The organism is Bacillus sp. CGMCC 1.60114 (assembly GCF_042676365.1).
In the GTDB taxonomy this organism is placed as follows: Bacteria; Bacillota; Bacilli; order Bacillales; family Bacillaceae_G; genus Bacillus_A; species Bacillus_A rhizoplanae_A.
In genome coordinates, this window is the sequence record NZ_JBHTHG010000003.1 from 99,577 (window position 1) to 157,247 (window position 57,671).

The following is a 57,671-nucleotide window of genomic DNA, read 5'->3' on the forward strand; positions in this document are numbered from 1 at the left end:
TTTCTTTCTAACATATCGTGCATGAAAGCTGGTACTTTGAAGACTTCGCGCTCTTCTTCTTGTACATTTTCATATACGTTATTTGCAACGTGAACAAATGTGTCTAATCCAACAACATCTAATGTGCGGAACGTTGCGCTTTTTGGACGACCAATTAATGGACCTGTTACAGAATCTACTTCCCCAACGCTATAACCGCGTTTTACCAACTCTTGCAGCGTTACAAGCAATCCGTACGTACCAATGCGGTTTCCAATAAAGTTTGGTGTGTCTTTTGCAACAACAACACCTTTTCCAAGTACATCTTCGCCAAATAGTTTCATGAAGTTTAACACATGTGGATCTGTATCTTTTGTCGGTATAATCTCAAGAAGTTTTAAATAACGTGGTGGGTTAAAAAAGTGCGTTCCTAGGAAATGTTTTTTGAAGTCATCTGAACGCCCTTCGATCATCTTTTCAACGGAAATCCCCGATGTATTTGAGCTCACAATAGAACCTGGTTTCCGAACAGCTTCTACCTTTTCAAATACTTTCTTTTTAATATCTAAATTTTCAACAACAACTTCAATAATCCAATCAACGTCAGCAAGGCGTTCCATATCATCTTCCATATTTCCCGCTTCAATTAACTCTAAATTTCCTTTTACTGTAAGAGGAGCTGGTTTTTGCTTTAACAATTTTTGCAGCGCTCCGTTACTAAAACGATTTCGTACACTTTTATGTTCTAATGTAAGTCCCTTCGCTTCTTCCTCTTTTGTAAGCGTTGGCGGTACAATATCAAGCAATAGTGTTGGTATACCGATGTTAGCTAAATGTGCAGCAATTCCAGAACCCATTACACCAGAACCAAGAACTGCAGCCTTTTTAATTTGGAACATCCAATTCTCCCCCTTATTCTTGAATGAATGCTCATTCAATTTTTCGACAAACGTCGCAATCTATGAGTGAGCCTCTACTAATAAATATATGATATAGTTTAAATTTTCGCAATATATTTAAAAATAAAATTTTCTGAACTTATTTCTTTTTTCATATTTTGGGCATGATATGTAGTGAACTTCCTTTCTTTAAACACCTTATCCTAAAAAGGTTCGTTACAGTTCAAAAATCCATAAAGTGAAACTTCCATCAGTGAATGATTTTTTCACTGATGGAAAGCTCTCACCAACCGGGCTTTTACGGGCTGTTATTTTCCTCGCTTTTCTCTGCATCTTGATGCGGAGGTCTTACTGCCCGTTAAAGCGGGATAAATTTGATCACACGGAGGCATAACTTATGGCTAAAATTAAGAAAAACCCATCAAAAGCAGGTATTAGTTCTACAAGCGTAACAGGAAATGCTGGTCCAGTTGATCGCGGCATCGAAAAAGGCCGCCAAGGAAACAATCAGCAATATAAAAAACAAAACATGGGTGAAAAATAAAAGTACAAATATAGGCAGCGAGCATGGCATAATGAAGAATGGGCTATATCGCTGCCTATTCCATACATAAAAGAGGGTTCAAAATGAAACGAACGATTACATTACTTGTTATTACTGCTACATTATTTATTGCGATGGTTTTTTCCTTATATTCCCACAGACAAAAAGTAGCCAGGGCTGCTCAGCCTGATATATATGGAAAGTACGGCGTGACGATTGATGCAAAGACCGGAGAAGTTCTATATGGAAAACGTGAAAATGAACGCTCTTATCCAGCAAGTGTAGCAAAAATGATGACTGCTCTTCTTCTACTGGAAAATGTAAAAGAAAATGAAGAGATTACTGTTACAGAACATGCAATAAAGACAGAAAGCCAAAGTACAAAAATTAAACTACATGCCGGAGAAAAGCTAAAGCGTAATGAGGCATTAAAGTTGATGCTTGTTATTAGCGCCGATCCAATCGGCGAGTCGGTCGCAGAACATATCGCCGGCTCCAAAGAGAAGTTCGCAAAAATGATGAATGAACGAGCAAAACAGCTCGGAGCGACACATACAACGTTTAAAAATGCAAGCGGGGCTGATGCACTTGGAAATAAAATTTCACCATATGATTTAGCACTTATTACAAGAGAAGTATTAAAGTATCCAGAAGTCTTGCAGGATATGAATACAATTCATACAACTATACATACATCCATGCAAACGAAAAAAATCGCAAACTATGGACGTGAAGAATTGTACGCTGATCCACATGCGATTGGAAGTAAAAGCGGTCTTTCTGCGTTAGCAGAATATACAGTCGTTACAATAGATGAAAAAGACGGTAAAAGAGTGATTAATGTCGTTCTCTCTTCTGGTCGCAAAACACTGTATCCTGATGCAAAAAAGATGGCGGATTATGCTTTTGAACAATTAAAATAACCAAGGAAGTTTATACTTCCTTGGTTATTTTTTAATCATTCCTTTTAATACGAATGCTACGTTAGCTGGACGTTCTGCTAAGCGACGCATGAAATAGCCGTACCAGTCGTTTCCATATGGTACATACACTCGCATTTTATATCCTTCTTTCACAAGCTCAAGTTGACGCTCTGTACGAATGCCGTATAACATTTGGAATTCAAACTGATCACGAGAAATGTTATATTCTTCAGCAAGTTTTTTTGTATATTCAATAATTGCATCATCATGTGAAGCGATTGCTGTATAATTACCATTTAATAAGTGCGTTTTAATAATCTTTTTATAATTGTCATCTACATCTTTCTTTTCTGGAAATGCAACTTCTTCAGACTCTTTATAAGCCCCTTTTACAAGGCGTAAATTTGGGTTATACGCATTCAAATCATCTATATCTTTTTCAGTACGATATAAATACGCTTGAATTACTGTACCAACATTATCATATTCTTCTTTTAACAGCTTGAAGATTTCAATTGTTTTTCCACAACGTGAATAATCTTCCATATCAATTGTTACAAACACACCGTTTTCTTTCGCTGCATCTAAAATACGGCGCATATTGTTCATAACTAAATTTTCTGAGATGTCTAAACCCATAGAAGTCATTTTTAATGAAAGCTGAGAATCTAACTTTTCGCGACCAATTGCACGAATCGCTTCAATCGATTCATCCGCCATTTCATTTGCCTCTGCTTCGTTATCAACAAATTCCCCTAAATAGTCGATCGTAACACAAAGGTTTTGCTTATTTAAATCTTTAATTGCAGCTACCGCTAAATCAATTGTTTCTCCTGCAACAAAGCGTCCTGCGCCAAAACGTAAACCGTATTTTTTCGCTAGTTTTGTCATTGCTTTATTTTTTGATAAAAACAAGAAGGAATTACGCATTAATTGTTCCATGTACTCCACCCCTATGACTGTACTTTGTCTGTTTTTTACCCCTCTTCTAAATTATATCACTGTTTAAAATTATTTGATACAAATAATTATTTAGATAATTAACATAATAATACGAGAATGTTTGTATAATTGAATTTTAAAAGGAAAAATATGAAATAAAAATGTTTCGACATACAGAAATTTCAGGGGTATGAGTAGCAATATAGGAAAATACCGCCTATGAGAAATCATTTCGACAAATAATCTTTAACACTTTCTTCTCTTTATATAAAGGAAAAAACGCTCCCTTCATTTCGTATAAAGATGGCATACACATAACCAAACATTATATAAAAATAACTCATATACATGTTCATAAAAAACACAAAAAAAGACTACTTGATTACAAGTAGCCATTTCTCATTTGTCACTTATTTTGTCTATGTTCATCATTGCGCTTTTTAATTTCTGTTATTAATTTTACCATCTCTTCTTTCGCATCTGGATACGTTTCATTCCAATGCTTTACAAGCGCTGGCATTGTTTTAGCAATATACGAATATAACGCCCATTTCTCAACCTTTTGTTTATATTCTTCATCGCTCTCTCCTAATAATAGCTCTGTATACTTCTGTAGCAACCCGTCAAACTGTTCTTGAAATTTTTCATTCACCCTATAGCCCCTCCTTCATATTTCTTTAAACTTGATAATAAAGAAATTTAAAGGCAGAAACAAATTTCTTGCCCTTCATACAAAAAAGAAGCAGCTCTATTTAGCTGCTTCCCCTATTCTTTATCCCGCTACCTTTGGACAGTAAAGCCCGACTGATTCCACTAGTTAAGGTTCACTCTATAACTTCGACTGTACAGATTGTAACTTCTTCTCCATAGAGCTAACTTTATCACGGCGGTCATCAACGCGAATATTTGTTGCTACGCGGCCTGCGCCTCTAGAAAATGGAACTTCATGCATTTGTTGAATAACTTCAAATAACACCGGAAGTTCTCCTTCAATAATTGTATTCATTGGTGTTAATTGATACTTCACGCGATCTGCATTTTTCTCAAGTACTTTTTGTATTTCTGCTACATACTCACTTACACTTGTAGTACCTGTTCCAACTGGGATAATTGTAACATCAACAATTGCCATTTCTGTTCACCTCTTCTATAGATTCTTTATTATTGTACAAAATTTTCTCCGCAATTTCCTACATTACATACTTATGTAAATCAATTTTTCATCTTTTGAACTTCCTACTACTTAGCATTTTAGCTTAATGCTCCATATAAATTAATTTATTTCCTCTGAATATGCTTATCTACCGTAACTCTTTTCTGTCCGCCTTGCATATATTGATATCACTTCTTCAAGAAATCGTTTTTTCGCAACTTTGAAAGGGAGTGAACGATGAAACGTTTATTTATTACCTCATTATTAGCAGGAAGTCTTCTACTAGGAACAACAGCATGTGAAAAAGAGAAAGACAAACCAGCTTCTTCTCCTCCAGTTGAAAAGCCGGTTCCACCAGAACAACAACTACCTCCTACTCCACAACCTGCTCCTCAACCGAGCCAACCTAATCCATCTCAACCAGCACAAGTTGAGACAACTCGAACTATCCAAGAATTTGTCTCAACTTTTAACAGTCTCGGGAAGCCATCCGGATATAACTTAGGGAATGTTAAGCTATTCACAGAGGATCAAGCAACTGTTACGTATAATGGAACATTCAGTAATGGTTTAGGATTTGGCATGACAGTTTATAAATCTAACGGCAATATCGGTGCTGTTGCTGTTGTCGGTTCAGATGCTTCTGAACAAGATACTTCAGCCTTTTATGCAACAGTAGGTCTTGTTATTTTGAGTTTAGACCCTTCTCTTGGCCAACAAGGTGTTATGTCTATTTTAGAACAACTTGGATTAACTGATCGTACATCTCATCAATATACAACACAAGCTATTGGGGGTACATTGAGAGTAACAGAAAGTAACGGTACCCTCACATTCCAAGCTGTCCATAACTAAAATAAATGGCTGCCGGGAAAATCCCGACAGCCTAAAGTTCTATTTTTCTATTTTAAATTGTTCTACTAGCTTTTCCAAATCTCTCATTTCCACTGTTAATCGCTCCATCGTTCCTGATACTTTTTCTAAATGCGATACCTGTGTTTCTGTAGCTGCATTAACTTCTTCTGATACAGCTGCACTCTCCTGACTTGTTTCAGCGATGGTTTGCATAACTTGTGTAATATCTTTCTGCTCATGTCCGATATTTTGCACTTCAGTAGAAATGTTTTCAATAGAAGTAACAATTGTATTTACTACAGACATAACAATTTTGAATGCTTTCTCAGCATCAGTTGTTACATAACCTTGCACATTGGCAATTTCTTTTAAATTGCCGACAACTTCTACAACGCGAGATACTTCTTGCTGCACTTCTCCAATAATAGATGCGATATCTCCGGTCGCTTCTTTTGATTGCTCAGCTAATTTTCGCACTTCTTCTGCAACAACAGCAAATCCTTTTCCTTGTTCCCCTGCACGCGCTGCTTCAATGGAAGCATTTAATGCTAATAAATTTGTTTGGTCAGAAATTCCTTTAATAAGCTCAACTACATTTTGAATAGACTGTACACTATGTTCAAGCTTATCAGCTGCCGCTTCTGTTTCAATCACAATCGAAGAAGCTTCTTCTCTTGTATTCACTAAACGCTGCATCATCTGCAAGCCATTTTGTGACGCTTGTTCTGCCTTACTCGTTACATCTTTAATAGAGGTTACTGAGCCATTTACTTGTCCCACAGACTGTTCCATGTTTTCTAGCTGTGCTGAAATTTCCTCAACACTATTTGCTAGTGTCGATGCACCACCTGTTACATCATCCATTGCACTAGAAACTTCCTTACTTGCAGCAACAGTCTCATTCGTTAAATAATGCAGGTTATCCGCGGATTGTTGCACTGAAGATACATTATGCTTAATACGGCTAACCATTTCATTCATTTGTCCAACCATTTCGTTAAAATGATTTGTTAATACACCCACTTCATCATTCGTTTGTGCTTTCATTTGTAGCGTTAAATCCCCTTCCGCTACTTTTTGCACTTGCTTCGTTAAAGATTGAAGTGGTCTTGTTAATCTTCTTGCAAACAAATACGATGTAAGAATTGCAACAAGTACACCAGCACACGCTAACCATATAAACGTATCTTTTAGCCCTGCTAATAAATTATCAATGTCATCTTTCGGATAAACAATTCCGATCTTCCATTGCATTGATTTCATTGGTTGACTATACGCAATTACATCTTTCCCTTTTAACGTAGTAGCCACAAAATCACTTTTATCTTGTTTTAAACTTTTAATCAGTGGTTCTTTCGATACATCTTTTCCAACTTTATCTGGATACACTAACGCCACGTTTTTATCATTCACAATAAACGTTTGTCCTTTATAGTTATACTGGACGTTATGAAGCATCTGTTGAACTCTGTTTAAGGACACATCCATTGCTACAACACCAAGTACTTCCGAACCATCTGAGGATAAAATCGCTTTTGAAATACCGACGCTTAATTGCCCTGTCGTCAGTTCATATTGCGGCTGCCCCCAATGCATAGCTTTCGGATCATTTACAGCTGCCTTATACCAGCTTCTTGTTGTCGGATCAAATCCTTCTGGTAATTTCCCACCATCTGCAATACTCGCACTTAATGTCTTTTTATCTTTAGTACCGATATAGAGATCTAAAATATCAGGGTGATTCTTTTTAAACCCTAAAAACTCCCTCGTTATCACCGCTTCTTCTTCCGGCTTCACGCCATCTTGCAACATTTTAATCGTCATCTCACTACTGGAATAGTATGTCATATCCTCCTCAATCCCAGTAATAAACTCATTCATTTGTTCTGATAACAAATCCATTGTGTTATGAGAATATTGATCAAGAATACGTGACTGCTGCTGTTTTTGCAACTGATATACAGTTGTCCCTAAAATCATAAACAACATTGAAATAAGTACCGAAAATACAACTGTTAATTTCCAACGTAAGCTTCTCATAGTCTCTAATCCCCTAGCCCCTTCTTGGTGAATTTTATTAAATTATTTAATATCATTATATTAAGAGTAAGTGATTTTTGTAAAACTTTAAAATTGATAAAGTGAAACTTCCATCAGTGGGGTTTTCTTTATCCTCCCACTGACGGAAAGCCCGCCCAATCGAGTGCATGCCAACAGTTATCCCCCACCTATCTTCTTCGCTTCTCTCAATCTTGAGGTGGGAGTCTTATTGCCCGCGAATAGCGGGATAAAATAGCTATACTTGTATTCACAAAAAGAGTTCTTTATTCTTAGGGAAGAAGAAATTTTCGTTCAGGAGGCACTATGTTACAGAGATTCGGTTTTTCACAATATGAAAGTCAAGCATACGAAGTTCTCGTTTCAAGCGAAGAGCCGCTTGATGCAACGAACATCGTGAAGTATTCTGGTGTTCCGAAAGCAAAGATATACGAAGTATTGGCACGTCTTATTGATAAAGGCATGGTAATGGATTCTGTTTCTGAAAAGAAAAAACTATATACTGCCTTGCCGCTGCAGCTTGCTATTGAAAAGTTGACCGCAGAATTTCAATCAAGTATTGAAGAGTTACAAAACAACGTATCAAAAAAAAGATTTACAGATGACCGGGTTTGGAGCTTAAAAGTGCAATCTTCTATTCACGCACAAAGTAAACAACTTGTACAGGAAGCGAAAAAATCCATTCGTATGTCTGCATGGAATGATACGTTCCTAGAATATATGCCGCTATTAGAAGAAAAGAAAAAGCGAGGCGTAGAGATAGAAGCACTTGTTGTAGGTAATCTTGATACAACGCTAGAACAAATTCACCTTCTTATTCCAACAGAAGAACATGATGCACTTGAACGCTTTTTACTGATCATTATCGATGATCGTGAAATTTTATTTGCGGGCGTTGAGCAAAACTCATGGCAAGCAATGAAAACAATGTCTCAACCATTCGTTAAATTTTTTACAGAGTTTTTCTATCACGACGTTGCTCTTGCGAAAATTACAGAGAAGCATCATGATTTATTTATGAATGACGAGGAAATTCGAAGTATTTTAATGAAATTACGTTATTAAAAAAACGGACATGGCTGGAGACAAACTTTCCTTCATGTCCGTTCTTCATTTTGTTTCTTTATATCAGATAACAATGAAATAATTTGTTCATTTTGTTTTATTTGTTCTTCTGAGTTTATATAAATAAACCGAATCCACCGAAACACAAAAGCAAGTACTACAACAGGAAGTGCCATAAAGAGAAATCCAATAACAGACGATAACATTGCCACTAGCATCCACCTCCTTGTAACAAGATATTCCACAATCTCTTTCAATATCCTTGCACAAAAAATAGACATCCCTAAAGGATGCCTATTTCAAAATTTCATTATCGACTAACTTACCTTTTTCTTATTCAAATTTACCTCTTTCTTATTCAAATACCAATACACCGGTAATCCAGTCAATACGATACCAATTGACAAGAAACAACTTACTGGATCATTGATAATCGCACTTCCAATTACAAATAATGATCCTAAAATTGCTAATATTGGTACGATTGGATATAAAGGAACACTATATTCACGTTTTTGTCCCGCATTACGTTTTCGTAAAATAAATACACCGATAAATGTCATCACATAGAAAATATAAATAATAAATACGGAAATCTCGGACAATTTATTCGGGTCACTTACAAGCATTAAAATAATACCAAGTAGAATTTCTACAAAAATTGCATTTGCCGGCGTTTTAAATTTATCATTAATTTTTGCAATAAATTTTGAAAATGGTAGCTGACCAAGTTCTGCCATTGATACTGGAATGCGTGGGAATGTTAAAATCTTTCCGTTTAAACATCCGAAAATCGAAACGATAACACCAATACTAATCAATTTCCCGCCATATTCACCTAATAACATCTCAGCCGCTTTCGCTGTCGCATTCTCACTAAGTGCAACAATTTGCGGAGCTGGTAACACTTTTAATAGTGCTGTGTTAATCAACACATACGCCGCTGTTACTACAAGAATTCCAACTATCAGGGCTTTTGGCAATAACTTTGTTGGATTTTTCATTTCACCGCCGATGGATGCTAATAAAATCCAACCATCATATGCAAATAATGTTGCTAAAATTGCCATCCCAATACTTTGATTTGCAGACTCTGGCACAACAACGTTAAATACATCGCTATTCCCTTTCCAAAATCCCATCACAACAATAAGCACAATTGGAATCATTTTCCCAATCGTTGTCACAGTTTGAACAATGCCACCATACTTTGTTCCAATACTATTTACAACGCCAAGAAATACAACTGTTCCAATCGCAATTGGCAAATTCCATACTTTATCAATATGGAAAAAGTTCAAAACTAATGAACTAAAATACATTCCTAATGTCCCAATAATTGCTGGTCCATATACAAGCGTTTGCATCCATCCAGACAAATAACCCCAAAATCTTCCATAAATTTCTTCTAAGTACGTATACAAACCACCGTTTTTCGGAATTTGTGCCCCAATTTCTGCAACAGTTAAACCGCTTGCTAAGGTTAAAATTCCACCTATTACCCAAGCAAAGATTGCCATGTTAGAACTACCTGCGTAATCCAATACTTTACCCGGCTTCATAAATACACCAGAGCCGATAATTGTTCCGATAACGATTGATAGTGCGACTGTTAGGCCAATTTTATTTTTGTCATCGTGATGCATACTGCGTCTCCTCCCTCTAATCTTAGTTTGATCTAAATAAAATAAAAAAAACACTCCTCCCTAAAAAAAGGGACGAGTGTTTGATTCGCGGTTCCACCCTTGTTCCAATTGACATGAAAACACAGCACGCCAATTGCTCAAGTTTCAGATAACGGCTGTTGCCGGCAAACAATTACTAGATGTTCGTTCACTGCTGCAGTTCAAAGGTGGTAAACTATTCTTTCGTATTAGGAAGCTCACAGCCTAAGGCTCCCCTCTCTGAGAATCGTAAAAAATAGATCATGTCCTTATCAGTACTTTTATAATTTCGAATGTTATTGTTATTGTCCATTATATTGAATTTTTCAAAAAAAGCAAGGGTGTTTTATATTACACACGCAAATCATTTCAGTATAATATAACAGGTGTAAGACTTCTCCTTCATTAACCTCCAAGCTATTCATAATCAACCCAATAACAAGCTGCCCTACGATAACAATCAAACAAAAATCCTCAACCATTCTTCCATACCACAAAAGAAGTCAAATTTCCTTTTCTACTCATCAATCGTTTTCCAAACTTCAATTCCCCTTTCAAATGATATTTCTCAAAAATAAGCATTACAGGGATTTTATGTTATTTTTTGTTACATTATTTTAAATATTGTTATATAATATTATTCGGATTTTTAATTCATTTTTGTAACACGATAAGAAAATAGAACGTTGTCTTTTTTACTATTCAGAAGTGAAGGAAGGAAATTTGAATGTCTTTTATTAAAAAGTCCTCATTAATTAAACAAATTACATTTCTCTTCTTTTTGTTTTTCTTTTGGTTTTGTTTTCTCTTTTTCCAATTTCTTTTGATAGCAAAGAAGTTGCGTATCATTCATCTTCCCTATGTTTTTAGAAATCGTATCCAAAACTTCTTTTTGTAAAGGTTGCAACTCCTTATCTTGTGTCAAACCTGTATATACTTGTCGTATATAAAAGTTTGTCGTGTTGTACATATTCTTAGCATTTTGGCAAGATTCTCGAAAATAAGAATACATACGATGTCCTTTTTTAATCCAAATCTGAAGAGTTTTATAATTTGTTTGATTTTTCATTGTCATTTTTCACCTCCTTGTTAAGGATATTATACCAAAACAAGAACGTATGTTCCTATTGTTTTTTGAACATAAAATATTTTTTTCGATTCACCTCACCACCTTCACATATGTTTAGAAGTGGGAGTCCTCTCGAAAGGTATGATAGAAATCAAAAAAATAGACAGTGCTCGCTATGAGCACTGTCTTATTTATCTCTCTGCCTTTACCTAACCATCAGTGGAGGATACGGCTCTCTCCGGCTGATGAAAATTTTACTTCATAAAAGCAAACCTTGCTTATGCACTTTGTACTTGTACATCTTCACGATCCAAGACTTTCTTCAATACTATAGTTTGAATTACAGTAAATAGGTTACTTGTAATCCAATACAAGACAAGTCCTGATGGTGCAGCAGATCCCATAAATAAGATCATTGCCGGCATCATAAACTGCTGGACTTTCAATACTTGATTTTGAGCTTGTTCTCCTGTCATATTAGACTGAAATACTTTCATTTGTAAAAATGTTGTCATAGCAGCAAGGACAGGTAAAATGTGATAAGGATCTGCATGTCCTAAATTTACCCATAAGAAAGAAGCTGAACGAATCTCTTCCGTATGACTAATTGCATAGTACAATGCTGAGAACACTGGCATTTGCAACAGCAGTGGTAAACAACCCATTAGCGGGTTTACACCGCTCGTTTTCATTAAAATCATCATTTCTTTTTGATATTGCTTTTGTTTTTCTGGATTTTTTGTTATATCGCCATACTTTGCCTTCAATTTCTGAAGCTCTGGCTGCATTTTCTTTGTTTTTAATTGGCTGCGATATTGCGTAATCGTTAGCGGCAATAATATCGTACGAACTACAATCGTAATGATGATAATGGCAATCCCAAAGCTATGATTCGGCAAATGGTGCGCCACAAACTGCAACATAACAGAAATTGGATATACAATATAGTGATTCCAAAATCCTGGACTATTCGCATCAATTGGTCCTGCATTCGCACTTGCATTACTACAACCAGATAAAACAACAACAAGTAATAAAGATAAACTTACGAGCCGAGCTCGGTATGATTTAAACATATATATGATTCCTCCAATGTTTCATATTTCTTTAGCGAAACATTGGTATATACGGACCTACATCCTCACTCTCTCCACTTGCTTCTTGCCTGCGGACTGAGCGGGCCATTCCATGTTTATGAAAGATAGAGAAAAATGATATATTCCCTATATGCTCCTCACTTGTTTCAACGACTGCGAAAGCTTTCTGTCTGCCTCTATATGCTTGCTGACGCACAAAACTCGAAACATTAGTAAGAAATAAGACTTCTAATACACAAAGCGCCGTTGTTACAACAGATATATATAACATTGCATCTTGCAACAGAAATTCCATCTCTTCACATCCTTATGACAGGATTATATCATACTACTTCAACATGTAAATTCCTTATATTTTACATATTTATATTTTTATTCATACACTTAAATTGTAAAAATTTTATAAAATTTTCGTATACTAATAAAACTATTGTCAGTTTTTGAAAAAAGCATTATTCTCTTCTTGTAATCAAAAACGAATATGGAGATGAAAACAGACTATGGGCCAACTAGGAGACGCCGATTACGTTCCCGATACCGCCTTTTTATCATTCCCAGCCGCAAAAACATTGCATTTAGAATTCATCATTCAACTTGTTGTTATTTCAGTTGCTTCAATTCTCTATGCCGTTTCAATGAATATGTTTTTTATTCCACACCATATGATTAGTGGCGGATTTGCTGGCGTTGGGATGATTATCGGTTACTTAATGCACTACAGTATTGGTGCACTCATCTTTTTATTAAACATTCCACTGCTCTTTCTTAGCTATTTTTACTTAGGAAAGAAAACAACCTTTTTAACAGCATACTTTCTTGCTGTATCGACTCTTGCTATGAATATCATTCCAGTTCATCAACTTTCTGAGGATGTTTTGTTGTCTTCTGTTTTTGGTGGTGTATTATGCGGAGCTGCAACGGGAATCATTTTCCGCTTTGCTTCTTCGACAGGTGGATTCGATATTATTGGGTTAATTGTAGCAAAACATAGAGATATTTCTATTGGATCCATTATTTTTGGCTTTAACCTTATTCTACTTGCAGTCGGTGGTTTTATTTTTGGATGGGATATTACACTTTACACACTTATTAGCCGATTTGTTGTAAGTAAAGTCATTGATGCCATTCATACAAAACATATTAAATTAACAGTGATGACCGTTACAGAAAAAGGAGATGCCATTAAAAAAGCATTACTACACAACGGGATTCGCGGTGTAACAATGGTTGATGCTGTAGGTGGATATACAGATCATAAGAAAAAAATGATTTACACAGTTGTTACACGCTATGAACTAGGAGAAATTAAACGTCTAATCCGTCACGTTGATAATCGTGCTTTTATTAACATTACAGAAACCGTAGAAGTGGTTGGACGATTTAAACGTGTATAACAAAACGCAAGGAGTAGGTCCTTGCGTTTTTATTTTACACATAAAGTGAAACTTCCATCAGTGGGGGTTTTCTTCATTCCCCACCTATCTTCTTCGCTTCTCTCAATCTTGAGGTGAGGGTCTTACTGCCCACGAATAGCGAGATAAATTCAAAACATCAAAAACTAGAAATATCAGATAATTATTTTTATTCAAATCTAAAACATGTTATACTATGTATATATTGTAAAAGTAGATAATAAATATAGCATCTTATTTAATTTCTATTAATTAAAATTCAGGTCCTCCTGTTCAAATGATGATGATAAAGGAGATGAACGTATGAACAAACAATTTAGATTTATAATCGCAACATTATTTGCCGTAGCAGGCGGTCTCGTATGCTTTTGGACAAATACTCATACTGGTGAAAGTTTATATATGAATGGAATCGATTCTATTGTAAGCGCTTCAATTCTAGGATCGTTTACTTTCTTCCTCTTCAATCCGGAAGAAAACGCAAGAAAAACGACACTTTTAACAATGATTGGAATTGTCGGTGGTTGTATCTCATTTTCAACAACAACTTATGATTTACCTCTGCAACTTAGTACAGCATTCTTCCATGGTCTTTGGACTTGGTTCATCGCATTTTGCATAGCAGATATCTTTGATTTACTACAAGATGAAGGTCAAATTCAAATGGAAAGTAATTCGTAATAAAAAAGAAGGTGGTCTCGTATCACCTTCTTTTTTTATTACGCTATTCACGGACAGTAAGCCCCAACACTGATGGAAGTCTCACTTTATGAAAATATTTACAGATTTCATGCTATGCCCTATAATAAAAGTGTAAAATTACACTTTTATTATAAAAGGAGCATAAATTATGGCAGCTTTACTTCTACTTATGATATTGATTGCAATTCTATTAGTAATTCAAGGTATCCGTCATAGAAATACAATGTTTACACTACTAGCTTGTATTCCATTCCTTTTGATTTTTACTCCTATTCTGTTCTTACTTCTTGGAAAACCTGAACCTCAATTACTTATTAACATTTCTCTCTCCCTATTTTGGACTACTCTTATTGTTCTTTACGCCATACTTTTTGGTATAAGTGTAGTTAAAAAGCAAAAAACAACAGCTATAATGAGCCTTATACAAATATGTATCACTGCTTTTTGGTTCTCTTTCATCTCTGGCTTTATGTTTTAAAAAAGAGCCCGTCTTCCATGACGGACTCTTTCTTTCGTTTAGTAATATTTCAGTTCACTCTCCGGTGTTTGCACAATCACAGGACTTTTAGCAGGATCTAACCATCGTAAAACAGAAAGAACATTTTCCCGAGATGTCGCTGTACAACCGTATGTATACATATCTGAAATATGGAAGAAAATTGCCGAACCAGCTCCAGCTATTCGTTCTGTATTATAGTTAATCACAAACCCATAATCATATTGAGGAATATCCATGTTTTCGGCACTGCTCCAACGACCATTCGCTGGTTTTTGCTGCCACGTATTATATAAAGATGAATTAGAATCATCCACCCAAACATCATTTGACGTAATTTGTCGATATGGTAGTTTTGTTCCTGGGTTACCGTAGCGACCGAAAGCTGTTCCAATTGTATATTTACCGCGCGGAGAACTTTTTCCTCCTTCTGACATCGTATAAGCAAATCCGTCGCGTCCAATATATCCCTGCATAGCAGCATACACCGGATACCATTTATTATTTCGTTTCTCGAATGTTTGAATTTTCGCCTTACTAGTTCCGTAATCATTTGCTGTCACAAGAATAAGCTGTTGATTTTCTCCTATTGTATATAAATAGTCAGCAGCATTGCTTGCAACCCATACACCGTTATTCTCAAAGTAATACCATGTCCCACCTATTTTCTGCCAACCAATCTCCATTCCACCATTGTTATTCATATAAAACCAATTTGTTCCGTCAAAATACCAATCTGTTTTCATTACACCATTACTCGCAAAGTAATACCACGTTCCTTGAATCTTTTGCCAGCCTGTCTCCATTCCACCATTGCTATTCATATAAAACCAATTCGTTCCATCAAAATACCAACCTGTTTTCATTACACCATTACTCGCAAAGTAATACCACGTTCCTTGAATCTTTTGCCAGCCTGTTTCCATTCCACCATTGCTATTCATATAAAACCAATTCGTTCCATCAAAATACCAACCTGTTTTCATTACACCATTACTCGCAAAGTAATACCACGTTCCTTGAATCTTTTGCCAGCCTGTTTCCATTCCACCATTGCTATTCATATAAAACCAATTCGTTCCATCAAAATACCAATCTGTTTTCATTACACCGTTACTCGCAAAGTAATACCATGTTCCCTGAATTTTTTGCCAGCCGCTTACTGGCACATTGTTCGCATAATAATACCAATTGTTTTGTTCAAACACCCAGCCATCTTTTACAACAGCTTGCTGATTTCCACCTGTATTTACTTCTGCAAAACTTTGTATAGGTGCTATTAATAAACTTCCTGCTACACATATTGATGCAATAATTCGTCTCATTACATTTCTCCTCTTTTTCTTTGCAAAATATACACTTACACTTTTAAAATATTTAACTAAAAGACTTTCCTAGCATCCTATAAAAAAATGCTAGCGAATCAAAATCACACTGCTGATTTTGACGAATTTCTTTCTTCTATAATAGAAGGGAATAGAAACAGCTAGCAAGAAATATTTTAGAACTCCTTTGCATACTAATGGTAACGGTGATTTTATTCGGTATTAACAAATACTAATGAATAATACCCTTACCAAAAGAAACATTTCATACATATTCAAGAAATATTTTTAACAATTTTGTAACATCCCTGTAATAAAAGTATTGAATTTGTTTTAATAACTAGATATATTAGTAGTAGGGAAAGAGAATTCCCCAATAAAGGAGCAGATAATTATGAAAAAACAAATTGCTGGTATGTTATTTGCTGCAGGTATATTGTTTAGCGCAATACAGCCTCATGCTTATGCAGAGACAACTAAACAATCTACTCCCGTAACTGGTTGGGTACAAAAACAACAAGCATGGTATTATTACATAAATGGAAAAACAGCAACAGGATGGATAAACACAAGTAACAATTGGTATTTCCTTGCTGAAAACAATGGAGTTATGAAAACTGGATGGCATCAAGAAGGACCGAATTGGTATTTTCTAGATAAAAGTGGCGCTATGCACACTGGATGGCTAAAACAAGATGGAAAGTGGTACTTCCTTAATAAAAATGGTGCTGTGCAGTATGGATGGATTTTTGATAATGGCAAATGGTATTTTCTTGACAAAAACGGGGTCATGAGAACTGGATGGCATCAAGATTCACCATATGATTGGTACTATTTAAATAACGACGGTGCTATGAAAACTGGGTGGGTTCTTGATCAAAACAAATGGTACTTTTTAAATGCAAAGGGTGTTATGCAAACAGACTGGGTTCTTGATCAAAACAAATGGTACTTCCTTGATAAAAGCGGCGCTATGAAAACTGGATGGTTTGTCGACGATCGATTACATTGGTACTATCTCGATAAAGATGGTGCATGGAACTCTGATGCAAAACCAACTTCTATTCTATATAACGTGCAAGGAACATGGTCAGAACAAGAACTGCCGAAAAAACCACCGTATATCGGTCCAGCTTTCACAATGATGCAAATTAGTCCTATCTCTGAAAACGAAGCAGTTGTCGGCGTATCTTCTTATTCCGATAACGCTGAAGATATAGCATATGTAGACGGTACTGTAACATTCAAAAATAATAAAGCAACTTTAGATTTTGATCAATTTGGTAAACAAGGTCAAATTGATATTGAAATCGCAGATGGCAAAGTATTATTAAATGTTAAGCTTCTAAAAAGTAATGATGAGTGGAACTTAATTCAAGGGAAACATACTCTACCAATCTATAAAAGATAAGGTTTCATAAATAAAAAGAGGAGAACTAGCATACCTTGCTAACTCTCCTCTTTTTTCTATGCGACAAAGGGATTTACATAACAAAAAAGCAACGCTTCTCTTTTAAGCATTGCTTTTCTTGACATAGAATGGATATTTTCAATTTACTGTTTGCACAAGTGCGCGTCTAATTTGTTTACGGAATCCTATCGCTAAACCTACTGCCACGACCACAACAACACCAATAATAATCTTTCCAATATGGCCTTCAATTGCTCCAAAAATATTATCTAAGTTTCCACCTAACCAATAACCGCCTACTAAGAAGAATGATGCCCAAAGCAGTGCTCCAGAATAAATCGTCATCGCGAAGCGGCGAAGTGGTAAATTAATAATTCCTGCAAAGTATCCAGTAAAATGACGTACACCAGGAATAAAGAAACCAATAAAAATTAAAAAGTAACCGTACTTATCAAACCATTTATTCGTTAGATCAATTTTACGCTGTGTTAAAAAGACATATTTTCCGTACCTTTGTATAAATGGCATCCCAAGCTTATTTCCTACAAAGTACTGAATTGTCATGCCTACACTTGTTCCCACAAAAGATAAAAAGATTAGTGGTACTAGATGTAACTCACCAGTATGTGCCAAATACCCTGCATACGCTAATGTCGGCTCTCCCGGAAACGGAAGTGCAATATACTCTAGCATCAATCCAATAAGTACAACATAGTATGCGTGCTGTTGAAACAAGTCATGAATCCATTCCATATCACTCTCTCCTTCTCCTCATTCTTCTAGCACGTACTGATTTTGTACCTTTATTGTATAATAGATTTTGTCGAAACTACCATCGTAATGGCTTACAGTAAGATTACATTTTTGTAAGGAGAGTTTTTTATATACTATTTGGAAATCATCTCTACAAACTCATACTCACTCCCAATTGTTTACTACAGAAACGTTTGAACCGGCACAAATCCAGCTTTCTTATACACCTTAACCGCTCGCTCATTACATGCTGCAATTTCTTCTTCTGCTTCTTCTTGCGTCATTCTTGTAAAAACGAATATCTTCTCTCACCTTCCATACATCCGTAATACTTTATATTTCAAAATACAGTTCCTTACATCCTGCTTTTCATATATTGACGAAAAAAAGGATGACAGCTACAATCTTATATAGAATGTAATATCCAAACTCACACTTGCTTGTGAGAGGTGAAATTTTGTAGAGCCTTGACTCTGTTTCGTTCGCCCGTTGTCCATTTATGGACAGCGGGCGTTTTTTATTCTACAAAGGGGGATCTATTATGGGAAAACTGAATTATTCATTACTAGTATTATTTGGCGCCTGTAGCTACGGCGTTCTTTCTACGATCTTTAAACTCGGCTTTTTAGATGGTTTTTCTGCCCATGAATTGCTAGGCGGACAATATGTGTTTGGCTGGGTAGGACTGTTACTACTCGTCCTGTTCTTCTCACGTCATACAGTAACAAAAAAACAATTCTTTTCTCTGTTAACAGTCGGATCAACAATGAGTATGACAGGAATTTTCTACGCGATTTCTGTTGAAGAATTACCGGCATCCATTGCGGTTGTCCTACTATTTCAATTCACATGGATTGGTGTCCTTATTGAAGCAGTAGCAAACAAGACGTTCCCAAGCCGAGAAAAAATTGTATCTATTATCATTTTATTCATCGGTACACTCTTTGCCGGTGGTGTCTTTGAAGGATTAGGACATAGCTTATCAACAAGAGGAATCATCTTCGGGTTGCTCGCTGCTGTTTCCTTTTCGTTTTATATATTCGCAAGCGGCCGCATCGCAACAGACGTACCACCTTATACAAAAAGCTTCCTTATGACAACAAGTGCTGCTCTTATTGTGTGCCTTATATTTCCGCCAACCTTTTTAACAAATGGAGCGCTGCAAGCTGGGCTTTGGAAATACGGGCTCTTTCTAGGTTTATTTGGCGTTGTCGTTCCCGTTATTTGCTTCTCAATCGGTGTACCGAAAGTAGGTACAGGACTTGGCACCATTTTGGGAGCTGCTGAATTACCAACCGCTATCATTGCTTCTATTACTCTTGTACATGAAGTTGTATCACCGCTGCAATGGTGCGGAATTATTTGCATTTTACTTGGCATCGCTGCGCCGCAATATCTCACAATGAGAAAAGAAAAACGAAAAAGCGTTCAGCGTGCTGTCTCATAAAGTGAAACTTTAATCAGTGGGGATTTTCTTCATCCCCCACCTATCTTCCCCGTTTCTCTTTGAATCTTGAGGTGGGGTCTTACTGCCTACGAATAGCGGGATAAAAAAAGATGACCCCTGTGCAATACAGAGATCATCTTCTTAAAGTCACCTAGACTTTTTTAATGTCCTTTACAAAGGGTACATTTTAAGATCTGAAGGGACTTTTCATTCACATAATTAATGCTATCGATAGTTACTAAAGTACTCATTAGCTCAATACCTTACTTGCCATTTATTCCTGAAGGTAAGAAATAATATCTTGATTCGTGCTTTGTAGCAAGCTTAGGATGTCATCGCGATAACGCAAATTATAAGAAGTTAATTTTCTTTAGGCTTGTTTCAGGGAGTTAGGTTAGGCTTCTATTTGGTCGCCTCTCTCACCATCGTTTTCTGCCGTACCAGCGCCACCAACAGCGTGTTGCTGTTTCGTATTGGAACTTTCAATTGCCGCATTTGTTCCAGCTGTACTGTCTTTTCCAGCCCCGCTTGCAACCTGAGTAGCAGAAGATTGTTCCTTACCCATATCGACTTGATTATTGATAATAATCACATTTTCTTGCTCATCGTGGCCATGTCCATGTTCATTGTGCGGTTCAACCTGATTACCTTCTATACCTGTATTTCTCGCTGTTCCCTCAGCTCCCACACTTTGTTGTTGTTCACTATTCGATGAATCAAGAGCAGCATTATTCCCTGCAGCACTGTTTCGTCCAGCCCCGCTCGCGATTTGTGTAGTATTTGGTGCACTAGTAAACTGGTTGTTGATGACAATCACATTCTTCTTTTTTTCAGATGGAGAAGGCATGACAACAAATCTTTCTCCGTCTCTTTCAAAAACGACAGTCGGCCGTTCATCATTTTCATGTTTTTTACCAAAATCCATTTTCAAATTTCCCTCCTTTTTATAGAGATAATAGAAGGGGCTTTCATATTTTAACGTTTTTATATGCCCTGATTCCTTAACTTTTCCATTAAAATATGAATAGCTCCCTTTACTATAAAATGAAAATTTCAAAAAACTGCTTGGACAAATTCATAAAATCTTAAAGTTCTCTCAAACATATACGAATTTCACGCTTTTTAACCTAATTAGATATTTATTTTATCCTAAAGACCCGTACAGCTTTTCTACTTCCTCCTCAATTTTCTTCACATCAATACGTTCAAATAGAGGTGACACATTCGAAATACAAGCTGGGCATTCAGCAATGTAATTCCATTTGCTCTGAGAAACTTCTAACATCTGTTGTACTTGTGCAGATGAAAACGGAAGAAACGGTGCTAGTAACTGTGCAAAATTCACTATAAAATGCATACAATTTCGCATTGTCTCGTCACATTCTATCCTTTCTTCTTTAATTTGTTTCCATGGCTGTCTTTCATCGAAATATTTATTCGCATAGCGAATCGTTTCAAAAATGATTTCTAGCGCTTGTTTAAAATGCGCTTTTTCAATCAATCGTCCTACTTCCACATATAATCCTTTTAGCTTTTCTTCAATTTCTTGATTGATTTGTCCAGTTGGTACAATATTCTCGTAATATTTTTCAAGAAACTTTAGCGTTCTATTAACAAAGTTTCCATATGCTCCTAACAATTCACTATTATGACTATAAATAAACTCTCGCCACGAAAAATCTGTATCTCGATTTTCAGGTGCGTTTACAGTTAAAAAATAACGAATCGAATCAGGATGATATTCCTTCAAAATTTCCGGAACCCAAACAGCCCAGTTTTTACTCGTCGATAACTTTCTTTTTTCTACCGTTAAATATTCATTTGAGACAATATATTCTGGTAATGATTTTGCTTGTATCCCCTGCAAAATAGCTGGCCAAATAATTGTATGAAATGGAATATTATCTTTGCCGTGAACATAATACGTTCGTGTATCCTTTTGCCAAAATGGTGCATCATCATCGTTTGTTTCTTGTGCCCATTGTTTACTTGCTGAATAATAACCAGACACAGCCTCAATCCAAACATACACCTTCTTATCTTCGTACCCGACAACTGGAACGCTCACCCCAATTGGTAAATCCCTTGAAACAGCACGGTCTTGTAAGCCTTCTTGTAAATATCGCTGCGTCAGCTGCACGGCGTTCTCACGCCACGTACCACTTTGCTTTACTGTTTCTACATATTCTTCTAGCTTCTGCTGTAATGAAGTTAATGAAAAATAAAAATGCTCCGTCTCCTTAATTTTCGGTGCACTGCCGCACAGTTTACATGTTTTCTCTAATAAATCTATCGGATCCAAAATAGCAGAACACGCATCGCATTGATCACCACGCGCTCCTGCACTGCAGTGCGGACAAATCCCTTCCACATAACGGTCTGGCAAAAACTGCGCACAAGTCTCACAATATGTTTGTTCTACATTCTTTTTATAAATAAGTCCCTTTTCTAGCAGCTCTAAAAAGATATGTTGAACCACTTCATGATGATGAATACAGTCAGTACGTGTATAACAATCATAGGAAAAACCTAACTTCTGAAAACATCGTTCAAATTCTTCATGATAGCGATCCGCAATTGTTTTTACACTTACTCCCTCTTGCTTAGCGCGAATTGTAATCGGTGTACCGTTACAGTCACTTCCTGATACATATAGCACATTGTCCCCTTTTAACCGATAATAACGCGCTAAAATATCTCCTGGCAGTAAGCTAGCAATATGACCAAGGTGCAATGAACCATTTGCATAGGGCCAAGCGCCTCCAATAAAAATATTCATCCTACATTCCCCCTTTAAAAATAAAAAAGCCCCGTCCTTATCTTCTAAAAAGATAAGGACGAGGCTGTATATACAGTCGTGGTACCACCTTATTTCATCAATCGCTCACACGATTGACCTCTGCAAGTACGGAGCAACTATTGCTCGTATACTGTGACTTTGATAACGAGAGCCAATACTCGTCGCCGCCTACTATTATCAACTGATAAGTTCAGGACGAAGCTCAGAGGCCATTGTTCAAATGATCATTCTTGCTTCTTCTCAGCTACCGAAGCTCTCTGGAAAGAATGGGGTCATTCTACTTTTCCTCTTCAACGCTTTTCATATATAATTTACATTTTATAACATCAAACAGAAAAATCAAACTATTTGTTCGTGTTATTACAAAAAAAATTACAATCCATCCTATCGGAAGGAATTTCCATGTTCCCGAAGAATTTATACTCCTTCACGGAAAGGAGAGATCTTTTTGAATCAACAGCAATTAAGCGCAAAAAATAAAGCTGGCTGGAGTAAAGCCGCTTATGAAGCTTGGACAAATCGCCATGGAACGCCGCATGCTTTCGGCAAGCAAATACAGGAAAACCCGGCCGCCGAGGTTGCTTATTATGTACCTTACATCGGTGAGGTGAAAGGAAAACGTATTATAAATTTAATGGGGTCAAAAGGAAGTAAGGCAGTTGCCCTTTCATTATTAGGGGCAGAAATAACAGTTGTCGATATTTCAGAGAGTAATGCAACATACGCTAGAGAACTTGCCGCAGCTGCTGGAAGACATATTGAATACATCGTGTCTGATGTACTCGATATACAAAAAACAATAGGCTCATTTGATGTAGTATTACTTGAACTTGGTGTACTCCACTATTTCATAGATTTAGAACCTTTATTTACACTTATTTCTCAATTACTAAAACAAGGTGGAACATTCCTTTTACGCGACTATCACCCAATGTATACAAAGCTTCTGCAAATAGAAGATAACCGAGCAATCGCAAATGGTAATTACTTTGATGAAAATGTAATCGAAGTAGATGTAGCCTACAGTATGCTCTTATCAGAATCAGAGCGCTCCTCTTTACCTAAAAATATAATTCGCAGATGGACGTTAGGAGAAATTGTAACAAAAATTGCCCAAGCAGGACTCCGTATCGAAGAGCTCACAGAAGAATGCGGTGCACGGCAAAAATGGGCCTTTCCACCTCACGCTCCGGAAGGAATTGAATATCGCATCCCTGGATTATACACACTAATCGCCAAAAATATATAGAAAAACTCTCTTCAAAATGAAGAGAGTTTTTCTTCTATATAGCGCATATAAGTCGAGGTTGAAGGTTACTATCAAATAGGATAACCGTATATGTTTTTGACACACAGTCAAAAGCAATATCACAACAAATCCACCTATTAACAGATATCAGGTTCCTATCGATTATTTGGGATTATACAGCAACAATTTGATTCATACAATACATACTTTTATTTTCATAAAATAACTTTATAACTTTATATACAAATGTATACATTCTCTGAACAAAAGCATCCATCTGTTCCTCTCCCCTATGCCGTTTGTTATAATTCCAGTGAACATACGTAAACAATCTTGATTCATTACGTGCAAGATTAACACTCTATTCCATGCCCTATTTAAATACAGTGCAACTCTTATTCATACAGAACAAAGCGCTCTCTTTTCATTATATATATAAATTCTAATAAAAAGATAAAAAGGGATGGTTCCAAATGAAGTATGTTAGTATTCGGAAGAAACTCGTCTTTATGCTACTAAGCATTTGTTCATTATTTGGCATCGCTTTAGCGGTAATTTTATTCTTTGCTACGAGCCAAGCACATCAGGCAGAAATATTACAAGCTGATGTTTCTCGCAAAGCAACTATTATAAAAGAGCGCGGAGATTTGTTTCAAGCTCAAGCCGCTAGTTTACAAAACTATTTATTACTGCACGATGAAAAAGAGTTAGCGCAATTTAATAAAGCTGGAAAACAATTAGCTGATACACGAGAAAAGGTAACAAGCGATAAGAGTCTTCCACAAGAACTGAAGGATACCATTAACATGGGTGCAAAATGGCGTGGCGTAATGGATAATGAAGTCCTTCCTCTTACCCGAGAAGGAAAGTGGGATGAAGCAACCAAAATTGCATTGCAACAAAATGAAATTAGAGACACCATTTTAGCAAATTTCGCAAAATATACAGCGCAGGAAAATGCACAACGTGATGAATTAATCGATCAAATTAAGCATTCATCAACATTAATGCAATTGATTATTTTCATTTCACTTATCACATGCACAATAATAGCTCTTGTACTAGCATGGTGGTTCTCTGGTAAACTTGTAAAACCAATTCGAGAAATTGATTCTAAACTAAAAGAACTTGCATCTCAGGACGGTGATCTAACAGCTCGCCTTCCTATACGTAGTAAAGACGAGATCGGAGAGATTGCAGCATCATTTAATCACATGCTTTCAAACTTACAAAACATTATTAACCAGGTCAAAAAAACAGCTACAAGCGTGCAAGCAGCTTCTGAAAATATGTTAACGGAAACAACACATTCTATGAATGTAACAACTCATATTCAAACAACAATGTCAACATTAGAGCATAGTATTCACTCTCAAGTCGCTAGCATCGAAGAAAGCTCTACTGCTATGGATGATATGACTGTTAGTGTACAGCGCATCGCTGAATCTGCTTCTACTGTTGCCGAACTTGCCGTGGCAGCTTCTGAACAAGCGAATGATGGTGGTCACGTCATTGAAAAGTCTATTACACAAATGGGTACCATCCACAAAGCTGTTCATGCAACATCTGAAGTTGTTGAGCGCCTTATTACACATACGAACTCTATTGATCATGCTGTACAAGCGATTTCTAATATTGCAGAACAAACAAATCTTCTTGCCTTAAATGCTTCTATTGAAGCAGCACGTGCCGGGGAACAGGGAAAGGGATTTGCTGTCGTTGCAGATGAAGTGCGAAAGCTTGCAGAACAGTCTAAAACAGCTGCAACAGATATTAATCAATTACTTCGCCATATTCAAAATGATACAAGCACTGCAAACACGATGATGCTAGAAGGGCAAATAGAAGCCGCGGAAGGAATTTCAATCATTCAAGAAGCTGGTTCTTCTTTTGCAACCATTGTAGAAAAAATTAATGAAGTATCTTCACAAATGCAGGAAGTTTCTGCGACTGCAGAAGAAATGGCTGCAAGTGCAGAAGAAATGAATGCTTCGCTTAATAACATCTCTTCCATTTCACATGAAGTTGCAGCCGAAACAACACAGACTGCAAGTGCTGCTGATGAGCAAGTAAATGTAACGAAAGATATGTCTATAATGTCTAAAGAGATGAAACATGCTGTAGAAGAATTAGAAATACTCGTTGCTCGTTTTAAAACGGAGTCATAATCCTGAAGCAACTTTATAAAGTGAAACTTCCATCAGTGAGGGGGTTTCTTCATCCCACACTGATGGAAAGCTCTCACCAATCGGACGCATGCCAGCAGTTATCCCCCACCTAGCTTCTTCGCTTTTCTCTGAATCGTGAGGTGGGGGTCTTACTGCTCTCGAGTAGCGAGATAAATAATATTAAACGTCTATCTATTCTTCCCTATGCAGCATGATATATCTAAATAAATAATTTCTTTCATTTTCTCACTTTTCCTGTTATATCGTGTCTGCTATAATTCCTAAGAGAGAAGAATGCTTTATTTCAAACACAATCGAAATAAAGCATTCTTTTAAATTTTTATATACATTAATCGTTATAAAAGAATTATTAAAAAGGAGGACTTATAATTATGAAATACATTGGTATTCGTAAAAAACTTATGTTTATGATGGGTACAATTTGTGCTTTATTCGGCATCGCATTAGCTCTTATTCTTTTCTTTGCCACAAATGAACAAAATATAACAAACAAATTACAAAAAGATATTGCACCAAAAGCAACACTCTTAAAAGAACGCAGTGAGGCATATCAAGTACAAATCTCAGCGTTACGAGGCTATCTATTACAGCACGATTCTGCCGAGCTAGATAAGTATCGCGAAATGGAAAAATTATTAGACGATACAAAAGAAAAACTACTAAACGACCCAAATACTTCTCAAGATATAAAAAATACCATCGATTTAGGAGCACAGTGGAGTCGTTTTATTAATGAAAAAGTGATTCCTCTTACTAGCGAAGGCAAATGGGAAGAAGCACAAAAAGTTACCGCTGAACAAAATGGAACTGTTTATACAGTAATCGGTAATTTCACAAAATATAGTAATGATGAAAATAAGAAATGTGATCAGCTCGTCCAACAAATAAAAGATTCATCTGCATTCGTTGAATCGATTATCTTTATTTCTCTCATTCTTTGTACAATCATTGCAATCATCATAGCATGGTCGTTCTCTGGTAAGCTTGTAAAACCAATTCAACAAATTGATACAAAGTTAAAAGAGCTTGCCTCTCAAGACGGTGATTTAACAGCAAGATTATATGTAACAAGCAATGACGAAATTGGTGATATCGCTGCTTCCTTTAATCAGATGCTAGAGAATTTACAGCATATCATTGGACAAGTGCAGAGAACGTCTCTTGATGTAAAAACCGCTTCTGACAGCCTGCTAAAGGAAACAACCATCTCTATGGATGCAACAACGCATATCCAAACGACAATGTCTGAATTAGAACATAGCATTCAATCACAAGTTTCTAGTATCGAAGAAAGCTCTACCGCAATGGATGATATGGCCGTTAGTGTACAGCGCATCGCTGAATCCGCTGGTACTATCGCTGAACTTGCTGTAACTACTTCTGATCATGCAAATAGCGGTACTCAAGTAATCGAAAAATCAATCACACAAATGACAACTATTCACGAAGCAGTCAATGCTACATCTCAAGTTGTCGAACGTCTAATCACTCATACAAAACATATTGATACAGCTGTTCAATCGATCTCGAATATTGCGGAACAAACAAATCTTCTTGCCTTAAATGCTTCTATTGAAGCAGCACGCGCTGGGGAACAGGGAAAAGGGTTTGCGGTTGTTGCTGATGAAGTACGAAAACTCGCAGAACAATCAAAAACAGCTGCAACAGGTATTAACCAGTTGCTTCATCATATACAAGATGATACAAAGGCTGCAAACAATATGATGACACAAGGTCAACAAGAAGCTTTTCAAGGAATTACAGTTATTCAGGAAGCAGGCTCTTCTTTTGCAACGATTGTAGAAAAAATTAATGAAGTAGCCTCACAAATGCAAGAGGTTTCAGCGACTGCGGAAGAAATGGCTGCAAGTGCCGAGGAAATGAATTTCTCCCTCAACAATATCGCTTCTATCTCTAATGAAGTAGCAGCTGAAACAACACAGACCGCAAGCTCTGCTGGTGAGCAAGTAAACGTAATAAAAGATATGTCTACTATGTCTAAACAGATGAAACACACTGTAGAAGAGCTAGAAACACTCGTTTCTCGTTTTAAAACAGAATAGTAAGAGAAGCATTCCTTTCTATGAGGAATGCTTTTTTTATCTAGAAAAAAAATGCTGTGAGCTCAATCACTGCATCTTCCCTTCCTATCTTGTATAATGAGAACAACTATCAATCATGAATAGAGGTGTTAGTATGTCTCAAACTTTAGAAGATAAAGTATATGCCAATTTAGAAGCGGTAATTGACCCTGAGCTTGGCGTAGATATTATAAACCTTGGGTTAGTATATGACGTTACAACCGACGAACAAAATAATGCTGTTATTACAATGACAATGACTTCTATCGGGTGTCCAATGGCTGGTCAAATTGTATCTGATGTCAAAAAGGTGTTATCGACAAATGTTCCAGAAGTAAACGAAATAGAAGTAAATGTTGTTTGGAATCCACCTTGGTCAAAAGAACGTATGTCACGCATGGCAAAAATCGCACTAGGAATTCGCGATTAAACAAAAAAAGCCTGACCGTAATACGATCAGGCTTTTTTCTTTTCTTATTTTACCCCTACTGCATCATACGCTTTCGTTACAGCATATACCGCATCAGAGTTTTTACCATATAAATCTGTAGCCGCTTGAATAGTAGCTTGGCGCATCATGCTAAAGTTTGAGTTTGCAGTTAAATATTTTGTAAGAGCACGGTAATAAATTTTCTCTGTTGCTGCGCGGCCTACGCCTTTTACAGTAACACCGTAATGTGTACCGCCTTCAGACACTAGATATGCAGCTTTGTTATTAATACTGCTGTTAATATGAACACCGCCATTATCAAATGTTCCTGTGTAGCGCTTGCTATAATGATCTGGATAACCTTCAGTTGGCTTTAATGGATTTGGAATGGAAGCAGGATTGCTTAAAGAACGGAATGCATCTCCCGCTTTATCCGGTGTATAAATATCTTCTCCCATCTCCCAATCATCACGGTCTACCATTGCTCCCATAATATCAGATAACGATTCATTTAATGCACCAGATTCGTTTTTATATACTAGATTTGCGGAGTATTCTGTTACGGCATGAGTCAGCTCATGCGCAATAACATCAAGTCCTGCTGAGAATGGAATGAATACTTTTCCATCACCGTCTCCATACATCATTTGGACACCGTTCCACGCTGCATTATTCCATTTCTTCCCTACGTGAACAGTAGAAATTAACTTCGCTCCGTTGTTATCAAAGGAATTACGATTGAATGTTTTCTTATAATAATCGTATACTTTCTCAGCATTAGCGTGCGCATCAACAGCTGCTTTATCCTCGAAGAATTTATTTTTACTTTCTATTTCCTCACCGGTATATCCAAGCCATTGTGAGAATAAGTTGAACCAATTTTCATCCATATTTTCTGCATCAAATGTATGAACACCTTTTCCACGTGTTCCATCGAATAAATAAAAAGCTCCAGTTTTTGAGTCCTGTGCCATTTCAAACATTGTTCGATTTCCTAACACACCATATCCAAATCCAGCCATATGATCAACTGCATTATATTTTTCAATCACATTACCGTTTGTCGCATCAACGAAATAATGCCAGTAGCCTGGCGCCGGCTTTGAAGTAGATGCTTTTACAAGATAAGACAGATAATATTGTCCATCTTTTTCATATACATATAAATCTTTCTTAATACCATCATAGTTATCTACTTTTCCAATCTCTTTCTCAATACCAGCTTTCGCAATATTTACAGCCTCATCTTCAGAAATACTTGCAGCTTCGGGGATATTTTTATTTTCTAAATTTGGTATAACTTGTCCGAAAAATGCTTTCACATTATTATTTTTATCAAGTGCTACTGTTTGGTCAGAGCCATATACAGGAACACCATTATATTTTTCAATAAGCTTCACATGCGTTGTTTCTGCCGCTGCGTCTTTTTCTTCTCCGACGATTTCAAAATGTTTCTCCATATTTCCTGCTAATTTAAACATGTCTTTCTTACTCTTTAGATACTCAAACACCGTTTCTTTTTTATCTAATCCTTCCGGTGCTTTCCACTCTTCTCCAATATAAGATGGTGTCTGGAATTCTTGGTTGTATTGAATTTTTTGCTCTTCTGCATATGTACGTGACGTACCTAATGTCGCAAATGCCCCTAAAGCCATAGATAAAGCTAGCGTTGAAGATAAAACCTTCTTTTTCAAAAACAACACTCCCCATCCCTAATATTTTTTACACTTTTATACAATTCTAGAGAAAATAGGAATAACCTTTTGTGATTTTTTGGGAAATTTCGACACAAAACTCATACAAAAAAAAGAGCAGCGCTATCTATAGACGCTACTCGTGTTATATTTTTCATTATTGTTTCTTCATCTCAATTACTAAATAATGAGCTGTTTCTACTGCTTGAATATGGATTTCTTCTTCAATGACTTCTGCTGCATCTCTCATTACTAATGTTTCACCATTCACAATGCCGCTTCCTTCAATTTGAACCAAATAAGCTTGACGTCCTTCACCAACTGAGAATGTAATCTCTTTTCCTTTTTCTAAAGCAAGAGAGTACAGATTTGCATCTTGATGAATTTCAATCGGTGCACCGCCATCAATTGGCGAAACCATGTGGAACCATGTATTCTCACGTTTATTCCAATCAAATTTAAATTCACCGTAATTTGGCGTATGACCAGCGCGGTCTGGTAAAATCCAAATTTGCAGAAGACGTAATGTTTCCTCTCCTAAGTTGTGCTCACTATGGAAGACACCTGTTCCAGCACTCATATATTGCACATGGCCGCGTTCAATTGTCCCGCGGTTTCCCATGCTATCTTGGTGCGTTAATGCTCCGTCCACTACGTACGAAATAATCTCCATATCACGGTGTGGATGCAAATCAAATCCTGTTTGTGCTGCTACTAAATCATCATTAATAACGCGAAGTGCACCAAATCTCATATTATTTGGATTATAATAATCTGCAAATGAAAAATGAAAGTGTGTATTTAACCAGCCATGATTTGCTCTTCCCATTTGTTTATGATCAACTTTTTTAAACATATTCTTCACCTCATATTATCTCGAATTTGAGATATTTATTTAAAATTTTTTATGATTGTAATTTGCGCAGTAATGCTAACAACTGTTTCTGTTCCTCGCGATCCAACTTGCAAAATTGCGCTGCTTGAAATCTTTCTTGTGGTGGAACAACTTCTTCATATAGTGCTTTTCCTTTTTCTGTTAAGGAAAGATACTTTGTTTTTCCTTCTTGCTCCCTTTGAACCAAATCAAGCTGCTCCATTTTACTTAAAATCTGCGTAACATTTCCTTTTGTAACGAAAAGCTTTTGTCCTAATTCTTGCTGCGTTAAACGATCCCCTGCTCCAACTTGCACTAATACATCAAATTGTGCAGCAGACAAATCCCATTTTTTTAAATGTTGATTCGTTTCCCTAATACTTTGGTTGTAAAAGCGTGATAAACGAAACCATACTAATAAACCAAGTCGTTCATCTGTTTTCATTCCATCACCTCACTAAGCTCTGTAACCATAGTTTAGAACTAAACTATAAAAATGTCAACCACTTTCTTTTTGTAAGTGCAAACTAAAACATAGCACCGGATTCACTATGTTTTAGTTTGCACATCTTCTCATATATTCTCTCATCTTTCTCTTCGCAAACACTCTTGCATCCTTCTCAATCCACCGCTCTTCATACATTTCATTGCCGACATACAATAATTTGCGTTCATGCTGCATATCATGCCGAAACTCATGCAACAATGTTTCTAATAATTGCTCATACCTCTCCCACATACAAACAAAAATTAAACGTTTTTCTCTATGATAAAATCCGTTTAGCGGAAATAAAAATTCTTCTTCCTCTTCTCCTAATCGTACTAACACATCATTCGTTTCACACGTATCACAAAAAAATACAGGTACCTCACGCCGCTCAATTAATGAGAACACGTCCCTCTTTACTTGATTTATATCCCATGGAAAATCTTCATCAAGTACATACCAGTTCCCAGCTTGTTGATATATCTTTTGAAATGGGAGCTGCATCTTCATTCCCCCTTTCTATTTATTCTCTTTTACTTTTATGCCATATTATCCCCTGTTTTAAACCTGCACCTACGTCACAAAATATTTAAAATTATATATGCAAAAAGGGTTGATTTTATACCTTCTATTAGATTATAATAATTATAAATTAGTAATTGGTATAAAACAATAAAAACGTGAAGGAGATTGATATTATGAATACACAAGTTATTGAAGTATTAAACAAACAAGTAGCAAACTGGAACGTTTTATTTACAAAATTACACAACTACCACTGGTACGTAACAGGACCTCAATTCTTTACATTACATGAGAAATTCGAACAACTTTATACAGAAGCAGCTACGCACATCGATGAAATTGCAGAACGTATTTTAGCAATTGGCGGCAAACCAGTAGCAACAATGAAAGAATACTTAGAACTATCTTCTGTTCAAGAAGCAGCTTACGGCGAAACTGCCGAAGGGATGGTTGAAGCAATTATGAAAGACTATGAAGTAATGCTTGGTGAACTGAAAAAAGGCATGACAATCGCACAAGATGCAGACGATGAAACGACATCTGATTTACTACTTGGCATCTACACAGAACTTGAAAAACATGCATGGATGTTACGTGCATTCTTGAATCAATAAGAAAAGCGGAAGCGACTCAGCAATATATCGACAATTCGACACGATACCTCGACGATATTCGACAACTATTACGCTAAAAAACCGAGCGGAACAATTCCGCTCGGTTTTTTATTTATCCCGCTATTCGTGGGTAGTAAAAAGTTTCACTTTATCCCGCATTAACGGGCAGTAAGTCCCCCACCTCAAGATGCAGAGAAAAGCGAAGAAGATAAATGGGGGCTAACTGCCCATAAAAGCCCGATTGGTTCAACTAACCATCAGTGAAAAAATCGCTCACTGATGGAAGTTTCACTTTATGTTAACTGCTTCCACTTATTCCCCATCACTGGTCGCTTGTAGTTTTTCATTTTAACAACCAATTCATTAGCAGTTTTTGCAGATACAAGCAATTCTTTATTCGACGGATTCATAAAGCCTTCCTCTGCTGCACGGTCCACCATTTGTAATAACGGTGTGTAGAATTCTGCAATATTTAATAATCCAACAGGCTTTTCATGAATTCCAATTTGGGACCAGCATACGACTTCAAACAGCTCTTCAAATGTTCCATACCCGCCTGGCAGTGCGATGAATGCATCAGCAAGTTCACTCATTTTTGCTTTTCTCTCATGCATTGTTTCCACTTCGATTAGTTCTGTTAAGCCTTGGTGAACAATTTCCCCTCTAAATAATCCACGAGGCATAACACCCGTTACACGGCCGCCTAGTTCTAATACTTGATTTGCTACTTCTCCCATTAATCCAACGCAAGAGCCTCCATATACAAGCTCTATATTATTTTGAACTAGTATTTCTCCAAGCTGACGAGCTTCTGTTTGAAACTCTGGACGCTCTCCAACATTCGATCCTGCAAATACACAAATACGTTTCATTACTCCACCCCAAAACTACATATTGTTATGCTACACTGTAATCATACTACATATTGGAAGGATGGGAAAAGGATGAATACGAATGAGTTTCAAAGTTGGGTGGAACAATTTTATTATGAGCGAGGATGGGCACAATATAATTCCTTTATTCGCGTTAATTTTTTAGCGGAGGAAGTTGGAGAAATTTCTCGCGTCGTGCGTGCTATTGAAATTGGTCGTGATCGTCCAGATGAACGAAAAAAGAGCGAAGAAGAATTAACAACTGAATTAAAAGAAGAAATTGGAGATGCTTTAGGAAATCTTATTATTTTAGCGCAAAAATATAATTTAGATTTACAAGATATTATGGAAACGCACGTTAAAAAACTCTCCAAGCGATTCGAATAATGAGTGAGAATTATTTTCAATCATGATATGATTATATCGTAATAATATGAAAGGGGCCTTTTTTTATGTTATCTCCAAAATTACGTGAAGCATTAAATGATCAAATGAACTTTGAGTTTTACTCCGCCCATGTGTACATGGCAATGGCGGCATACTGTACATCAGAAAGCTACGATGGATTTGCCAACTTCTTTCTTGTACAAGCAGAGGAAGAGCGTTTCCATGCAATGAAGCTTTACAATTATATTAATGATCGCGGTGAGCGTGCGATTATTACTGGATTTGAGAATCCAAATAACGAGTACGAATCCATTTTAGCTGCTTTTGAAATCGGACTCGAACATGAACGCGAAGTGACAAAACGAATTTATCACCTATCTGACATTGCATGGGATGAGCGCGAGCATGCTACAATTACCTTCTTAAAATGGTTCGTTGACGAACAAGTTGAAGAAGAAGCTTCCTTCGATAGTACCATTCAAAAATTAAAGCGTATCATCAACGATTCAAATGCATTATTTATGTTAGATGCCGAATTAGCCAAACGCACATTTACTCCACCAGCTGAGTAGTAGAGTAGAAAACTGAAACAGATGTCTTAGAGATGGCTTTGCCATCTCTTTTTTGTTCCAGCTTAGCTGGGCACGCAAACAAAAAAAGCATAAATCAACCGCTTTCGTCAATTTATGCTTCTTACATTGTAAAATTGAAATAAGGCAACAGATATAACGACCTGTAAGTTCGTAGATTATAGTCATTAAAATCGAATGCTTAATAATCATTTTTATGTTAACATAGGTGTATTGTAGTATATAATATACTCAGTTGGTAGACAAAGTCTTTTACTGGACAAGTCCATAAGCTAGAGGACGCAACTAGCCTTTTAAAATTTACTATTTCAGATTCGGTGATTACTTATAGTTCATTCGAATGTTGCAACGGTTTGAAAAGACATATTCACCGGCAATAGTAACTTTAAGAGCATCTTGCCCTAAATCTTTGTGTAAAGTTTTACAAATTTCCTCGAGTTGTTACGGACGAAGAAATCTTACCTATAATGGGGAATCTTCTTTCATTCCCCAAAAATTTAAGAAGTATTGCTATCGTAAAGGAGAATTGGAGATGCCAGAAACAATCACTCAAACAAAGCCTGAACAAGAATCATTACAAATTTCTGCTAGCCAAGGAAAGCTTGATGTACTTGATGAGCTATTAAAGCCTGAGGTTCAAGAGTCTTTAACTACATTAGTGGAACAACTTCCAAAATTAACTGAGCTCGTTAACATTTTAACAAAGTCTTATGATTTCGCTCAAGCAGTCGCTACTGATGAAGTATTAAAAAATGATACTGTTGGAGCAATCCAAGAACTTGCAGAACCTGTAAAAGATACAGTGAAAACCATTGCTGCAACTGCTATCGAAGCGAAAGATCGCGCTGAAGAAAGCAACGAAGTTATTGGTCTTTTTGGCCTTTTAAAAATGCTAAAAGATCCGCAAGCACAAAAAATGTTTCGCTTTGTAAGCGCTTATCTTCAAATTACTGCAGAACGCAATCATAAATAATTCTTTCTTACACAACAATTAGTAAAGACGGGGGATATCATACTATGTCAAAACAAATTGTCATCTTAGGTGCTGGTTATGGCGGACTTCTTGCAGCTTTAAATGTACGTAAACATTACAGCAAATCAGAAGCACAAGTTACAGTTATCAACCAATATCCAACACATCAAATTATTACGGAACTACACCGCCTTGCAGCAGGAAATATTTCTGAGCAGGCAATTGCTATGCCATTAGAAAAACTTTTCAAAGGTAAAGACATCGATCTTAAAATTGCAACAGTTGAGTCATTCTCAGTTGATAGCAAAGAAATTAAATTAGCTGGTGGCACTACTTTATCTTACGATGCACTTGTAGTTGCTTTAGGAAGTAAAACTGCTTACTTCGGTATTCCAGGACTAGAAGAAAACAGCATGGTATTAAAATCTGCTGCTGATGCAAACAAAATCTACAAACACGTTGAAGACCGTATTCGTGAATACGCTAAAACGAAAAACGAAGCTGATGCTACAATCTTAATCGGCGGCGGCGGATTAACTGGCGTTGAGCTAGTTGGTGAACTTGCTGACATTATGCCTAAACTTGCAAAAAGCCACGGCGTAAATCCAAAAGAAGTTAAACTTCTTCTTGTTGAAGCAGGTCCAAAAATCCTTCCAGTATTACCTGACCATTTAATTGAACGTGCAACTACTAGCTTAGAAGCACGCGGCGTTAAATTCTTAACAGGTCTTCCTGTAACAAACGTTGCTGGCAATGAAATCGACTTAAAAGACGGTCAAAAAATCGTTGCTAACACATTCGTTTGGACAGGCGGCGTACAAGGTAACCCATTAATCGGTGAATCAGGTCTTGAAGTAAACCGTGGTCGTGCAACAGTTGATGCATACTTACAATCTACTTCTCACAAAAACGTATTCGTTGCTGGAGACAGCGCTGTTGTCTTCGCTCCAGATGGTCGTCCATACCCACCAACTGCACAAATCGCTTGGCAAATGGGTGAGTTAATTGGATACAACTTATACGCAGCACTAGAAGGCAAAGCATTCGAAGAGTTCGCACCAGTAAACTCTGGAACACTTGCAAGTCTAGGACGTAAAGATGCTGTTGCTACAATCGGAGCAAGCTCAACTCCACTTAAAGGCTTACCAGCATCTCTAATGAAAGAAGCAAGTAACGTTCGTTACTTATCACACATTAAAGGATTATTCAGCTTAGCTTATTAATCTGAATGATAGCCCGAATCATGTTTATCTATGATTCGGGTTTTTATTTGATCAAAATTCTCTACATAACTTATTCAACAAAAAAGTGACATACACCTTTTAACATTTCTAAATATACTGTCTACTTTGTTACGATTTTGTGTATTGTAAATAATCTATGTACTCCTCTTTCTTTTTAAATGGTAAAGAGCAGTTCGCCATGCTTAGGCGGGCACAGAGGTAGTAGAGTAGAAAACTGAAACAGATGTGGCTTTGCCATCTCTTTTCTGTTCCGGTTTCCCCTCATCAAACCGTACGTGAGGTTTTCCCTCATACGGATTTCCGATGTTCTTCTTTCTTTGGCTTTCAGTTTTGTTCTAGCTTCCCACTTTCACGAGTGTGTATGTTGTTTTCTTCATCAAATCCTTAATACGACTATGTTTCTTTCGAACATTTCTTTTCTTGTTCCAGAAAAGATTCAGTCGTTCCAGAACCTACCACCCTATTTTGCCAAGCCATTTCTGCCCCATTGGAGTAGGCTATAATACTTCTTAAACCCTTGTAAGATTCGGTTTAACCCTTTCACCATCTCATTCAATTGTAGGTACAGTTTATTTCTAGGCTCTGTGTACTTCTTGATGCGCTCTCGCATGTTCTTCATGGCTTTCTTACTCGGTACGTGTGCCATGATATGCACTCTCTTCCCGCCCTTCACATGCTTTGGAAATTTCCGATGATGAAATCCAAGAAAATTAAATCCCTCTTTTCCGTCCCACGTATTCACTAATTTCGACTTCTCCTATTGCTAGGGTGCTCTTGACGAGGCGTCAAGATTCACTTTATGTTACGGTCTGCTAATTCGCTCGCACTTCTAGTAAGAAGTTACTTTGTCACAGGGCTTCAATCTTAGAATTTCTCCCCCCATTGCCTGTCAGTTACTAGGCGACTTGATTCTTACCTAGACTGGACTTTCACCAGTGAGCAGTGCCTAGCTTAGCTGGGCACGCAACAAAAAAAGCAATGAGCCTGCAGCTCATTGCTTTTTTTCTTTTTTATAGCATTACCCCAACGATAATTGCTGATAAGACACTTACTAATGTTGCACCGTATACAAGTTTTAATCCGAAAGAAGATACAACATTTGCTTGTTTTGCATCGATACTCTTCGTTGCACCTGCAATAATTCCGATAGATGAGAAGTTCGCAAATGATACAAGGAATACAGATAAAATACCAACTGTACGAGGTGTTAAATGACCTGCTACTTTTCCTAAATCAAGCATCGCAACGAATTCGTTTGTTACTAATTTTGTTGCCATAATTTGTCCAGCTGTTACCATCTCAGATGCTGGAATACCCATAATGAACGCTAATGGTGAGAACACATATCCTAAGATCGTTTGGAATGTAATACCGAAAATAGAATCAAATAGACCGTTAATTGCCGCCATTAATGCAATGAATCCGATTAACATTGCTGCTACTGTAACCGCAATTGTAAACCCTAACATAATGTACTCGCCTAACATTTCGAAGAACGTTTGGTGCTTGTCCTCTTGTAACTCTAAAATATCTTCCTCTTCACTTACATCGTAAGGATTTAAAATGTGAATGATAATAAATCCGCTAAATAAGTTTAAAACAAGTGCTGTTACAACATATTTAGGATCAATCATTTTCATGTAAGAACCAACGATTGACATAGATACTGTTGACATAGAAGAAGCACATAGTGTGTATAAACGATTTTTTGGTAACTTGCTTAGTTGATCTTTAACTGTAATAAATACTTCCCCTTGACCAACAATTGCTGCTGCTACTGCATTATAAGATTCTAATTTTCCTAAACCATTTACTTTACTTAATAAAAATCCAACTGCTTTAATAATAACTGGTAAAATTCTAAGATATTGCATAATTCCAATTAACACCGCTAAGAAAATAATTGGAAGTAATACAGAAAGGAAAAACGTAGATTCTCCCTTATTTACAAGTCCGCCAAATACAAAGCTAATTCCAGCGTCCGCAAATCTTAAAATTGCAGTAAAACCGTCAGAAATCCCTTTAACTAAATAGTATCCAATCTGTGTATTTAGTAAGAAATATGATAATGCTAATTGAATAACAAGCATTATAGCAATTGGCTTGTATTTAATCTTTTTTCGATCCGTACTTACGATAAACGCTAGTATAAATACAGCAATTAACCCTACAAGAAACATGACAAATTTCATATGTGAATCCTCCATTTTTTTTCGTCTCATCTATCATTCCCTATTAGTTGTTGAACGATAGACGTCTGACAATTCAGATTAAAAAAATAAGTTCCTCTAAAAACCATTTAACACCTACACTAGTAAGCGTTTGCATCGAGAAAATTTATATACTACATAGTTCATGTGGAATATGAGAATGATATCATTTTGTTCTATCCATAAGCAAATTGTAAGCGTTACCTTTCAGAAATGCAATATTTTTTTCAAGGGAAAAATAGCCAAAAAAAGAACATAGAAGCTTTCCTCTATGTTCTTTTTGCACTACTAACCTACTTGTTTTTCTTTTCCAGCAACTGAATCTTCCCAGCATTCTGCATTCTTTAATCCTGGGATAGAGCTTGCATGGAATACAGGATCTTTTCCTTGTTTCTTCTGCTTCATATAGTCTGTGAGTGCAGCAAATGCAAACTTACCAAGAAACGCAATAGCAATTAAATTTATAATAACCATAAAGCCCATAAATAAATCCGCTAAATCCCATACAAATTGGACCTTTGCAACAGAACCGAATACAATCATGGCTAACACGCTTATTCGGTATACCATCAACCATACTTTACTATTGTTTAAGAATCGAATATTTGTTTCTCCGTAATAATAGTTACCAATTAACGCACCGAATCCAAATAGGAAAACAAAGATAGCTAGACAGCCTGATGCCCAAGAACCGATGTGTTCACTTAATGCTGCTTGTGTAAGTGCAATACCAGTTAGATCTGGTTGTTTGTATGCATCAGAAAGTAAAATAATAAATGCTGTGCTTGTACAGATAATCAGTGTATCCGTTAATACGCCAAATGCTTGAATAAGTCCTTGTTTCACCGGATGGCTTGTTGTTGCCGTTGCGGCAACGTTTGGCGCACTTCCCATACCAGCTTCATTTGAGAATAAGCCACGTTTAACTCCATTCATAAGCGCTGCGCCGATTGAACCGCCCGCTATTTGTTTAAAGCCAAATGCGTTTTGAACAATAAGAGAAAGAACTTCCGGCATTTTTGTTATATTCGTAACTACAACAAATAATGCAACACCAATGTATAACACCGCTAGGAACATTACCTTGTATTCAGCCATTTTTGCAATACGCTGCACACCACCAAAGATAATCACAGCGAAAGCAATTGCCATGATAATCCCTACAATTAAACGATCTGTACCGAATGAGTTCTGAAAGGCAAGTGTAACAGTATTTGATTGGACAGAATTGAATACAAGACCGAAAGTAATCGTAATTAAAATGGAGAATAATACTCCCATCCAACGTTTGTTTAATCCTTTTTCCATATAATAGGATGGACCACCGCGGAAACCATTTTTATCTTTTACTTTATATATTTGCGCTAACGTACTTTCAACAAAGCTGGATGCTGAGCTAATAATAGAAATAATCCACATCCAGAATACTGCTCCAGGACCGCCTAATGCAATCGCAATCGCAATCCCTGTGATATTTCCCGTTCCAACGCGAGCGGCCATACCAACACAGAACGCCTGAAATGGGGAAATTTCACCTTTAGAACCAGCTTTCCCTTCCATTAACACACGGACCATTTCCTTTAACATTCGAAACTGTACAAATTTCGATTTAAATGTGAAATAAATTCCGCAAGCAATAAGCATAATAATTAACAATTTAGACCACATAAAATCATTCGTTATTCCAATAAACTTTTGTAAAATATCTATCATGTTTCACCCTCCCTTTTTTCTTCCCATAGATTAAATTATACTTTGAAATCGTTCAAAAAACAACAATTTTCGACAAAACATAACAACTATACATTTTTATCTTGCTAATTCTTTGTTTTTCTCACGAATACTCAATAATACAGATGATTACTCGAAAAATATTCATGTTATATTTTCTAACATGGAAATATAACATACAAAAAAAGCGCAATTCCTTTCTGAAAGGATTGCGCTTTTTTACATGATTTTTTGTTTTTCTCTATTATTCGGTTAACAGCCTAATATTTTATTAAGAAATATTTTAGAATCTACAATAAACTATTAGAATGTTAAAAAATAGCATTAGACTGAAGAAGCAATCAAATAGTGATGTATATAAAGCCTCCCAAAAACCTTTTAGGAGCTAGGAAAAGTACTATTTTATTTAAACAAGGTTGAATAATATCGTTTTTGTACGCTCATCCACTACTTCATAATAAATTTCTAATCCTTTTCGAGTTCCTGAAACGATTTTCGCAGCTTTCAACTTAGCTAAATGTTGACTAATTGTACTTTGAGGCATTCCCAATTTTTCATACATTGTTGTTACATTCGTAGGACCTTTTGTAAGCATTGTTTCTACTAAGCATAAACGCACAGGATGTGCTAATACCTTTAATACTTCAGCGATATCTTCATATTTTTCTATCATTTTCCTTCTCTCCTCTTTATATATAAATATTTTGTTTATAGCTTTCCACTTATATTATTCGAAAGGACATATGATTTTATGTCCGTCGTTTTAAAAAAAATTTTAGAAATTAAAAATCCCAACGTTTCATACTAACTAGAAGCGTTGGGATTTGTTATTATCTTTTCTTTTTAGAAGGTACTGGCGCTTTCCAATTTACTAACAAGTCAGGACTCGTTTTCTCTTCTCCTCGTTCTACAAGAACTGTTGCATCTTGGATTGTAGCAGTACCTTTATATTTAATAGCTTGTAACCTCGAAAGGTTTGCAACAACTTTAAAGCTAAATTCTCCTGCTTTTGTTGCTTTTGGAATTAAAACACGGAATTTTTCTCCTACGTTAAACTGTGTTTTTGCTTCGCCATTTTCATTCACAAACTTTACGCCTTCAGGTGCGTTCGTTGCTTGCACTTGATACGTGCCTTTTGTTGCATTTGTTTCCACTGTATACAAATCAGTTTCAAAGAAATCGTTTTTTAACATTGCTGTTTGCTTTTCTGTTGGAGTCACATTCATCGTAATCTCTTGCACTTCTGTGCTGTTCTCCGCATTTGTAACAATTTCTCTCATTGCTTTTCCTACATTTTTATTGCGATGATCTAAATCATTGATATCGATTTGCTTCAGCGCATTCCATACAGCTAGCTGCGTTGCATAATGTGCTTCTTCCCAAGTTGATACACCTAGCTCTTGCGGACTTTTTACCGGATACCCATTGAGTAATACGCGGTATACTCCAACATCCGTTTTTCCTATTTCAGGTAAATCCTGACCGCTTGGTGATTTTAAATGCACATTTAAACAAAAGGCAATTTTTCCATCTGCTGTTTTAATGAGTTCAGTTCGAATTGGTTTCTTTAAAGATTTACTATAACTCCAATCCATTTGATACTTCGTATGATCCATTACTAGTGCAAATGCCTTTTCAAGTGGAAAAACAAGACTTGAAATGATAATTAATACACTTACTAAGGCAATCCAGAACTTATACGATTGTTTTAAAATCATGCTTACAGCCCCTTTTTAGATTATAATAAAGAACATAGCAAATTTAATATGTTTAGTATTTAATTGCGGGACGTTTTTATACATACTATTTCGTGCAAAATAAATGCTCCTTATAGTAATGATTGCATGTAATTAGGTGAAACTAAAAAGAATACATAGTAATTCTTAATGCATATGAGACGGACGGTGATTACAAATAGAACAGCACTTAACTTATTTCATTTCTCATTATGGATATTTTGGACTAGTCATTGCTTTAGTTGGAGGAATTATCGGATTACCGATACCCGATGAAACTTTATTAACTTTTGTAGGGTATTATATATTTCAAAAAAAGATGATATTTTCTCTTGCCTTACTAACTGCCTGGTTTGGCTCTGCAGTTGGGATTACACTTAGTTACATATTAGGAAAAACACTTGGACTTCCCTTCTTAAGGAAATTTGGTCCTAAACTGCACATTACAGAAAATAAAATAGCTCGGACACAAAAGCTCTTTCAAAAAATTGGTCCACCTTTATTGATTTTTGGTTACTTTATTCCGGGAGTTCGGCATGTTACTGCCTACTTAACTGGCATTTCCCGTTTGAGCTTCCAAAAATTTTGCCTTTACGCTTACACGGGAGCACTCATATGGAGTTTCACTTTTATTAAATTAGGAATGGTATTCGGGAAAGATTGGCATCTGATCAGTCATTCCATTCACCGTTACGGTTTTATCTTATTGGTTGTATTACTCGTTCTCGCGCTTTTCGTTTTGCTATATATTCGCAGTAGAAAAGCAAACCCTAAGCGCTGCACATGAAGTTGAAAAAGAGGAAAGAGACTAAAAACAAAGAAAAAACACCTCCTCAATACGGAGGTGTTTTTTACATGAAATTTTCGTGATTATTTATGCGTTTTATTTGGCTTTTTTTTGCCTGGGTTCCCGTTGCCTTGACGCTTTTTATTTCTTTCAGCTTTTTCCTGTGTATCGTGCAATTTCTCTAAAAAGTTACTACTGTTGTCCACTAATGTAGCCTCCTTGATTATCGTTCCTTTGTTACTATAACCAATTGCATATAAAATCATGAAGGATCTTACTTTAATTTAATCTGAACTGGCGGCAATGTTTTCTCAGCGTGAAATGACGACATCCCCACTTCTAATACATAATCCTTTAAGCTGAAATTCTTCACGCCATACTCTCCGTCCAATTGAAACGTTGCCTGAAATTGTAGTTTTTCCTTATCTAATACTTTCACGGTACTTCCCTTTACAACATGGCCAATCGGTGCAAATTCCTTATCTATATACGCAGAATCCATTAGGTTCATTACCTCACCGCAATTAATTAGTTCATCCATAGATTTACGTTTTGTATCCACATTTTGAAGTGTGTACTGCACAATTAATCGCTGATTCTTATGCTGAATTTTATTAATAAGTATTTTCATATCACTACGGGTACTTTTTATTTCAAATGGTGTTTTTTCATCTAGCTTCACAATCGCTGGTTTTTCAGATAATCGTACAAAAGGATATATTGTAATACACTCTGCATTATCAGGAATTTTCTCGAAAATAGAACGTTCTTCAGGCTCTACATGACCACCCACTTTTTCTCTGCCAAATTCAATTCCTGAAGTAGACATATGAATTTCTTTTCCTTTATCATCTGTTATTTTATGGATTCTGGCTAAGTCATTCTCTCCTATAAGCGGATAAATTGCTTTGTAGTCAATCGTCGTTGCCCCTTTACCGATTGTAATATTTTCAAAGTTGAATGTATGTTGTTGATCCTCACTACTAATAGACTGCTGCGGGTTAATCTTTCTATTCTCTAGTTGCTTTACTGGAATATCAAACTTCCAGAATCCTTTCGTTTCACCAATAGATGTAATGGTAATTGGAAGTGTTGTATTCGAAGGTAATTCCTTTTCTGGATAGTCAATTTTGATATTCCCCAGCCAACCATTTTCTGTTCTCTTCCCAATAAATGAAGTGGAACTCTGCCATTTCCGACTCCCATCAAAAAGTTTAAAATCATAATAAAAACCATTAGCACCAGTATTTTTTATCCTTACTTGTTCAGGATTATCCACTTTAAATACGACACTAATCCGTCCACCATCATAATAAACACTTTTCATCGTTACACTAACACCATTGCTCACTGCTTGTTGATTCAATTCTGTTACAAGTTTACTTTCTGTGAGATCTTGTCCCATCGTATCATGAAAATAATTATACACTTTCCCTATAAGCGGTACTTCTGCTAATACTCGATTCATTTGCGGAAAAACAAACCCTGAACCTAGTACACACATACATACTGATGCTGCAGCTAACCATGCAATCTTTCTTCGTTTATCTTTTCTTTTTACTGGTTTTTCTTGTTGGGCCCTATTCATACCTTTTGTTATAGCAATATGTAATTCTTCCCGAGGAACTTCGATTTTGTTTATTTCATCATTAAACCACTGTTTATCCAATTCTCATCACTCCCTCCTAATAATTTCTTTAACGATTTTCTCGCCCTATGCAAATACGTTTTGACGGTTCCTTCAGGCACATGCATATGCCAAGCAATTTGGTTTATCGGAAGATCATAATAATAATGTAAAATAATTACGGTTTGATAATTTTCATTTAATTGTCCAATCGCTACTTGTAAATCAATGTTTTGCTCAATTTGGTTTACCTTGTTCTGTGCGTCTCCGTAAATAGCAGATTCCCCGCTATCTTCTAATTTTTGCACCTTCTTCTTCTCATTCAACAGCTGATAAGCATTATGTATTAAAATACGCGTCAACCACGTCAGAAAAAAGTTTAGTTTCTTTAATTGATCTAAGGATAAGTACGCTTTATAAACAGTTTCTTGTACGATATCTAATGCATCTTCTTTATTTTGCACATACATATAAGCAGTTCGATATAATTGGCCCTGATGAAGGTTAATGAGCTGTTCAAACGCTGCATCATCACCTTTTTTCGCTTTTTTCACTAATTTTATTTCATCCATCTTATCCCTCCTTCCACTTATTAGATAGAATATGGAATGTTTTGGTTTCAAAAATTTATATTTTTTAATACTTCAACATTACTATACAAGAAAACGCCTCAAGAAAACTTGAGACGTTTTTTCACCAAATTACTCTATTCAATTCATGTTTTTTACAATATCATAGCATTTTGAACAACATGACTATCGACATATTGCTTAAACTTTACGATTTTTCCATCTTGAAGTTCCCACACGTGAACAAAATCTGCTTGAAATGCTTTTCCAGTTTCTTTGTACGTTCCTGAATAAATACCTTCAGCAATAATAACATCTTTGCCTTTCACTTCATGATACGTATGAACACTCGCTTTATAGTCATTCCACTCGGATGCCAAGCGGCCAAATACGTTCTCCATGATAGCTTCTGCGCCAATGTATGTTCCTCCGTAAGGAAAGCCCGCTGCCTCTGTCCACTCTACATTCTTTGCAAGAGCTTCAAGTAAATGTTGAGCATTCTCGGAAGGTGGACCTTCATATGTGCTGCGAATAGTTTCTAAATTCGTTTGTTGATTCATGATTTTTCCTCAATGCGTTTATTTTAATAAAATTTCACAACATCTTCATAAGGTAAGAACGCTCTTTCACCTGGCTGTTCATTTGGCTCACCAAATGGCATTTGTGCTACTAAACTCCACTCTGCCGGAATGTCCCAAGTATGTTTCACTTCTTCATCAATAATTGGGTTGTAGTGTTGCAATGACGCTCCGATTCCTTCTGCAGATAAAGCCATCCATGTTGCATACTGTAACATGGCGCTTCCTTGATGAGACCAGAATGGGAATTGCTCTTTGTATGATGGCGCATTCTCTTGCATTGTCTCCACTGTTTCTTGATTTTCAAAGAATAAAACTGTTCCTACGCCTTCACGGAATCCTTTTAATCGTTCTACAGTTGCGTCAAATTTTTCTGCTGGAACTCGAGCGCGAAGTGTTTCTTTTACGATATCCCAAAACTTTTCATGTTCTGCATCCATTAATACCACTATACGGCCGCTTTGCATGTTAAAAGCTGATGGTGCATATAGAGCTGTTTTTAAAACTTCATTGATTCTTTCTTTCGTAATACTTTCGTTCTTTTTCACTTTACGAATAGAATGGCGGTTAATAATTGCATCTTTTAAATTTGTTGTAGTTACTGACATTTTTTATTCCCCCAATGAATGTTTGATTTAAAAATAATTTATATGCATAGACTTCTTGATAACGTATCTTCCACTACCATTTCAATCTAGCATTAGCAATATCCATCTAGATTACATTCCATGCCATCTAATTCGTTTCCTTTATTTTTTCTAATTCCTGATCAATAGCTTTCGCTAATCTTTCTTTGCTAGCTAGTCCTTGAATGACTTCATCACCAATAATAAACGTTGGAACAGCCATAATTTGCGCTTCTTCATACGCATGTCTCAAAGCTTCTCGTTGTACAGCTTCATACTTTCTTGATACTAATGCTTCTTTAAATGCATCCTTAGGCAGTCCAACTTCTCCCGCCAATTTTGTTAATACTTCAATATCTTCAATGTTTTGTTCCTCTTGGAAAAATGCAGTAAACACTCTATGGTGAAACTCATTTCCTTTTCCATGTTCCTTAGCAAAGTAGTAACCTTCAAATGCAAAGTTTGTATATGGATGCGGGGAAACACGTGGTAAACGCATTTCAATTCCTAATTTTTTAGCAGTAGGAAGAATAAATGAATCCCAAGATCCCAATTTATCTGGCTCTTTCCATGGATCAATTTTTGGATATGGACTAGGACGCAATTCGAATGGCATCCACTCTACTTCTACATCTTTTTCCTTTACAATCTCGTCCAAGGGACCTTTTCCTAAAAAACAAAACGGACATATAAAATCAGAATAAGCTTTAATTTTCACAGTCATATATATTCCCTCACTTTTCTTTTTATCAACCCTGGTTGTAACTAAATTAGTTACAACCAGGGTAAAAAAATATGTGCCTACTTGCACCTGCATACTTACTGCGAAGAATTGATTTTATTTACTAATGATGTAACGAGTTGTTCCATTGTTATACTCTCTAATACTTGCTCCATTGCTTCCTGCGCTTGAACTAAAATAACCTCTAAAACAGTTTGTATATTTGCTCCTATTGGACAATCAGGATTCGGCTGTTCATGAAAATGAAATAACTTTTCCGCTTCCACAACATCCACTGCCCGGTACACATCTAATAAAGTAATCTCACGTAAATCTCTTACAAGAGAAGCTCCTCCTGCACCGCGACGCACTTGTACAAAACCTGCTTTTTTTAAATATGACAGTACTTTACGAATAATGACTGGGTTTGTATTTACACTTTCCCCCATGTATTCTGAAGTACAAATAGAAGGTGGATTATTTTTCAAGAGAGATAAAATATGCACAGCAATTGTAAATCGGCTACTAATTTTCATATTTATCACCACCTAGTTGTAATCATTATAGTTACAACTAAATTGAAAGTCAAGCGGTCTTTAGTAATTACAAACTTATAAGGTGTAACCTCCACTTTTCACTTGTGAAACCTTACGAAACTGTCATCTTTATGTAAGGTTATTAAATAGTTATTTTACTGTTTCAGTGCAATAATAAAAGCATCAGAAACAATCATAAATTTTTAAATGTTATAGGAGAGTGTCGGTAATGATCGTAACAACAACTTCTGTTATTCAAGGAAAAGAAATTATTGAGTATATTGACATTGTAAACGGTGAAGCAATTATGGGTGCAAATATCGTACGCGATATTTTCGCTTCTGTTCGTGACGTTGTTGGCGGCCGTTCTGGTGCATATGAAAGTAAATTAAAAGAAGCACGTGATATTGCGATGGAAGAAATGAAAAGTCTTGCGAAGCAAAAGGGCGCAAATGCAATTGTTGGTATCGATGTAGACTATGAGGTTGTTCGCGACGGAATGTTAATGGTTGCCGTAAGCGGTACGGCTGTACGTGTGTAAATATATATAAGAAAAAGCGCCTCATTGGAAGTTGAGGTGCTTTTCTTTTTTATCCCGCATTAACGGGCAGTAAGACCCCCACCTCAAAATTCGGAGAAAAACAAAGAAGATAGATGGGGGATAATTGCCTGTAAAAGCCCGATTGGTGAGAGCTTCCCATCAGTGGGGTATGAAGCCCCCACTGATGGAAGTTTCACTTTATAATCATCCGATTCATGATGATTTTCCATCAATTGATACGAAGAATAATTATGTTTCCGCTACAATCGGTAATGTAATAATAAACCGAACAATCCCATTCTCATATTCTGCTCGGATTTCTCCGCCCTGCATCTCCACAATACTTTTCGCAATTGCAAGACCAAGTCCCGACCCTTCTGAGACCCTACTTCTCGATTGATCCTTTTTATAAAAGCGTTCAAATACGTTCTCAAGCTCTTCTTTTGTAAATTCTTCACTATGATTCGCAACAGAAATGCAAATGTTACGCCGCTGCTTTTGAAGTGAAACTGTAATTTCTCCCTCATCTTTACTATACTTAATTGCATTCATCAATAAATTATCAAACACACGGACAATTTTTTCCGAATCCAAGGCAGCGTATAGACGCTCTTCAGGAAATTCTTTCACAAACGAAAGATGATGTTCTTCTGCTTGTGGTACAAGTTCTTCGATTAATTGATCAAGAAGTTCATTTACACATACTTCTTGCTTTTCTAATGTGATTTTCTCATTTGTTAGCTTTGTGTACTCAAATAAATCTTCTATTAAATTCTTTAACTGCTCTGACTTTGAAAATGCAATTCTTACATACTCATCATATTGTTCCTTATTTTCATATTTGGCATCGCTAAGTAAACGTAGATATCCCATAATAGAAGTAAGTGGTGTTCGCAAATCGTGTGATACATTTGTAATCAATTCACTTTTTTGCTTTTCAATTTTCCGTTCTTTTTCAATATTCATCCTAATCTCTTCTGCCATATGATTAATATTTTCTGTTAATAAAGCCAGTTCATCTTGTCCCTTTTCCTCAATTCGATATGCTAAGTTTCCCTTCGCGATTTCTTTCACCCCTTGCGCCATCGCTTCAATCTGTTTCATCTTTCGCTTCGTTATATAGAAAAAAGAAAAAATGAATACGATAACGCCAATAAGAAATGGAAAAGGCCCTTCTGTCGTGTTATATATAACATCCCCTCTTGGAATGCCGCTCACGAACATATATAAATTTTTACCTTCAATTGTAACTGGGTAAAAAGTGATAAATTCTTTATGCAAGTCCTCAATTTCTCTTGAACCACTATTATCAATTGGACGGTTAATCGCAAAAGACATCACATTGCGAATGGTATCATGCAGGTTGATTTGTTCTTCCTGTGCTTGTTTTGTTTTATACAAAACCTTACCTGTTTCATCCGTAACTAGTACTTTTAAAGCATGCTGACTATGTTCAGCTTTTTGATTTTCCATATCAATCATGCTTTGCAACGCATCTACTGTATTTTCTCTCACTATGGTCTCTGCTGTGCGCTTTGCTTCCTCATTAATTTCCTCCATACCATTACGATAATCAATTACTGCATGTTGATTTGCTTTTTCAAAAAATGGAGCGGATAATCTTGTTACAAAAAAACCTAACAATGCACAAAAAATAAACGTAGTAATTAATTGAATCCTAATACTTCGACGAACGTGATGATTTAAAATTTTGTTTATTAACTCTATTATTTTTTTATTCATATAATAAAATGGTTTAAATATCTTTTTCAATCTTATACCCTACCCCCCACACTGTTTTTATATAACGAGGTTTCCTTGGATTTTCTTCCGTCTTCTCACGGATATTCCGAATATGTACCATTACAGTGTTATCAGATTGAAAAGGCTGTTCATTCCATATTCGTTCATAAATTTGATCCGCACTAAATACCATCCCGCGATTTCTGGCAAGTAACTCTAAAATCGAAAATTCCCTCGGTGTCAATTTCACTTCTTCCTCTGCAACAATCACCTCATGTGTTGCAACATTAATTTTCATATCCCCAATTTCAATTTCATTTTCGTCTTGTATAAAGCCTCCGCTCATTTTCATATATCTGCGAAGCTGTGATTTAATTCGAGCAATTAATTCTAATGGATTAAAAGGCTTTGTTACATAATCATCTGCCCCGGTTGTTAATCCTAAAATCTTGTCCATGTCTTGTGTTTTGGCAGACAACATAATAATCGGCATCTCAGCTATTTCCCGTACTTTCATACACATATGAATACCATCTACTTTCGGCATCATAATATCTAATACGACTAAGTGCACTTGATGTTTCTTTACTAACTCTAATCCCTCTGCACCATCCCCGGCCTGTAATACTTCATATCCTTCATTTTTTAAATAGATGGTAATGAGATCCCTAATTTCTTTTTCATCATCTACGACAAGTATTGTTTCTTTGCTCACAATAGCCCCTCCAACATTTTCAGCCTATCAAATCTTCATTGCATGATTCCTTTGATTCTTTACTTATAACTATCTGTTCTTTTCGATGTCTATATAAATAAGAAATACCAAATGCAGCAGCAATAGCTACTCCAAAAAACACGCCATACTTAGTTGTGAGTTCTACAATACGCTCTATGTTTCCTCCAAAGATAAATCCAATTATAAAGTATAACAATGTCCAAACAAATCCTGTAACGTATGAGTACTTGGCATACGTTTTAAATGGCATATTATTGATTCCAACTAAATAAGGAACAATATGTCTCACTACTGGTATGAAATAGCTTGTTACCAATGCATAACGTCCGTATCTATTCAGTAGTTCTTGTGATTTTAAAAGATACTTCATCTTCTTCTTTTTCATAATTCTATCAAGAATTTTCGAACCGAACATTTTCCCAAGTATATACCCTAAAGAGAGCCCTGACACAACACCTAAATACGTTAACATAAAAGCTGGAATTGGTTTTAATATACCCATCGATGAAACAAATCCACCGCTCATCACAACCATTTCATCAGGAACTGGCATCCCAATAATTCCTAACCATAAACAAAAAAACAAAGCACCGTAACCGTAATGTTGAATGTATAATAACAATTCATGTAATCCCATTCGTTACAGTCCTCCCTTATTCTTTTCCACAACAAAACACATAAGCTGGCGGGAAATTAAACCACACCTTTTTAAGTGATATCGCTGGAAAGAACTTCTGGATAAATGCTTTCTTTACGAGCGAATATTGAAATGTGATGAATTCACCATTCTCTTGTAATGCTTCCATAACATTGCTTAAAATACGTAATGATACTTCCACCGGTAAAGAAGTAAACGGTAATCCAGATAATACATAGTCGATTTTTTCTATATTTAACTCTTCGATGTACTTTTGAATATTTTCAGCCGATCCATGTACAACAAAAACGCTTGAATCATCCTCAAACTGTTTCTGTAGATCTTTGAAAAACACTACATTAATTTCAATCAGAATCAATGTAGTATGTTTCTTTTTTCTCTTCATTATTTCTCTTGTAAAAGATCCTGTTCCAGGTCCTAATTCCACAATATATTTCGCTTCTTCAAAATTGATAGCATCCACCATTTTTTTCGCTAATATTTTCGAGCTCGGAGCAATCGCCCCAGTGTTTTTCGGGTGCTTAATAAACTCAGTTAAGAATGTAATCAATTGCATGCAATATCCCCTCGCTTACTCACTATTATTTAAGATAGCTCTAAGTATAAATATCGTTTCTTAAAAAATAGCGAAGAGGTTTCTTAAGATTTTCTTAAGAAAATAAAAATGTCCCAAAACGAAAAAGATACTACTTTTTCGTTTTGGGACACACATTCACTTTACCTTTTTAAATGAAATAATAGAATAGGAACGAATACATCCGTTCCTATTAAAAAAACATATTTATATTGTATTACTTCTCAGAAAGTGCCTCCATTACACCTGCAACTTCTGCAACAACAATTTGGTTACCTAAAATCGGTGATTCTTGTTGTGCTTCTTGAGAACCTGGTTCTGGTCTTTTATGTGATTCTTTAAAAGCATCACTATTTCTCCAGTTAGTAAAGCTATCCATATCTTCCCAGTACGTGTTTACACTGATTTCATCATGCTCAGGTAAGTTTTGTGTAATTAAAACTTCAACTTTCACAAAACCTTCCATTTTTTGCAGTGCACCTGGACGAGTAAATGCTGGAGCCATCTTTTCTGCAAATCCTACTTTTGTTTTAATTCTGTTTGTAACAACAATCATCTTCAAAAACCCCCTTAATGTTTGGAAAACTTCTTCGAATTGAATATCTGCATTACATATATACTTTTTTCATTCATCCTAATGCTAGAATGATCTCTGTTTCTGCTTTCTTGCTAAATAACACTTAGCTTGCTCTAGTTTACCTTCTTCCATTCGGTAGACTTTGTCACAGTATTCAAGCATTCGTTCATCATGTGTTACCATAATGGTTAATTTCTAAATGTTACTTCTTTTGCTATAGTTGGACGACTTCATAGACTCTCTGAATATCAAAGCTTACTCTCGATTCATCTACTAAAATAGTAGAAGGACTGTTCATGACAGTGCGAGAAATAATATAAGTCACTCCTTTAGCTTTAAAATAATTAGTCACGCGTGACTAATTAAGATTATTATATACACTACAATTTTATTAGTCAACTGTGACTAATAAAATCTGACTATAAATTAAATTGTTCTATTTAGAGCATTTACATCAACTAAATATGCTGTAGAAATACTCACATATATAGCAAAAAAGAACCTGCTATACAGAGGTTCCCTTGTCTTTAGAGCATTTAAATTTTAGTACTAAGAGTTTGAACAGTTTTTTCAAGAAACGCAATTTCTGCTTCTAACATTGTTATTTTATGTTCTATTGCCAAGTTGACTCCAATCCTCATCTCATGAGCTGGAGTTTGTCTAAAAATATGAATGAATTTCTTATTTTTATTTAATCGTTCCTCTAGAGCCGGCAACGATTTTTCTAATGGCAGAAAATCAATAAACATTAATCCTATATCACCTTGATAATTAACACTCTCGGCTGAAGATAAGTTGTCCAATAACAATTTGTAAAAATATTGCTTACCATTTTCATTAATAGAATATACTTTGCGCGATGGTCTGTTTCCTTCTTGCTCCAATTGAACATCAATATATCCCTTTTTATGGAGTTTATCTAAAGTTGCATAAGCAGTAGGCTTTTTCATATCTGTAACTGTACTTAAATTTCTCTCAATAAATTCATTAATTTGATATCCATGCTGACTTTGGCTCATAAGCAAACCAAGCAGGACGAGCGAGCGCTGTTCCATAGAAATCATCCTTTCTAAACCATATTATAGCCGATGATGTAAATGAGAACTAGACAATAACTCAATTATCATATTATGAAAACCCCCGCACTTATCTCCTTGCAATCTTGAAGTGCGGGTTCTTCATGTATCCCCTCAGATGCTTAACACGAGCAAAATTGACACAGCTGCCTGACAGACAGTATAACTTCTAACAGTGCATTACATTAAAAATCAAAATTATCAGGATCTGGACCAACACGATGATTCTCATTCAAATCATCAATGCGTTTCATATCTTCTTCCTTTAACTCAAAATTAAATACATCTGCATTTTCAACAATTCGATGTTCTTTTGTAGATTTTGGGATGGTGATAACACCATTTTGTAAATCCCAGCGTAAAATGACTTGCGCAACAGATTTGTTATAGTTGTTAGCAATTTCTTGAAGTACTTCATGATTTAGTAATTGTCCTTGCATTAACGGAGACCAAGCTTCTAACTGAATGTCATGTTCCTGACAAAATGCTTGCAGCTCTTTTTGCGTTAAGCGTGGATGGTATTCTACTTGGTTTACCATTGGTTTAATCTCTGCATCTTTCATTAAGTCTTCAAGATGATGGATTTGAAAATTACTTACTCCAATCGCTTTTACTCGTCCTGCCTTATAAAGGGTCTCTAATGCTCTCCATGCCTCTTTATATTTCCCTTCTACAGGCCAATGAATCAAATATAAATCTAAATACTCTAGTCCAAGTTTATTTAAACTTGTCTCATAGGCAGCAATTGTGGACTCATATCCTAAATCTGCATTCCAAACTTTTGATGTGACGAATATATCTTCTCTAGAAATATCCGCTTGTTGTATTCCTTCACGAATCCCTTCTCCAACTCCTTCTTCATTTCCATAAATCGCTGCTGTGTCAATACTACGGTAGCCATGTGTAATCGCCGTTTTTACAGCATTCACTAACTCAGGACCTTCTTCTACTTTAAATACTCCAATACCAAACCAAGGCATTTGTACACCGTTATGCAAAGTTGTTTTATCTTGTAAATGTTTCGCCATTATAAATAAACCTCCTAATTATGAAAGAAAATTTTCTATGCTGCATGTCTTTGATCTTTTTGTTCCAGTGTTTTGCTCCAACCTGTTAAAATCACAGCTCCTAGAACCATTAATGCTCCAATCCAAGGCGTATGAATGAGTCCAATCGAATCTGTAATTACACCGCCTAAATAAGAACCAATAGCAATTCCAGCATTAAATGCAGCAATATTAATTGCAGATGCCACATCTACTGCACTCGGTACAAAACGTTCAGCTAACATCACGACATATACCTGTAATCCTGGTACATTCATAAACGCTAATAATCCCATTAAAATAATTGTAATAAGACCAGCTATCTTAAATGGAGCTGTGAACGTTAAAATAAAGAGCACAGCCGCTTGTGCAATAAACATATAGAATAATGCATGAATCGGATTCCGGTTCGCTACTTTACCACCAATGACGTTACCGATCGCAATCGCTACTCCATAAACGAGTAAAATAATAGTAATAGTCCCTGCCTTAAACCCAGTTATCTCTTGTAGTAATGGAGATAAATACGTAAAGACAACGAATGTACCTCCATAGCCTAAAGCTGTAATAATGAATAAAAGAAGTAAACGACCATTTGTAATCAAAGTAATTTGATCACGAAATGTTGTTCGATTACCTTTTCGCAAATTAGATGGAATAAGAATGCTATTTGCAATGAAAGCAATGATACCCACTACAACAATCGCTACAAAAGAAGCCCTCCAGCCAAATTGTTGTCCAACAAATGTACCAATAGGAACACCTGTAATAGTTGCTACTGTGAGCCCTGTGAACATAATCGCAATCGCACTTGCTCGGCGATTTTCTGGAACTAAATCAGCAGCAATCGTAGAGCCTATTGACATAAATAAACCATGTGAAAACGCAGAGACAACACGAGCAACTAACAATAAACTGATACTTGTTGCACTCGCAGCAATACTATTTCCAACAATAAACACAATCATAATCCAAAGTAATAAGGATTTACGTGACATACTGGATGTTAACGAAGTTAAGACAGGCGCTCCAAATGTCACTCCTAAAGCATATAAAGAAACAGTTAATCCAGCTGTTGTAACAGTAACGTTTAAATCTTGCGCAATAAGCGGTAATAATCCTACACTAATAAATTCTGTTGTTCCGATTGCAAAGGCACTTACAGCTAATGCCAACAGTGCCAATGTACTTCGTTTTTTATCTAAATTCACTTTTTCTCCTCCTCCTCGCCTTCTTGTTGTATCGTTCTATCTTTTCTAAACAAACTATATAGAAAACAGTATGGTAAAAATTCACCGGCAAATGTTATTATGAGATATAGGAGAAATAAAGAAAAGTACGTACTTTTAAGTAATATAGGAACTAAAAAGTTCTATAGGAACTAAAAAGTACCTATAGATTAGGAGGAAGAGCATGGAGAAAAAAAAGTACAATATTTCCGTAGAAGCAACACTCGAAGTAATAGGAGGAAAATGGAAATGTGTGATTCTTTGTCATCTTACTCATGGTAAAAAACGTACAAGTGAATTGAAACGTCTTATGCCAAACATTACACAGAAAATGTTAACGCAGCAATTACGCGAGTTAGAAGAAGATGGCGTCATCAATCGCATCGTTTACAATCAAGTGCCTCCAAAAGTGGAATATGAACTAAGTGAATATGGATTGAGCTTACAAGGTATTTTAAATTCTCTATGTACTTGGGGAGAAAAACATATTACGAAAGTATATGGTGATAAATTTGCTGTCTTGGAGGAGAGTATTTTAAACGATAATCTGAAGCAACAAAACTGAAAATACACGTATGATTTTCAACTTTCTGCTGTGTAACCGTGAATCTTAGGAACCTCTATAACGAAAAACATCCTCTTATACATGAAATAAGAGGATGTTTCTATAAACTACACCTTCAAAGCGTCTGTCCATTATCAATTGTAAATATCTGCCCTGTAATAGACTCTTGAGTCAACTGAAACAGAATTGCCTCTGCAATCTCATCAGGTGTTGAAATTCTTTTCAGTGGTATGTTTCCCGCAAGTTGGTGCATTTTCTCTTCATTATCAGCCCACCATCTCGTATGAACTGCACCAGGAGCGATACTATTTACTCTAATCTCAGGTGCAAGTGAAATGGCTAACGATTTCGTCATCGTATGAATGGCTCCTTTTGTTGCTGCATACGGCACAGATGAACCTAGCCCCGTTATTCCAGCAACGCTTCCGATATTCACAATAGCACCCGATCCTTGGTTCTTCATATAAGGAACAACAGCCTTTACACAATGAAACATCCCTTTCACATTTACGTTGAAAAGAGAATCCCATACTTCATCCGTTACAGATTGCAGATCATCCATAGGTATTTGCGATGTTATGCTTGCATTATTCACTAAGCAATCTACTGTCCCAAAAGATTTCACCGTTTGCAGTACCATGCCCTCCACTTCTTTTTCTATCGCTACATTAGCTTTTAGGGCGAGCGCTATACCTCCGCGTTGTACAATTTCGTTTCTTGTTTCTACAGCCTCTTCTTCTGAACGGCTGTAATTAATCACAACCTTTGCTCCCGCATCTGCTAATTTCAAAGCAGTAGCCTTTCCGATACCAGTACCACCACCTGTTATAATAACTACCTTATCTTTTATCTCCATTTGACCTTCTCCTCTTCTTGTCGTATTTGTTATAACTCATTGTATCTTCGCTCATACGAAAGGTATAATACTGAATAATGAAGGTGATATCATTTAAAATGATATCAGTGGAGGGATATATTTTTGGAAAGTCATGATTTATGGAT

The 57,671-nt window shown here is 36.2% G+C and carries 60 protein-coding genes, 2 pseudogenes and 2 other annotated features (2 of these 64 only partly in view); of the genes and pseudogenes, 22 read left to right on the forward strand and 40 right to left on the reverse strand.

Annotated features, from left to right (window positions below):
* Positions 1-878 carry the 5' end (the start) of a 3-hydroxyacyl-CoA dehydrogenase NAD-binding domain-containing protein gene (locus ACFQZ1_RS00650; RefSeq protein WP_377880173.1) on the reverse strand. 1,504 nt of this gene lie to the left of the window's left edge, so 878 of the gene's 2,382 nt are visible here — the first part of the coding sequence; the start codon lies at positions 876-878; the stop codon falls past the left edge of the window.
* Positions 879-1,275: 397 nt separating this feature from the next.
* On the opposite strand from ACFQZ1_RS00650, the gene ACFQZ1_RS00655 reads away from it, so the two are divergent.
* Both ACFQZ1_RS00655 and ACFQZ1_RS00660 read left to right on the forward strand, forming a co-directional pair.
* The gene (locus tag ACFQZ1_RS00655; protein WP_090916082.1) at positions 1,276-1,422 is read left to right on the forward strand and encodes a YuzL family protein; all 147 of its coding nucleotides are present in this window, start codon (positions 1,276-1,278) and stop codon (positions 1,420-1,422) included.
* Positions 1,423-1,505: 83 nt separating this feature from the next.
* Positions 1,506-2,345 (forward strand): D-alanyl-D-alanine carboxypeptidase family protein, encoded by an 840-nt coding sequence (locus ACFQZ1_RS00660; protein ID WP_377880175.1) that lies wholly within the window; start codon positions 1,506-1,508, stop codon positions 2,343-2,345.
* Between the two features lie 24 nt (positions 2,346-2,369).
* Here the strand turns inward: ACFQZ1_RS00660 and ACFQZ1_RS00665 are convergent, their stop codons facing one another.
* The 3 genes from ACFQZ1_RS00665 to ACFQZ1_RS00675 form a co-directional block, all read right to left on the reverse strand.
* On the reverse strand, positions 2,370-3,287 hold the full coding sequence (locus ACFQZ1_RS00665) for a proline dehydrogenase family protein (protein WP_377880176.1): 918 nt from the start codon (positions 3,285-3,287) through the stop codon (positions 2,370-2,372).
* Positions 3,288-3,693: 406 nt separating this feature from the next.
* Positions 3,694-3,939, reverse strand: a complete 246-nt coding sequence (locus tag ACFQZ1_RS00670) for a YusU family protein (protein WP_336482407.1) — start codon at positions 3,937-3,939, stop codon at positions 3,694-3,696.
* 177 nt (positions 3,940-4,116) lie between these two features.
* On the reverse strand, positions 4,117-4,419 hold the full coding sequence (locus ACFQZ1_RS00675; RefSeq protein WP_377880177.1) for an MTH1187 family thiamine-binding protein: 303 nt from the start codon (positions 4,417-4,419) through the stop codon (positions 4,117-4,119).
* 258 nt (positions 4,420-4,677) lie between these two features.
* Between ACFQZ1_RS00675 and ACFQZ1_RS00680 the strand changes: the two genes are divergently transcribed.
* Positions 4,678-5,295, forward strand: a complete 618-nt coding sequence (locus tag ACFQZ1_RS00680) for an adhesin (RefSeq protein ID WP_377880178.1) — start codon at positions 4,678-4,680, stop codon at positions 5,293-5,295.
* 39 nt (positions 5,296-5,334) lie between these two features.
* Here the strand turns inward: ACFQZ1_RS00680 and ACFQZ1_RS00685 are convergent, their stop codons facing one another.
* Positions 5,335-7,335, reverse strand: coding sequence for a methyl-accepting chemotaxis protein (locus ACFQZ1_RS00685; RefSeq protein ID WP_377880179.1), 2,001 nt, complete (start codon positions 7,333-7,335; stop codon positions 5,335-5,337).
* A gap of 324 nt (positions 7,336-7,659) precedes the next feature.
* Here ACFQZ1_RS00685 and ACFQZ1_RS00690 point away from each other — a divergent pair, with 324 nt between their 5' ends.
* A complete protein-coding gene (locus ACFQZ1_RS00690; protein ID WP_377880181.1) occupies positions 7,660-8,418 on the forward strand; it encodes a TrmB family transcriptional regulator in 759 nt (252 codons plus the stop codon).
* A 32-nt stretch (positions 8,419-8,450) separates the two neighbouring features.
* Here the strand turns inward: ACFQZ1_RS00690 and ACFQZ1_RS00695 are convergent, their stop codons facing one another.
* The 5 genes and pseudogenes from ACFQZ1_RS00695 to ACFQZ1_RS00715 form a co-directional block, all read right to left on the reverse strand.
* A complete protein-coding gene (locus ACFQZ1_RS00695) occupies positions 8,451-8,630 on the reverse strand; it encodes a hypothetical protein (protein WP_377880278.1) in 180 nt (59 codons plus the stop codon).
* Between the two features lie 105 nt (positions 8,631-8,735).
* Positions 8,736-10,064, reverse strand: coding sequence for an APC family permease (locus ACFQZ1_RS00700; protein WP_377880182.1), 1,329 nt, complete (start codon positions 10,062-10,064; stop codon positions 8,736-8,738).
* Positions 10,065-10,129: 65 nt separating this feature from the next.
* Positions 10,130-10,367 (reverse strand) — a binding site (T-box leader).
* A gap of 469 nt (positions 10,368-10,836) precedes the next feature.
* Positions 10,837-11,157: pseudogene (locus ACFQZ1_RS00705) on the reverse strand (RNA-guided endonuclease InsQ/TnpB family protein); the annotation flags it as partial.
* Positions 11,158-11,429: 272 nt separating this feature from the next.
* Positions 11,430-12,227 carry a membrane protein insertase YidC gene (gene yidC, locus ACFQZ1_RS00710; protein ID WP_377880183.1) on the reverse strand — a complete coding sequence of 266 codons (798 nt, stop codon included), beginning with the start codon at positions 12,225-12,227 and terminating at the stop codon, positions 11,430-11,432.
* A 31-nt stretch (positions 12,228-12,258) separates the two neighbouring features.
* A complete protein-coding gene (locus tag ACFQZ1_RS00715) occupies positions 12,259-12,543 on the reverse strand; it encodes a hypothetical protein (protein ID WP_377880184.1) in 285 nt (94 codons plus the stop codon).
* Between the two features lie 205 nt (positions 12,544-12,748).
* Here ACFQZ1_RS00715 and ACFQZ1_RS00720 point away from each other — a divergent pair, with 205 nt between their 5' ends.
* The 3 genes from ACFQZ1_RS00720 (at position 12,749) to ACFQZ1_RS00730 (ending at position 14,840) form a co-directional block, all read left to right on the forward strand.
* Positions 12,749-13,642 (forward strand): YitT family protein, encoded by an 894-nt coding sequence (locus ACFQZ1_RS00720; RefSeq protein WP_377880185.1) that lies wholly within the window; start codon positions 12,749-12,751, stop codon positions 13,640-13,642.
* A gap of 321 nt (positions 13,643-13,963) precedes the next feature.
* The gene (locus ACFQZ1_RS00725) at positions 13,964-14,341 is read left to right on the forward strand and encodes a DUF3938 domain-containing protein (protein ID WP_377880186.1); all 378 of its coding nucleotides are present in this window, start codon (positions 13,964-13,966) and stop codon (positions 14,339-14,341) included.
* A 169-nt stretch (positions 14,342-14,510) separates the two neighbouring features.
* Positions 14,511-14,840, forward strand: a complete 330-nt coding sequence (locus tag ACFQZ1_RS00730; protein ID WP_377880187.1) for a hypothetical protein — start codon at positions 14,511-14,513, stop codon at positions 14,838-14,840.
* 38 nt (positions 14,841-14,878) lie between these two features.
* Here the strand turns inward: ACFQZ1_RS00730 and ACFQZ1_RS00735 are convergent, their stop codons facing one another.
* The gene (locus tag ACFQZ1_RS00735; RefSeq protein ID WP_377880188.1) at positions 14,879-16,183 is read right to left on the reverse strand and encodes a cell wall-binding protein; all 1,305 of its coding nucleotides are present in this window, start codon (positions 16,181-16,183) and stop codon (positions 14,879-14,881) included.
* 394 nt (positions 16,184-16,577) lie between these two features.
* Here ACFQZ1_RS00735 and ACFQZ1_RS00740 point away from each other — a divergent pair, with 394 nt between their 5' ends.
* A complete protein-coding gene (locus ACFQZ1_RS00740; RefSeq protein WP_377880190.1) occupies positions 16,578-17,594 on the forward strand; it encodes a PspC-like choline-binding domain-containing protein in 1,017 nt (338 codons plus the stop codon).
* 138 nt (positions 17,595-17,732) lie between these two features.
* On the opposite strand, the gene ACFQZ1_RS00745 is transcribed toward ACFQZ1_RS00740, so the two are convergent.
* Positions 17,733-18,347: a DedA family protein gene (locus ACFQZ1_RS00745; RefSeq protein WP_377880191.1), complete on the reverse strand. Its 615-nt coding sequence runs from the start codon at positions 18,345-18,347 to the stop codon at positions 17,733-17,735.
* A 541-nt stretch (positions 18,348-18,888) separates the two neighbouring features.
* On the opposite strand from ACFQZ1_RS00745, the gene ACFQZ1_RS00750 reads away from it, so the two are divergent.
* Positions 18,889-19,794: an EamA family transporter gene (locus tag ACFQZ1_RS00750; RefSeq protein WP_377880192.1), complete on the forward strand. Its 906-nt coding sequence runs from the start codon at positions 18,889-18,891 to the stop codon at positions 19,792-19,794.
* A gap of 394 nt (positions 19,795-20,188) precedes the next feature.
* Here ACFQZ1_RS00750 and ACFQZ1_RS00755 read toward each other — a convergent pair whose 3' ends face one another.
* Positions 20,189-20,719, reverse strand: a complete 531-nt coding sequence (locus tag ACFQZ1_RS00755; protein ID WP_377880193.1) for a hypothetical protein — start codon at positions 20,717-20,719, stop codon at positions 20,189-20,191.
* A 219-nt stretch (positions 20,720-20,938) separates the two neighbouring features.
* Positions 20,939-22,573, reverse strand: coding sequence for a methionine--tRNA ligase (gene metG / locus ACFQZ1_RS00760; RefSeq protein WP_377880195.1), 1,635 nt, complete (start codon positions 22,571-22,573; stop codon positions 20,939-20,941).
* Between the two features lie 51 nt (positions 22,574-22,624).
* Positions 22,625-22,897: a binding site (T-box leader), on the reverse strand.
* Between the two features lie 145 nt (positions 22,898-23,042).
* Here metG and ACFQZ1_RS00765 point away from each other — a divergent pair.
* The 4 genes from ACFQZ1_RS00765 (at position 23,043) to ACFQZ1_RS00780 (ending at position 28,543) form a co-directional block, all read left to right on the forward strand.
* Complete coding sequence (locus ACFQZ1_RS00765) at positions 23,043-23,843, forward strand: class I SAM-dependent methyltransferase (protein WP_377880196.1); 801 nt, start codon at positions 23,043-23,045, stop codon at positions 23,841-23,843.
* A 473-nt stretch (positions 23,844-24,316) separates the two neighbouring features.
* Positions 24,317-26,011, forward strand: coding sequence for a methyl-accepting chemotaxis protein (locus tag ACFQZ1_RS00770; RefSeq protein ID WP_377880197.1), 1,695 nt, complete (start codon positions 24,317-24,319; stop codon positions 26,009-26,011).
* A gap of 392 nt (positions 26,012-26,403) precedes the next feature.
* A complete protein-coding gene (locus ACFQZ1_RS00775) occupies positions 26,404-28,095 on the forward strand; it encodes a methyl-accepting chemotaxis protein (RefSeq protein WP_377880198.1) in 1,692 nt (563 codons plus the stop codon).
* A gap of 133 nt (positions 28,096-28,228) precedes the next feature.
* Positions 28,229-28,543, forward strand: a complete 315-nt coding sequence (locus ACFQZ1_RS00780; RefSeq protein WP_098308904.1) for a metal-sulfur cluster assembly factor — start codon at positions 28,229-28,231, stop codon at positions 28,541-28,543.
* A 44-nt stretch (positions 28,544-28,587) separates the two neighbouring features.
* Here the strand turns inward: ACFQZ1_RS00780 and ACFQZ1_RS00785 are convergent, their stop codons facing one another.
* The 4 genes from ACFQZ1_RS00785 to ACFQZ1_RS00800 all read right to left on the reverse strand — a co-directional run bounded on the left by ACFQZ1_RS00785 (position 28,588) and on the right by ACFQZ1_RS00800 (position 32,102).
* The gene (locus ACFQZ1_RS00785; RefSeq protein WP_377880199.1) at positions 28,588-30,237 is read right to left on the reverse strand and encodes a M4 family metallopeptidase; all 1,650 of its coding nucleotides are present in this window, start codon (positions 30,235-30,237) and stop codon (positions 28,588-28,590) included.
* Positions 30,238-30,394: 157 nt separating this feature from the next.
* On the reverse strand, positions 30,395-31,093 hold the full coding sequence (locus ACFQZ1_RS00790) for a pirin family protein (RefSeq protein WP_377880200.1): 699 nt from the start codon (positions 31,091-31,093) through the stop codon (positions 30,395-30,397).
* A 49-nt stretch (positions 31,094-31,142) separates the two neighbouring features.
* Positions 31,143-31,556, reverse strand: a complete 414-nt coding sequence (locus tag ACFQZ1_RS00795) for a MarR family winged helix-turn-helix transcriptional regulator (RefSeq protein WP_377880201.1) — start codon at positions 31,554-31,556, stop codon at positions 31,143-31,145.
* A gap of 111 nt (positions 31,557-31,667) precedes the next feature.
* The gene (locus ACFQZ1_RS00800; protein WP_377880202.1) at positions 31,668-32,102 is read right to left on the reverse strand and encodes a DUF3920 family protein; all 435 of its coding nucleotides are present in this window, start codon (positions 32,100-32,102) and stop codon (positions 31,668-31,670) included.
* 194 nt (positions 32,103-32,296) lie between these two features.
* On the opposite strand from ACFQZ1_RS00800, the gene ACFQZ1_RS00805 reads away from it, so the two are divergent.
* The gene (locus tag ACFQZ1_RS00805) at positions 32,297-32,737 is read left to right on the forward strand and encodes a Dps family protein (protein ID WP_377880204.1); all 441 of its coding nucleotides are present in this window, start codon (positions 32,297-32,299) and stop codon (positions 32,735-32,737) included.
* Between the two features lie 293 nt (positions 32,738-33,030).
* On the opposite strand, the gene ACFQZ1_RS00810 is transcribed toward ACFQZ1_RS00805, so the two are convergent.
* Complete coding sequence (locus ACFQZ1_RS00810) at positions 33,031-33,609, reverse strand: LOG family protein (protein ID WP_377880205.1); 579 nt, start codon at positions 33,607-33,609, stop codon at positions 33,031-33,033.
* A gap of 72 nt (positions 33,610-33,681) precedes the next feature.
* On the opposite strand from ACFQZ1_RS00810, the gene ACFQZ1_RS00815 reads away from it, so the two are divergent.
* The 4 genes from ACFQZ1_RS00815 to ACFQZ1_RS00830 all read left to right on the forward strand — a co-directional run bounded on the left by ACFQZ1_RS00815 (position 33,682) and on the right by ACFQZ1_RS00830 (position 36,782).
* Complete coding sequence (locus ACFQZ1_RS00815) at positions 33,682-33,996, forward strand: MazG nucleotide pyrophosphohydrolase domain-containing protein (RefSeq protein ID WP_377880206.1); 315 nt, start codon at positions 33,682-33,684, stop codon at positions 33,994-33,996.
* A 65-nt stretch (positions 33,997-34,061) separates the two neighbouring features.
* Positions 34,062-34,568: a ferritin gene (locus tag ACFQZ1_RS00820; protein ID WP_377880207.1), complete on the forward strand. Its 507-nt coding sequence runs from the start codon at positions 34,062-34,064 to the stop codon at positions 34,566-34,568.
* A 550-nt stretch (positions 34,569-35,118) separates the two neighbouring features.
* Positions 35,119-35,559 (forward strand): DUF1641 domain-containing protein, encoded by a 441-nt coding sequence (locus ACFQZ1_RS00825; RefSeq protein WP_377880208.1) that lies wholly within the window; start codon positions 35,119-35,121, stop codon positions 35,557-35,559.
* Between the two features lie 44 nt (positions 35,560-35,603).
* The gene (locus tag ACFQZ1_RS00830; RefSeq protein ID WP_377880209.1) at positions 35,604-36,782 is read left to right on the forward strand and encodes an NAD(P)/FAD-dependent oxidoreductase; all 1,179 of its coding nucleotides are present in this window, start codon (positions 35,604-35,606) and stop codon (positions 36,780-36,782) included.
* A 481-nt stretch (positions 36,783-37,263) separates the two neighbouring features.
* Here ACFQZ1_RS00830 and ACFQZ1_RS00835 read toward each other — a convergent pair whose 3' ends face one another.
* From ACFQZ1_RS00835 to ACFQZ1_RS00855, 5 genes are all read right to left on the reverse strand, one after another.
* On the reverse strand, positions 37,264-37,545 hold the full coding sequence (locus ACFQZ1_RS00835; protein ID WP_377880210.1) for a group II intron maturase-specific domain-containing protein: 282 nt from the start codon (positions 37,543-37,545) through the stop codon (positions 37,264-37,266).
* Between the two features lie 268 nt (positions 37,546-37,813).
* Positions 37,814-38,995: a NupC/NupG family nucleoside CNT transporter gene (locus ACFQZ1_RS00840; protein ID WP_377880211.1), complete on the reverse strand. Its 1,182-nt coding sequence runs from the start codon at positions 38,993-38,995 to the stop codon at positions 37,814-37,816.
* 306 nt (positions 38,996-39,301) lie between these two features.
* Positions 39,302-40,726 (reverse strand): alanine/glycine:cation symporter family protein, encoded by a 1,425-nt coding sequence (locus tag ACFQZ1_RS00845; RefSeq protein ID WP_377880212.1) that lies wholly within the window; start codon positions 40,724-40,726, stop codon positions 39,302-39,304.
* Positions 40,727-41,150: 424 nt separating this feature from the next.
* A complete protein-coding gene (locus tag ACFQZ1_RS00850) occupies positions 41,151-41,417 on the reverse strand; it encodes an ArsR/SmtB family transcription factor (RefSeq protein WP_377880213.1) in 267 nt (88 codons plus the stop codon).
* Positions 41,418-41,574: 157 nt separating this feature from the next.
* Positions 41,575-42,462 carry a thioester domain-containing protein gene (locus ACFQZ1_RS00855; RefSeq protein WP_377880214.1) on the reverse strand — a complete coding sequence of 296 codons (888 nt, stop codon included), beginning with the start codon at positions 42,460-42,462 and terminating at the stop codon, positions 41,575-41,577.
* A gap of 196 nt (positions 42,463-42,658) precedes the next feature.
* On the opposite strand from ACFQZ1_RS00855, the gene ACFQZ1_RS00860 reads away from it, so the two are divergent.
* On the forward strand, positions 42,659-43,267 hold the full coding sequence (locus tag ACFQZ1_RS00860) for a DedA family protein (protein ID WP_377880275.1): 609 nt from the start codon (positions 42,659-42,661) through the stop codon (positions 43,265-43,267).
* An 83-nt stretch (positions 43,268-43,350) separates the two neighbouring features.
* Here the strand turns inward: ACFQZ1_RS00860 and ACFQZ1_RS00865 are convergent, their stop codons facing one another.
* The 7 genes and pseudogenes from ACFQZ1_RS00865 to ACFQZ1_RS00895 form a co-directional block, all read right to left on the reverse strand.
* Positions 43,351-43,473 carry a DUF4023 domain-containing protein gene (locus tag ACFQZ1_RS00865; protein ID WP_230574650.1) on the reverse strand — a complete coding sequence of 41 codons (123 nt, stop codon included), beginning with the start codon at positions 43,471-43,473 and terminating at the stop codon, positions 43,351-43,353.
* A 68-nt stretch (positions 43,474-43,541) separates the two neighbouring features.
* On the reverse strand, positions 43,542-44,936 hold the full coding sequence (locus ACFQZ1_RS00870; protein WP_377880215.1) for a DUF4179 domain-containing protein: 1,395 nt from the start codon (positions 44,934-44,936) through the stop codon (positions 43,542-43,544).
* Positions 44,906-45,466 carry a sigma-70 family RNA polymerase sigma factor gene (locus ACFQZ1_RS00875; protein WP_377880216.1) on the reverse strand — a complete coding sequence of 187 codons (561 nt, stop codon included), beginning with the start codon at positions 45,464-45,466 and terminating at the stop codon, positions 44,906-44,908. Before ACFQZ1_RS00875 ends, ACFQZ1_RS00870 begins: the two co-directional genes overlap by 31 nt.
* A gap of 152 nt (positions 45,467-45,618) precedes the next feature.
* Complete coding sequence (locus ACFQZ1_RS00880) at positions 45,619-46,023, reverse strand: nuclear transport factor 2 family protein (RefSeq protein WP_377880217.1); 405 nt, start codon at positions 46,021-46,023, stop codon at positions 45,619-45,621.
* Positions 46,024-46,046: 23 nt separating this feature from the next.
* On the reverse strand, positions 46,047-46,649 hold the full coding sequence (locus tag ACFQZ1_RS00885) for a nitroreductase family protein (RefSeq protein WP_377880219.1): 603 nt from the start codon (positions 46,647-46,649) through the stop codon (positions 46,047-46,049).
* Positions 46,650-46,741: 92 nt separating this feature from the next.
* Positions 46,742-47,391 (reverse strand): annotated as a pseudogene (locus tag ACFQZ1_RS00890) (DsbA family oxidoreductase).
* Positions 47,392-47,486: 95 nt separating this feature from the next.
* Positions 47,487-47,924: an Rrf2 family transcriptional regulator gene (locus ACFQZ1_RS00895; RefSeq protein ID WP_377880220.1), complete on the reverse strand. Its 438-nt coding sequence runs from the start codon at positions 47,922-47,924 to the stop codon at positions 47,487-47,489.
* 229 nt (positions 47,925-48,153) lie between these two features.
* Here ACFQZ1_RS00895 and ACFQZ1_RS00900 point away from each other — a divergent pair, with 229 nt between their 5' ends.
* Positions 48,154-48,465 (forward strand): heavy metal-binding domain-containing protein, encoded by a 312-nt coding sequence (locus ACFQZ1_RS00900; protein WP_154711262.1) that lies wholly within the window; start codon positions 48,154-48,156, stop codon positions 48,463-48,465.
* A gap of 249 nt (positions 48,466-48,714) precedes the next feature.
* On the opposite strand, the gene ACFQZ1_RS00905 is transcribed toward ACFQZ1_RS00900, so the two are convergent.
* The 8 genes from ACFQZ1_RS00905 to ACFQZ1_RS00940 form a co-directional block, all read right to left on the reverse strand.
* Positions 48,715-50,238 (reverse strand): HAMP domain-containing sensor histidine kinase, encoded by a 1,524-nt coding sequence (locus ACFQZ1_RS00905; RefSeq protein WP_377880221.1) that lies wholly within the window; start codon positions 50,236-50,238, stop codon positions 48,715-48,717.
* Positions 50,222-50,923, reverse strand: coding sequence for a response regulator transcription factor (locus ACFQZ1_RS00910; protein ID WP_336482369.1), 702 nt, complete (start codon positions 50,921-50,923; stop codon positions 50,222-50,224). The genes ACFQZ1_RS00905 and ACFQZ1_RS00910 overlap by 17 nt, the downstream gene beginning before the upstream one ends.
* Positions 50,924-50,942: 19 nt before the next feature.
* Complete coding sequence (locus ACFQZ1_RS00915) at positions 50,943-51,581, reverse strand: DedA family protein (RefSeq protein ID WP_377880222.1); 639 nt, start codon at positions 51,579-51,581, stop codon at positions 50,943-50,945.
* A gap of 16 nt (positions 51,582-51,597) precedes the next feature.
* Positions 51,598-52,158, reverse strand: a complete 561-nt coding sequence (locus ACFQZ1_RS00920) for a class I SAM-dependent methyltransferase (RefSeq protein WP_377880223.1) — start codon at positions 52,156-52,158, stop codon at positions 51,598-51,600.
* 235 nt (positions 52,159-52,393) lie between these two features.
* Positions 52,394-52,732: a heme oxygenase gene (locus ACFQZ1_RS00925; protein ID WP_377880224.1), complete on the reverse strand. Its 339-nt coding sequence runs from the start codon at positions 52,730-52,732 to the stop codon at positions 52,394-52,396.
* A 557-nt stretch (positions 52,733-53,289) separates the two neighbouring features.
* Entirely contained in the window at positions 53,290-53,808 is a 519-nt protein-coding gene (locus ACFQZ1_RS00930) for a PadR family transcriptional regulator (RefSeq protein WP_377880225.1), read from the reverse strand.
* 206 nt (positions 53,809-54,014) lie between these two features.
* Positions 54,015-54,857, reverse strand: coding sequence for an aldo/keto reductase (locus ACFQZ1_RS00935; RefSeq protein ID WP_377880226.1), 843 nt, complete (start codon positions 54,855-54,857; stop codon positions 54,015-54,017).
* A 35-nt stretch (positions 54,858-54,892) separates the two neighbouring features.
* Entirely contained in the window at positions 54,893-56,086 is a 1,194-nt protein-coding gene (locus ACFQZ1_RS00940; protein ID WP_377880227.1) for an MFS transporter, read from the reverse strand.
* A gap of 202 nt (positions 56,087-56,288) precedes the next feature.
* Between ACFQZ1_RS00940 and ACFQZ1_RS00945 the strand changes: the two genes are divergently transcribed.
* On the forward strand, positions 56,289-56,669 hold the full coding sequence (locus ACFQZ1_RS00945; protein ID WP_336482362.1) for a winged helix-turn-helix transcriptional regulator: 381 nt from the start codon (positions 56,289-56,291) through the stop codon (positions 56,667-56,669).
* Between the two features lie 115 nt (positions 56,670-56,784).
* On the opposite strand, the gene ACFQZ1_RS00950 is transcribed toward ACFQZ1_RS00945, so the two are convergent.
* Complete coding sequence (locus ACFQZ1_RS00950) at positions 56,785-57,525, reverse strand: SDR family NAD(P)-dependent oxidoreductase (RefSeq protein ID WP_377880228.1); 741 nt, start codon at positions 57,523-57,525, stop codon at positions 56,785-56,787.
* Positions 57,526-57,648: 123 nt separating this feature from the next.
* On the opposite strand from ACFQZ1_RS00950, the gene ACFQZ1_RS00955 reads away from it, so the two are divergent.
* Positions 57,649-57,671 carry the 5' end (the start) of a LysR family transcriptional regulator gene (locus ACFQZ1_RS00955; protein WP_377880229.1) on the forward strand. The gene runs 808 nt beyond the window's last position, so 23 of the gene's 831 nt are visible here — the first part of the coding sequence; its start codon is at positions 57,649-57,651; the stop codon falls past the right edge of the window.

What these genes read in the sequence shown, in the direction of transcription:
- ACFQZ1_RS00655 (WP_090916082.1), top strand. Translation starts at nt 1,276, where the DNA reads ATGGCTAAAATTAAGAAAAACCCATCAAAAGCAGGTATTAGTTCTACA.
- ACFQZ1_RS00660 (WP_377880175.1), top strand. Translation starts at nt 1,506, where the DNA reads ATGAAACGAACGATTACATTACTTGTTATTACTGCTACATTATTTATT.
- ACFQZ1_RS00665 (WP_377880176.1), bottom strand. Translation starts at nt 3,287, where the DNA reads ATGGAACAATTAATGCGTAATTCCTTCTTGTTTTTATCAAAAAATAAA.
- ACFQZ1_RS00675 (WP_377880177.1), bottom strand. Translation starts at nt 4,419, where the DNA reads ATGGCAATTGTTGATGTTACAATTATCCCAGTTGGAACAGGTACTACA.
- ACFQZ1_RS00680 (WP_377880178.1), top strand. Translation starts at nt 4,678, where the DNA reads ATGAAACGTTTATTTATTACCTCATTATTAGCAGGAAGTCTTCTACTA.
- ACFQZ1_RS00685 (WP_377880179.1), bottom strand. Translation starts at nt 7,335, where the DNA reads ATGAGAAGCTTACGTTGGAAATTAACAGTTGTATTTTCGGTACTTATT.
- ACFQZ1_RS00690 (WP_377880181.1), top strand. Translation starts at nt 7,660, where the DNA reads ATGTTACAGAGATTCGGTTTTTCACAATATGAAAGTCAAGCATACGAA.
- ACFQZ1_RS00700 (WP_377880182.1), bottom strand. Translation starts at nt 10,064, where the DNA reads ATGCATCACGATGACAAAAATAAAATTGGCCTAACAGTCGCACTATCA.
- yidC (WP_377880183.1), bottom strand. Translation starts at nt 12,227, where the DNA reads ATGTTTAAATCATACCGAGCTCGGCTCGTAAGTTTATCTTTATTACTT.
- ACFQZ1_RS00715 (WP_377880184.1), bottom strand. Translation starts at nt 12,543, where the DNA reads ATGGAATTTCTGTTGCAAGATGCAATGTTATATATATCTGTTGTAACA.
- ACFQZ1_RS00720 (WP_377880185.1), top strand. Translation starts at nt 12,749, where the DNA reads ATGGGCCAACTAGGAGACGCCGATTACGTTCCCGATACCGCCTTTTTA.
- ACFQZ1_RS00725 (WP_377880186.1), top strand. Translation starts at nt 13,964, where the DNA reads ATGAACAAACAATTTAGATTTATAATCGCAACATTATTTGCCGTAGCA.
- ACFQZ1_RS00730 (WP_377880187.1), top strand. Translation starts at nt 14,511, where the DNA reads ATGGCAGCTTTACTTCTACTTATGATATTGATTGCAATTCTATTAGTA.
- ACFQZ1_RS00735 (WP_377880188.1), bottom strand. Translation starts at nt 16,183, where the DNA reads ATGAGACGAATTATTGCATCAATATGTGTAGCAGGAAGTTTATTAATA.
- ACFQZ1_RS00740 (WP_377880190.1), top strand. Translation starts at nt 16,578, where the DNA reads ATGAAAAAACAAATTGCTGGTATGTTATTTGCTGCAGGTATATTGTTT.
- ACFQZ1_RS00745 (WP_377880191.1), bottom strand. Translation starts at nt 18,347, where the DNA reads ATGGAATGGATTCATGACTTGTTTCAACAGCACGCATACTATGTTGTA.
- ACFQZ1_RS00750 (WP_377880192.1), top strand. Translation starts at nt 18,889, where the DNA reads ATGGGAAAACTGAATTATTCATTACTAGTATTATTTGGCGCCTGTAGC.
- ACFQZ1_RS00755 (WP_377880193.1), bottom strand. Translation starts at nt 20,719, where the DNA reads ATGGATTTTGGTAAAAAACATGAAAATGATGAACGGCCGACTGTCGTT.
- metG (WP_377880195.1), bottom strand. Translation starts at nt 22,573, where the DNA reads ATGAATATTTTTATTGGAGGCGCTTGGCCCTATGCAAATGGTTCATTG.
- ACFQZ1_RS00770 (WP_377880197.1), top strand. Translation starts at nt 24,317, where the DNA reads ATGAAGTATGTTAGTATTCGGAAGAAACTCGTCTTTATGCTACTAAGC.
- ACFQZ1_RS00775 (WP_377880198.1), top strand. Translation starts at nt 26,404, where the DNA reads ATGAAATACATTGGTATTCGTAAAAAACTTATGTTTATGATGGGTACA.
- ACFQZ1_RS00780 (WP_098308904.1), top strand. Translation starts at nt 28,229, where the DNA reads ATGTCTCAAACTTTAGAAGATAAAGTATATGCCAATTTAGAAGCGGTA.
- ACFQZ1_RS00790 (WP_377880200.1), bottom strand. Translation starts at nt 31,093, where the DNA reads ATGTTTAAAAAAGTTGATCATAAACAAATGGGAAGAGCAAATCATGGC.
- ACFQZ1_RS00795 (WP_377880201.1), bottom strand. Translation starts at nt 31,556, where the DNA reads ATGAAAACAGATGAACGACTTGGTTTATTAGTATGGTTTCGTTTATCA.
- ACFQZ1_RS00800 (WP_377880202.1), bottom strand. Translation starts at nt 32,102, where the DNA reads ATGCAGCTCCCATTTCAAAAGATATATCAACAAGCTGGGAACTGGTAT.
- ACFQZ1_RS00805 (WP_377880204.1), top strand. Translation starts at nt 32,297, where the DNA reads ATGAATACACAAGTTATTGAAGTATTAAACAAACAAGTAGCAAACTGG.
- ACFQZ1_RS00810 (WP_377880205.1), bottom strand. Translation starts at nt 33,609, where the DNA reads ATGAAACGTATTTGTGTATTTGCAGGATCGAATGTTGGAGAGCGTCCA.
- ACFQZ1_RS00815 (WP_377880206.1), top strand. Translation starts at nt 33,682, where the DNA reads ATGAATACGAATGAGTTTCAAAGTTGGGTGGAACAATTTTATTATGAG.
- ACFQZ1_RS00820 (WP_377880207.1), top strand. Translation starts at nt 34,062, where the DNA reads ATGTTATCTCCAAAATTACGTGAAGCATTAAATGATCAAATGAACTTT.
- ACFQZ1_RS00825 (WP_377880208.1), top strand. Translation starts at nt 35,119, where the DNA reads ATGCCAGAAACAATCACTCAAACAAAGCCTGAACAAGAATCATTACAA.
- ACFQZ1_RS00830 (WP_377880209.1), top strand. Translation starts at nt 35,604, where the DNA reads ATGTCAAAACAAATTGTCATCTTAGGTGCTGGTTATGGCGGACTTCTT.
- ACFQZ1_RS00840 (WP_377880211.1), bottom strand. Translation starts at nt 38,995, where the DNA reads ATGAAATTTGTCATGTTTCTTGTAGGGTTAATTGCTGTATTTATACTA.
- ACFQZ1_RS00845 (WP_377880212.1), bottom strand. Translation starts at nt 40,726, where the DNA reads ATGATAGATATTTTACAAAAGTTTATTGGAATAACGAATGATTTTATG.
- ACFQZ1_RS00850 (WP_377880213.1), bottom strand. Translation starts at nt 41,417, where the DNA reads ATGATAGAAAAATATGAAGATATCGCTGAAGTATTAAAGGTATTAGCA.
- ACFQZ1_RS00855 (WP_377880214.1), bottom strand. Translation starts at nt 42,462, where the DNA reads ATGATTTTAAAACAATCGTATAAGTTCTGGATTGCCTTAGTAAGTGTA.
- ACFQZ1_RS00875 (WP_377880216.1), bottom strand. Translation starts at nt 45,466, where the DNA reads ATGGATGAAATAAAATTAGTGAAAAAAGCGAAAAAAGGTGATGATGCA.
- ACFQZ1_RS00880 (WP_377880217.1), bottom strand. Translation starts at nt 46,023, where the DNA reads ATGAATCAACAAACGAATTTAGAAACTATTCGCAGCACATATGAAGGT.
- ACFQZ1_RS00885 (WP_377880219.1), bottom strand. Translation starts at nt 46,649, where the DNA reads ATGTCAGTAACTACAACAAATTTAAAAGATGCAATTATTAACCGCCAT.
- ACFQZ1_RS00895 (WP_377880220.1), bottom strand. Translation starts at nt 47,924, where the DNA reads ATGAAAATTAGTAGCCGATTTACAATTGCTGTGCATATTTTATCTCTC.
- ACFQZ1_RS00900 (WP_154711262.1), top strand. Translation starts at nt 48,154, where the DNA reads ATGATCGTAACAACAACTTCTGTTATTCAAGGAAAAGAAATTATTGAG.
- ACFQZ1_RS00915 (WP_377880222.1), bottom strand. Translation starts at nt 51,581, where the DNA reads ATGGGATTACATGAATTGTTATTATACATTCAACATTACGGTTACGGT.
- ACFQZ1_RS00920 (WP_377880223.1), bottom strand. Translation starts at nt 52,158, where the DNA reads ATGCAATTGATTACATTCTTAACTGAGTTTATTAAGCACCCGAAAAAC.
- ACFQZ1_RS00925 (WP_377880224.1), bottom strand. Translation starts at nt 52,732, where the DNA reads ATGATTGTTGTTACAAACAGAATTAAAACAAAAGTAGGATTTGCAGAA.
- ACFQZ1_RS00930 (WP_377880225.1), bottom strand. Translation starts at nt 53,808, where the DNA reads ATGGAACAGCGCTCGCTCGTCCTGCTTGGTTTGCTTATGAGCCAAAGT.
- ACFQZ1_RS00935 (WP_377880226.1), bottom strand. Translation starts at nt 54,857, where the DNA reads ATGGCGAAACATTTACAAGATAAAACAACTTTGCATAACGGTGTACAA.
- ACFQZ1_RS00945 (WP_336482362.1), top strand. Translation starts at nt 56,289, where the DNA reads ATGGAGAAAAAAAAGTACAATATTTCCGTAGAAGCAACACTCGAAGTA.
- ACFQZ1_RS00950 (WP_377880228.1), bottom strand. Translation starts at nt 57,525, where the DNA reads ATGGAGATAAAAGATAAGGTAGTTATTATAACAGGTGGTGGTACTGGT.